The 57,671-nt window shown below is 72.1% G+C and carries 47 protein-coding genes (1 of these 47 cut by a window edge); 32 read left to right on the plus strand and 15 right to left on the minus strand.

Annotation, left to right across the window (positions count from 1 at the left end; all coding sequences use genetic code 11):
* Positions 1 to 134: 134 nt before the first annotated feature.
* On the minus strand, positions 135 to 764 hold the full coding sequence (locus tag ORI94_RS02720) for a TetR/AcrR family transcriptional regulator (protein WP_042165915.1): 630 nt from the start codon (positions 762 to 764) through the stop codon (positions 135 to 137).
* Between the two features lie 192 nt (positions 765 to 956).
* On the opposite strand from ORI94_RS02720, the gene ORI94_RS02725 reads away from it, so the two are divergent.
* The 3 genes from ORI94_RS02725 (at position 957) to ORI94_RS02735 (ending at position 3,291) form a co-directional block, all read left to right on the plus strand.
* A complete protein-coding gene (locus tag ORI94_RS02725; protein WP_266072063.1) occupies positions 957 to 1,577 on the plus strand; it encodes an SAV_6107 family HEPN domain-containing protein in 621 nt (206 codons plus the stop codon).
* Positions 1,578 to 1,803: 226 nt separating this feature from the next.
* Positions 1,804 to 2,574 (plus strand): methyltransferase, encoded by a 771-nt coding sequence (locus tag ORI94_RS02730; RefSeq protein WP_266072064.1) that lies wholly within the window; start codon positions 1,804 to 1,806, stop codon positions 2,572 to 2,574.
* A 291-nt stretch (positions 2,575 to 2,865) separates the two neighbouring features.
* Positions 2,866 to 3,291: a DUF3040 domain-containing protein gene (locus tag ORI94_RS02735; RefSeq protein WP_266072065.1), complete on the plus strand. Its 426-nt coding sequence runs from the start codon at positions 2,866 to 2,868 to the stop codon at positions 3,289 to 3,291.
* A gap of 312 nt (positions 3,292 to 3,603) precedes the next feature.
* Here ORI94_RS02735 and ORI94_RS02740 read toward each other — a convergent pair whose 3' ends face one another.
* From ORI94_RS02740 to ORI94_RS02755, 4 genes are all read right to left on the minus strand, one after another.
* The gene (locus tag ORI94_RS02740; protein ID WP_266072066.1) at positions 3,604 to 5,991 is read right to left on the minus strand and encodes a transglutaminase TgpA family protein; all 2,388 of its coding nucleotides are present in this window, start codon (positions 5,989 to 5,991) and stop codon (positions 3,604 to 3,606) included.
* Entirely contained in the window at positions 5,988 to 7,352 is a 1,365-nt protein-coding gene (locus tag ORI94_RS02745; protein WP_266072067.1) for a DUF58 domain-containing protein, read from the minus strand. The genes ORI94_RS02740 and ORI94_RS02745 overlap by 4 nt, the downstream gene beginning before the upstream one ends.
* Complete coding sequence (locus tag ORI94_RS02750) at positions 7,352 to 8,389, minus strand: AAA family ATPase (protein ID WP_266072068.1); 1,038 nt, start codon at positions 8,387 to 8,389, stop codon at positions 7,352 to 7,354. Before ORI94_RS02750 ends, ORI94_RS02745 begins: the two co-directional genes overlap by 1 nt.
* Positions 8,390 to 8,695: 306 nt before the next feature.
* Complete coding sequence (locus ORI94_RS02755) at positions 8,696 to 9,244, minus strand: beta-class carbonic anhydrase (RefSeq protein WP_266072069.1); 549 nt, start codon at positions 9,242 to 9,244, stop codon at positions 8,696 to 8,698.
* Positions 9,245 to 9,678: 434 nt separating this feature from the next.
* Here ORI94_RS02755 and rsmH point away from each other — a divergent pair, with 434 nt between their 5' ends.
* The 16 genes from rsmH to ORI94_RS02835 all read left to right on the plus strand — a co-directional run bounded on the left by rsmH (position 9,679) and on the right by ORI94_RS02835 (position 27,678).
* Complete coding sequence (gene rsmH / locus ORI94_RS02760) at positions 9,679 to 10,662, plus strand: 16S rRNA (cytosine(1402)-N(4))-methyltransferase RsmH (RefSeq protein ID WP_266072070.1); 984 nt, start codon at positions 9,679 to 9,681, stop codon at positions 10,660 to 10,662.
* 56 nt (positions 10,663 to 10,718) lie between these two features.
* Positions 10,719 to 11,207, plus strand: a complete 489-nt coding sequence (locus ORI94_RS02765; RefSeq protein WP_266072071.1) for a septum formation initiator family protein — start codon at positions 10,719 to 10,721, stop codon at positions 11,205 to 11,207.
* Between the two features lie 5 nt (positions 11,208 to 11,212).
* Positions 11,213 to 13,192 carry a peptidoglycan D,D-transpeptidase FtsI family protein gene (locus ORI94_RS02770; protein ID WP_416237759.1) on the plus strand — a complete coding sequence of 660 codons (1,980 nt, stop codon included), beginning with the start codon at positions 11,213 to 11,215 and terminating at the stop codon, positions 13,190 to 13,192.
* A gap of 254 nt (positions 13,193 to 13,446) precedes the next feature.
* Complete coding sequence (locus ORI94_RS02775) at positions 13,447 to 14,967, plus strand: UDP-N-acetylmuramoyl-L-alanyl-D-glutamate--2,6-diaminopimelate ligase (protein ID WP_266072073.1); 1,521 nt, start codon at positions 13,447 to 13,449, stop codon at positions 14,965 to 14,967.
* A 4-nt stretch (positions 14,968 to 14,971) separates the two neighbouring features.
* The gene (locus ORI94_RS02780; protein WP_266072074.1) at positions 14,972 to 16,378 is read left to right on the plus strand and encodes a UDP-N-acetylmuramoyl-tripeptide--D-alanyl-D-alanine ligase; all 1,407 of its coding nucleotides are present in this window, start codon (positions 14,972 to 14,974) and stop codon (positions 16,376 to 16,378) included.
* Positions 16,378 to 17,469: a phospho-N-acetylmuramoyl-pentapeptide-transferase gene (gene mraY, locus ORI94_RS02785; RefSeq protein ID WP_042165950.1), complete on the plus strand. Its 1,092-nt coding sequence runs from the start codon at positions 16,378 to 16,380 to the stop codon at positions 17,467 to 17,469. Before ORI94_RS02780 ends, mraY begins: the two co-directional genes overlap by 1 nt.
* Positions 17,451 to 18,917, plus strand: coding sequence for a UDP-N-acetylmuramoyl-L-alanine--D-glutamate ligase (gene murD, locus ORI94_RS02790; protein WP_266072075.1), 1,467 nt, complete (start codon positions 17,451 to 17,453; stop codon positions 18,915 to 18,917). The genes mraY and murD overlap by 19 nt, the downstream gene beginning before the upstream one ends.
* A 98-nt stretch (positions 18,918 to 19,015) precedes the next feature.
* Positions 19,016 to 20,368, plus strand: a complete 1,353-nt coding sequence (gene ftsW / locus ORI94_RS02795) for a putative lipid II flippase FtsW (protein WP_266072076.1) — start codon at positions 19,016 to 19,018, stop codon at positions 20,366 to 20,368.
* Positions 20,369 to 20,374: 6 nt separating this feature from the next.
* A complete protein-coding gene (gene murG, locus ORI94_RS02800) occupies positions 20,375 to 21,469 on the plus strand; it encodes an undecaprenyldiphospho-muramoylpentapeptide beta-N-acetylglucosaminyltransferase (RefSeq protein WP_266072077.1) in 1,095 nt (364 codons plus the stop codon).
* Positions 21,470 to 21,524: 55 nt separating this feature from the next.
* Positions 21,525 to 22,319, plus strand: a complete 795-nt coding sequence (locus tag ORI94_RS02805; protein ID WP_266072078.1) for a cell division protein FtsQ/DivIB — start codon at positions 21,525 to 21,527, stop codon at positions 22,317 to 22,319.
* 279 nt (positions 22,320 to 22,598) lie between these two features.
* Entirely contained in the window at positions 22,599 to 23,792 is a 1,194-nt protein-coding gene (gene ftsZ, locus ORI94_RS02810; protein WP_266072079.1) for a cell division protein FtsZ, read from the plus strand.
* Positions 23,789 to 24,517 carry a peptidoglycan editing factor PgeF gene (gene pgeF / locus ORI94_RS02815; RefSeq protein WP_266072080.1) on the plus strand — a complete coding sequence of 243 codons (729 nt, stop codon included), beginning with the start codon at positions 23,789 to 23,791 and terminating at the stop codon, positions 24,515 to 24,517. The genes ftsZ and pgeF overlap by 4 nt, the downstream gene beginning before the upstream one ends.
* 6 nt (positions 24,518 to 24,523) lie before the next feature.
* The gene (locus ORI94_RS02820; protein ID WP_266072081.1) at positions 24,524 to 25,255 is read left to right on the plus strand and encodes a YggS family pyridoxal phosphate-dependent enzyme; all 732 of its coding nucleotides are present in this window, start codon (positions 24,524 to 24,526) and stop codon (positions 25,253 to 25,255) included.
* A gap of 128 nt (positions 25,256 to 25,383) precedes the next feature.
* Positions 25,384 to 26,034 (plus strand): cell division protein SepF, encoded by a 651-nt coding sequence (locus ORI94_RS02825; RefSeq protein WP_266072082.1) that lies wholly within the window; start codon positions 25,384 to 25,386, stop codon positions 26,032 to 26,034.
* Positions 26,035 to 26,084: 50 nt separating this feature from the next.
* Positions 26,085 to 26,375, plus strand: coding sequence for a YggT family protein (locus ORI94_RS02830; protein ID WP_109383520.1), 291 nt, complete (start codon positions 26,085 to 26,087; stop codon positions 26,373 to 26,375).
* Positions 26,376 to 26,427: 52 nt separating this feature from the next.
* The gene (locus ORI94_RS02835) at positions 26,428 to 27,678 is read left to right on the plus strand and encodes a DivIVA domain-containing protein (protein ID WP_266072083.1); all 1,251 of its coding nucleotides are present in this window, start codon (positions 26,428 to 26,430) and stop codon (positions 27,676 to 27,678) included.
* Between the two features lie 276 nt (positions 27,679 to 27,954).
* Here ORI94_RS02835 and ileS read toward each other — a convergent pair whose 3' ends face one another.
* The gene (gene ileS / locus ORI94_RS02840; RefSeq protein ID WP_266072084.1) at positions 27,955 to 31,146 is read right to left on the minus strand and encodes an isoleucine--tRNA ligase; all 3,192 of its coding nucleotides are present in this window, start codon (positions 31,144 to 31,146) and stop codon (positions 27,955 to 27,957) included.
* Positions 31,147 to 31,794: 648 nt separating this feature from the next.
* Between ileS and ORI94_RS02845 the strand changes: the two genes are divergently transcribed.
* From ORI94_RS02845 to ORI94_RS02865, 5 genes are all read left to right on the plus strand, one after another.
* Positions 31,795 to 32,736, plus strand: coding sequence for a TraR/DksA family transcriptional regulator (locus ORI94_RS02845; protein WP_266072085.1), 942 nt, complete (start codon positions 31,795 to 31,797; stop codon positions 32,734 to 32,736).
* 88 nt (positions 32,737 to 32,824) lie between these two features.
* On the plus strand, positions 32,825 to 33,457 hold the full coding sequence (gene lspA, locus ORI94_RS02850) for a signal peptidase II (protein WP_266072086.1): 633 nt from the start codon (positions 32,825 to 32,827) through the stop codon (positions 33,455 to 33,457).
* 55 nt (positions 33,458 to 33,512) lie between these two features.
* The gene (locus tag ORI94_RS02855; RefSeq protein ID WP_266072087.1) at positions 33,513 to 34,457 is read left to right on the plus strand and encodes an RluA family pseudouridine synthase; all 945 of its coding nucleotides are present in this window, start codon (positions 33,513 to 33,515) and stop codon (positions 34,455 to 34,457) included.
* Positions 34,454 to 34,921, plus strand: a complete 468-nt coding sequence (locus tag ORI94_RS02860; protein WP_266072088.1) for a GNAT family N-acetyltransferase — start codon at positions 34,454 to 34,456, stop codon at positions 34,919 to 34,921. Before ORI94_RS02855 ends, ORI94_RS02860 begins: the two co-directional genes overlap by 4 nt.
* A gap of 115 nt (positions 34,922 to 35,036) precedes the next feature.
* Positions 35,037 to 35,783 carry an SDR family NAD(P)-dependent oxidoreductase gene (locus ORI94_RS02865; RefSeq protein WP_266072089.1) on the plus strand — a complete coding sequence of 249 codons (747 nt, stop codon included), beginning with the start codon at positions 35,037 to 35,039 and terminating at the stop codon, positions 35,781 to 35,783.
* 7 nt (positions 35,784 to 35,790) lie between these two features.
* Here ORI94_RS02865 and ORI94_RS02870 read toward each other — a convergent pair whose 3' ends face one another.
* Positions 35,791 to 36,966, minus strand: coding sequence for a mechanosensitive ion channel family protein (locus ORI94_RS02870; protein WP_266072090.1), 1,176 nt, complete (start codon positions 36,964 to 36,966; stop codon positions 35,791 to 35,793).
* Positions 36,967 to 37,105: 139 nt separating this feature from the next.
* Between ORI94_RS02870 and ORI94_RS02875 the strand changes: the two genes are divergently transcribed.
* Positions 37,106 to 37,684, plus strand: coding sequence for a dienelactone hydrolase family protein (locus ORI94_RS02875; RefSeq protein ID WP_266072091.1), 579 nt, complete (start codon positions 37,106 to 37,108; stop codon positions 37,682 to 37,684).
* A gap of 19 nt (positions 37,685 to 37,703) precedes the next feature.
* On the opposite strand, the gene ORI94_RS02880 is transcribed toward ORI94_RS02875, so the two are convergent.
* The 4 genes from ORI94_RS02880 to ORI94_RS02895 form a co-directional block, all read right to left on the minus strand.
* Positions 37,704 to 39,416 (minus strand): alkaline phosphatase D family protein, encoded by a 1,713-nt coding sequence (locus tag ORI94_RS02880; protein WP_266072092.1) that lies wholly within the window; start codon positions 39,414 to 39,416, stop codon positions 37,704 to 37,706.
* 123 nt (positions 39,417 to 39,539) lie between these two features.
* Positions 39,540 to 40,352, minus strand: coding sequence for a thioredoxin domain-containing protein (locus ORI94_RS02885; protein WP_266072093.1), 813 nt, complete (start codon positions 40,350 to 40,352; stop codon positions 39,540 to 39,542).
* Positions 40,353 to 40,464: 112 nt separating this feature from the next.
* Positions 40,465 to 41,166, minus strand: coding sequence for a hypothetical protein (locus tag ORI94_RS02890; protein ID WP_266072094.1), 702 nt, complete (start codon positions 41,164 to 41,166; stop codon positions 40,465 to 40,467).
* 113 nt (positions 41,167 to 41,279) lie between these two features.
* Entirely contained in the window at positions 41,280 to 42,629 is a 1,350-nt protein-coding gene (locus tag ORI94_RS02895) for a DUF2252 domain-containing protein (protein ID WP_266072095.1), read from the minus strand.
* Positions 42,630 to 42,845: 216 nt separating this feature from the next.
* On the opposite strand from ORI94_RS02895, the gene dnaE reads away from it, so the two are divergent.
* The 5 genes from dnaE (at position 42,846) to ORI94_RS02920 (ending at position 50,961) form a co-directional block, all read left to right on the plus strand.
* A complete protein-coding gene (dnaE, locus tag ORI94_RS02900; protein ID WP_266072096.1) occupies positions 42,846 to 46,385 on the plus strand; it encodes a DNA polymerase III subunit alpha in 3,540 nt (1,179 codons plus the stop codon).
* 492 nt (positions 46,386 to 46,877) lie between these two features.
* Entirely contained in the window at positions 46,878 to 48,092 is a 1,215-nt protein-coding gene (locus ORI94_RS02905; protein WP_266072097.1) for an NYN domain-containing protein, read from the plus strand.
* Between the two features lie 158 nt (positions 48,093 to 48,250).
* Entirely contained in the window at positions 48,251 to 49,225 is a 975-nt protein-coding gene (locus ORI94_RS02910; RefSeq protein WP_266072533.1) for an ABC transporter ATP-binding protein, read from the plus strand.
* A gap of 101 nt (positions 49,226 to 49,326) precedes the next feature.
* Positions 49,327 to 50,148 (plus strand): ABC transporter permease, encoded by an 822-nt coding sequence (locus ORI94_RS02915; protein WP_266072098.1) that lies wholly within the window; start codon positions 49,327 to 49,329, stop codon positions 50,146 to 50,148.
* Between the two features lie 69 nt (positions 50,149 to 50,217).
* Positions 50,218 to 50,961, plus strand: a complete 744-nt coding sequence (locus tag ORI94_RS02920; protein ID WP_266072099.1) for an AAA family ATPase — start codon at positions 50,218 to 50,220, stop codon at positions 50,959 to 50,961.
* A 583-nt stretch (positions 50,962 to 51,544) separates the two neighbouring features.
* Here the strand turns inward: ORI94_RS02920 and ybaK are convergent.
* From ybaK to ORI94_RS02940, 4 genes are all read right to left on the minus strand, one after another.
* The gene (gene ybaK, locus ORI94_RS02925) at positions 51,545 to 52,048 is read right to left on the minus strand and encodes a Cys-tRNA(Pro) deacylase (RefSeq protein WP_266072100.1); all 504 of its coding nucleotides are present in this window, start codon (positions 52,046 to 52,048) and stop codon (positions 51,545 to 51,547) included.
* Positions 52,049 to 52,129: 81 nt separating this feature from the next.
* Positions 52,130 to 52,870 (minus strand): LON peptidase substrate-binding domain-containing protein, encoded by a 741-nt coding sequence (locus tag ORI94_RS02930; RefSeq protein ID WP_266072101.1) that lies wholly within the window; start codon positions 52,868 to 52,870, stop codon positions 52,130 to 52,132.
* Between the two features lie 11 nt (positions 52,871 to 52,881).
* Positions 52,882 to 53,943 (minus strand): hypothetical protein, encoded by a 1,062-nt coding sequence (locus tag ORI94_RS02935; RefSeq protein WP_266072102.1) that lies wholly within the window; start codon positions 53,941 to 53,943, stop codon positions 52,882 to 52,884.
* A gap of 322 nt (positions 53,944 to 54,265) precedes the next feature.
* Positions 54,266 to 55,843, minus strand: coding sequence for an oxidoreductase (locus ORI94_RS02940; protein WP_266072103.1), 1,578 nt, complete (start codon positions 55,841 to 55,843; stop codon positions 54,266 to 54,268).
* A 207-nt stretch (positions 55,844 to 56,050) separates the two neighbouring features.
* On the opposite strand from ORI94_RS02940, the gene hisD reads away from it, so the two are divergent.
* The gene (hisD, locus tag ORI94_RS02945; protein WP_266072104.1) at positions 56,051 to 57,430 is read left to right on the plus strand and encodes a histidinol dehydrogenase; all 1,380 of its coding nucleotides are present in this window, start codon (positions 56,051 to 56,053) and stop codon (positions 57,428 to 57,430) included.
* A 5-nt stretch (positions 57,431 to 57,435) separates the two neighbouring features.
* Positions 57,436 to 57,671, plus strand: partial view of a histidinol-phosphate transaminase gene (locus ORI94_RS02950; protein ID WP_416237766.1) — the 5' end (the start) only. The gene runs 922 nt beyond the window's last position; the window shows 236 of its 1,158 coding nt (coding positions 1-236); it begins with the start codon at positions 57,436 to 57,438; its stop codon lies off the right edge, out of view.

Consider the following 57,671-nt stretch of genomic DNA (forward strand, 5'->3'; position numbering starts at 1 on the left):
CGGGCGGCTGTTGGGGGGCGGCGGGCGGGGGGGGGCGGGGGGGGGGGGGGGGGGGGGACGCGGCCACCGTCGGACCGGCGCCTTCCCCGTCTCCCGGACCGGTCGGCGACCGCCGTCGCCGTCCGCCCGCCGTCTCAGTGGTGGCCGCTCACGCGTCCCTGCAGCAGCCGGGACAGCGCCGCGTGCACGTCGTCCAGGGAGCGCTCCGGCTGGAAGGCCTGCCAGTCCAGCGCGGCGACCAGCACCATGCCGACCAGCGCCGCCGCCGTCAGCGGAATGTCGATCTCCGCACTGAACTCCTCGTTGTCCACGCCTTCGCGCAGCACGTCCTCGACCACCGCCACGGCCTGCCGCCGGACCACCAGCAGTGTGGACTGCCAGGCCCGGTTGGTACGCCACAGCTCGGCCACGTACAGCTGGGTGAAGGCCGGGTAGCGGTCGATGAAGACGAGCCCCGCGCGGACCATCGCGTCCAGGGCGTCGACCTTGCTGCCACCCGCCCCGGCCGTCCGCTCGGCCGCCTCCCGCAGAGAGGCGGTGAGGAGCCCGACCCCGTGCCGCAGCAGTTCCTCGAAGAGGACCGACTTGCTCGCGAAGTTGTAGTAGACCGTCCCCTTCGCGACCCCCGCCCGCTCGGCGATCTCGTCCACGGTGGTGGCGGAGAAGCCCTGCTCCGCGATGAGCGTGACGGCCGCCTCGTAGAGCTTCTGCCGGGTGGCCTCGCGGCGGGTGCTGCCGGCCGACGTGGTGCTGCTGCGTTCCATGCCCCTGATTCTCACAGCACCGCCGGTCTGCCTCTCCACAGGCTCGGCCCCCGGGGCGGCCCGCCCGACATCGAACAGTCGATCGAGATGAAACCGCAGGTCGGAACGGATTGTCAGTGGCATACCGCACGATGAGCGCATACGGCACCTGGTAGCAGGGGATGCCGTCACGAAGACGACAGGAGGTTCGTCATGGCCCACTCGTCCGCAGCCGCCGCCCGCCGGCGCCGCGCCACCGGCCCTGCCCCCTCACTGACCGGACCGCCGAGCGACGTCCACCCCGTGCTGCGCCGCGCCACCGCACCGCCCGCCGCCCTCGACCTGCTCGCCCAGGCCCGTGCCGGACTCGACGAGGCCACCGTCCTCGACATCCCCAACGAGCGCTATGCGACGGCCCACCTGGCCGCCCTGCGCACCGCCGCCGCCGTGCTCGCCGCGCGGGGACGGCCCGAGACCTCGCCCCGGGCCCGGAGCAGGATCCGGAGCGCCTGGGAAGTGCTCCCCGAGATCGCGCCCGAACTCACCGAATGGAGCGCCCTGTTCGCCTCGGGCGCCCGGCGCCGTGCCCGTGCCGAGGCGGGCATCCGGGACGCGGCCAGTGGCCGGGACGCCGACGACCTGATACGTGACGTCACGATGTTCCTGCGTCTGGTCGAGCGGATGCTCGTCCTCCAGCCCGTCCTCCCGCAGCCCCGCGCGGACGATCATTCCGATCGCTCCGACCACCCGGACGGGCACGACCCGGGCGGTCACGGACCAGGAGGCAGGGACCCGGGCGGTGGCACGGCCCGCGAGCTGCCCGACGCGGGCTGAGCGTTCCTCCTCGGCCCCGGTCCGGCCCGCCCCGCTGCCGCCACCGCCCGGCGGGGCGGCAGCAGTGCGGGCGGGGACAGCGCGGCGCGGGCAGTACGACGCAGGCAGTACGGCGCAGGCCATAGGGTGGAAGACGCCTGAAGCCTCCGCGTTCCCTGCCCGGGCCGGGAGGCAGCCCGATCGCTCCGCCGTGAACGAGGCGGTGCCCGCCGAGGAGTCAACTGCCGTGTCGGACACCCTGCGCCCCCGCGCCGCTCTCCGTACCGCCGTGGTCTGGGAGGTCCTCCAGGACGTCCTGGAGCGCCGGGCCAAGGCGACGGGACGGCCCGCGCTGGACGTCCTCGACACCGGCGGCGGCAGCGGCAACTTCGCCGTGCCCGTGGCCCGCCTCGGCCACCGGGTCACCGTCGTCGACCCCAGCCCCAACGCGCTGTTCGCCCTGGAGCGCCGCGCCGCCGAGGCCGACGTCGCCGACCGGGTCCGCGGCGTCCAGGGCGACGCGCACGGCCTCTTCGACGTCGCCGAGCGCGGCGGCTACGACGTGGTGCTGTGCCACGGAGTGCTGGAGTACGTCGACGATCCCGCCGAGGGCGTGCGCAACACGGTGGCCGCCCTGCGCCCCGACGGCGTCCTCAGCCTGCTCGCGGCCGGCCTCGGCGGAGCCGTGCTCTCCCGTGCCCTCGCCGGTCACTTCAGGGAGGCCCGGCAGGCGCTCGACGACCCGAACGGCCGATGGGGCACGGGCGACCCCGTACCGCGCCGCTTCACCGCCGATCAGCTCACCGGTCTGGTCGAGGGCGCGGGCCTGCGGGTCGGCGCCGTGCACGGAGTGCGGGTCTTCGCCGACCTCGTCCCCGGCGCGCTCGTGGACACCGAGCCCGGAGCCCTGGACGAGCTGCTGAAACTGGAGGCCGCTGCGGCCGAACTCGCCGCCTTCCACTCCGTGGCCACCCAGCTCCATGTGCTCGGTGAGGCCCCGGGGGCCGAAGGGGTCTGAGAGCCGCCTGCGCCGCGTCGCTGATCAGCGGAGCGGGCCGTCGGCCGCACTCCGCGGGGAGTCCGCCACAGGCCCCCCGAATGGCGGCTGGGCACCGTATGATCGAGGGAGACCGTCCGGCATGACGGCCCGGCCGCCGGGGAATGAGAAGCCTCGAGCGGACCGGGACGCCCATGACGGGTGCCGGTTGGCCAATTGGCGCAGAGGGGCGGGTTTCATGGGGGCGAATCCCTGCCTATCCTGAAGGGACCCCCCGGGTCGCCCCGGCGACTGCACGATGAGGAGGACGCCGTGCCGCTCTCGGAGCACGAGCAGCGCATGCTCGAGCAAATGGAGCGAGCGCTGTACGCCGAAGATCCCAAGTTCGCGTCGGCGCTCGAGGGAAGTGGCCTGCGCACGTACACCCGTCGGCGGGTCTACCAGGCGGTCGCGGGTTTCCTCGTAGGTATTGCGCTCCTCATGGCCGGAATGGTCGCCCAGCAGGTCTGGCTCAGTGTGGTGGGGTTCCTCGTCATGCTGGGCTGCGCGGTTCTCGCCGTGACCGGCTGGCGCAAAGCGCCCAAGCCCGGTGAACAGGCGGCCGATGCCGTCGCCGGTACCGCTGGTTCCACCGGCGCGCCGCAGTCCGGCCGTCAGGCCAGGCAGCGGCGCTCCGTGATGAACCGCATCGAGGAGCGCTGGCAGCGCCGCCGTGACGAACAGGGCGGCGGGCAGTAGCTTTCCCCCACCACTCCAGGACCTGCGCGAAGACATGGGTACAGGGGGTGACCACCGGCCCGGTGGTCACCCCCTGACGCGTCTCCGCACCCGGTGCGGCGCACGGCCGCACACCGGTTCGGCGCACGTCCGCGCACGGACCGGGTGCAGGCAGGGGCAGGCGGAGGCAGGCCGGACAGCGCGGGCCGGACAGCGCACGAGGGGTGAGGGGCAGGACGATTTTCGGTCGTCCTGCCCCTCACCCCTCGTCGTGCACCCGTTTCGTGGTGCACCCGCCCGACCGCGGCCACCTGCCCGGCCGGGCCCGTCCCGTCACCCCTGCTGCCGCGAGGGCCTGCGCCATGCCGGCCGCAGGGCCGGCACACGGTCCCGGACGGCGGTCCACCGGGCCGCCACCGCCCACACCACCCGCACCGTGGAACGCGGCAGGAACAGCGCGCGCAGCCGTGTGCCCCGGCCGGCCCCGGACCGCAGCCCGGCCGCCACCCGGCGCGCCTCGTCGGTGAGGCCCGCCGTCGGCCGCGGCCGCGGCGCGTAGAGGACCTGCTCCACCGCATCCGCCACCCGGTGCACCGAGGCCGCGGCATCCGGGTCGAGCCGGCCGAGCCGGATGATCCGGGCCGCCGCCTTGCGCAAAGTCAGCGACTCGTCGGGGGAGACGCCGACATCCCACGCCGTGTCCGTCAGCTCGTCCCAGACGGCCAGGACGTGCGACGCCGTGCCCGCCCCGGACCGGCCGTGCGCGCCCAGGCGCACCGAACGGGTCCGCAGCCGCCACAGCATCGGCGTCAGCGGCAGCACCAGGAGGGCGAGAGCGCCCAGCACCCACGCCGGCGCCACGTACCACTTCGGTCCGTCACCGCCCGTGGGCGGCGTCGCCAGGGGCGCCTCGCTCGAGCAGTCGTCCAGCCGCTGCCGCTGCACCGGGCAGCTCTCGCTCTCCGACGGGGCGGCCGAGGGCTCCGAGGGCTCCGCCTCGGACGGCCGGGCCGGGTCGGGCAGCGCGCTGTCCGGCGTCTCCGGCACGGTGTACTCCGGCACCGAACCACGAGTGGGGGTCGGTTCGAAGCGGGTCCAGCCCACGCCCTCGAAGTACAGCTCGGGCCAGGCGTGCGCGTCCCGCAGCCCCACCGCCACCGTGCCGTCCGCCTGCGGGGTGCCCGGCGCGAAGCCCACCGCGACCCGGGCGGGTATGTCCAGGGACCGGGCCATCGACGCCATGGCGAAGGAGAAGTGGACGCAGAAACCCTCCTTGTCCCTCAGGAAGCGGGCGATCGCCTCCGAGTCGCTGCCGACGTCGACCTCCGTGTCGTACTCGAAGCCCCCGGTCAGGGTGAAGTACTCCTGGAGCAGGACCGCACGGTCGTACGCGTTCGTCGCCCCCTCGGTGACGTCACGGGCGGTTCGGGACACCACTGCGGGCAGCGAGTCGGGCAGCTCCGTGTAGTCCCGCTCCAGGGCGGCCGGCGGTGCCGACGCGTCGGCCAGCTGTTCCGCCGTGGGCCGCACGTCCAGGCTGCGCACCTGATAGGTCAGCCCCCGGGTGTTCTGGCCGTGGTCGCCGACCAGCGTCATCCCCACCGGTTCGTAGCGCCAGTCGCCCCTGATGTCCACGCCGCTCGGCGGATACGGCATCGGCAGCCAGTCCTGCCCGTACCAGTCGGCGGTCGAGATCGTCGTGCCGAGCTCCTCGCGCTCGACGTCCGGGCCGAGGCCGGCCGGGGTCGGGAAGGCGCCGTCGGGCACCGTGGTGATGGACCGCTTGGAGGGCTTCCAGGTGGTGCCGTCGAAGTCGTCCAGGGACACGATCCGCAGATACAGGTCCGAGACGTTCTCCGCCTCGGAGCGCACCGACATGACCTGGCGGTCCTCGTCCATGTTCAACGAGTCGCGCAGGGACACCAGCGGATTCACCGCGGAGATCGTGCCACCTCCGCCGGAGCCCGGGCCGACCCCCGAACCCGCCGGGTCCAGCAGGCCGCCGTCCATCGTGGGCAGACCGAGCGGCGCCACCAGGGCTATGCCCACCGCGAGCGCCCCGATCCGCCGCCCGGTGCGCACCGGCGCGCGGGCCCCGCCCGGCTCACCGGGCGGGTCCTGCGACGCCCCGCCGAAGACCCGCCCCCACTGGGAGAGCCGGTCACGGCCCTCCACCAGCAGCAGCATCAGATAGCCGGCCGCCGCCAGCAGGAACCACAGCCAGTCGGCCCCGCCGTCGGACAGACCTGCGGCGACGGAGTACAGCGCGAGCAGCGGAAGCCCGGCCGGTGCCGCACTGCGGAAGGTCACCGCGAGGGTGTCCACCAGCAGCCCGATCACCAGGACACCGCCGATCAGCATCAGCCGGATGCCCTCGGACAGCGGCGCCGGTATCGCATAACGGCCGACGTCCGTGACGCCCTGGTCGAGCAGGTCGGCGAAGAAGCGGAACGCGTCCGGTCCCGGCACCAGGCCGGCGAAGGCGTGCTCCCGCGCGAAGACCAGCGTCAGCAGCACCAGCGCGGCAAGCGCCTGCGCCGCCACCGTCAGCGGGCGCGCCAGCGGCACCCGACGGGCCACCGAGCCCACGCCCGACTGCACCGCCAGAAGGAGGGCCGCCTGCAGGAGCCAGGAAGGCGGCTCGACCAGCGGCAGCAGCGCGCACGCGGCCAGCAGCGTGGCCGCCCACGCGGCCGGCGTCAGCCGCAGTCGTCCGCTCATCCCGCTCCCTCCCCGCCGCTCGCCGCCGCCGGACCGGAACGCTCCCGGTCCGCCAGCCGCCACTGCTCCTCCAGGGAGGCGCCCCGCGGCACACCCACCACCGTCCAGCCCGCTTCGCGCAGCATCCGCGACCACTTCCCGCCGCCGTCCGACGGACCGGACGCGTCCGCCGGTTCCCGCATCCAGGTCCCGCTGTCCAGAAGGAAGGCGACCGCGCCCCCGCTGCGCTGCCGCATCCGGGCGAGCACCGCCGCCTGCTCCTCGTCGAGATCACCGAGGAAGGCCACGAGCAGTCCCTCGCTCCCGCCGCGGACCACGTCGTACGCCCGGGACAGGCCCGCCCCGTCGGAGTGGTCGACCACCGCGAGGGTGTCCATCATCAGTCCGGCCGTGTCAGCCGACCCCTGGCTCGCGCCCGCGAACCCGTCGGAGCCCTCACCCGGCACCGAGGCGCCGGTGTCGGTCAGCAGCCGCACCGAGAAACCCCGCTCCAGCATGTGCGTCAGCACGGACGCCGCACCCGACACCGCCCACTCGAACGCCGAGTCCGGGCCCGCGCCCGCGTAGGCGATGGCACGGGTGTCCAGCAGCACCGAACAGCGGGCCCGTTGCGGCTGCTCCTCGCGGCGCACCATCAGCTCGCCGTAACGCGCGGTGGAACGCCAGTGCACCCGGCGCAGATCGTCGCCGTAGCGGTAGCCGCGCGGGATCAGGTCGTCCTCGCCGGCCAGCGCCAGCGCACGCTGCCGCCCGTCACCGTGCCCCCTGGCCTCACCACTCAGCCGCACCGGCGGCAACGGCTCCACGCGCGGGATCACCGTCAGCGTGTCGTACGTGGAGAAGGCCCGGGTCAGCTCGCACATCCCGAACGGGTCGGAGAGCCGCAACTGCAGCGGTCCCAGCGGATAGCGGCCGCGCAGGTCGGAGCGGACCCGGTAGGACACCTCGCGGCGCCCGCCCGCCTCCACCCGGTCCAGCACGAACCGGGGCCGCGGCCCGAGCACGTAGGGCACCCGGTCCTGGAGCATGAGCAGGCCCGTGGGCATCCGGGAGACGTTGTCCATCCGCAGACGCACCCGTGCCTCGGAGCCGGCCGGTACCCGCGAAGGGGAGAGCCGGCGGCTGCCCGCGACCCGGTAGCGGGTCCGGTAGAGCACGCCCGCGCACACCGGCGGCAGCACCGCCAGCAGCAGCCCGACCCGCAGCAGATCGCTCTGCCCGAGCACATAGGCGCAGACCGCGGCCGCCGCGCCGGCGGCCAGGAAGGAGCGTCCGCGGGTGGTCAGCCCGGCCAGAGCGGTGCGCAGGCCGCCCCGGTCACCGTGGTCGCCCTCCGCGCGGACCGAACCCGCGGTCGTCATCACAGCCTCCGTGGCGGCTGCTGGCCGTACCCCGGACCGCCGCGGCCCGCGCCGATGCCGTTCTGCTGGGGGGCGGCGGCCGGCACCGGAGTGCGCTGCAGGATCTCCTGCACCACCTGCTCCGCCGTGCGGCGGTTGAGCTGGGCCTGGGCGGTGGGCAGCAGCCGGTGCGCCAGGACGGCCACGGCGAGTGCCTGCACGTCGTCCGGCAGCGCGTACTCCCTGCCGTTCAGCGCGGCAGACGCCTTCGCGGCGCGCAGCAGGTGCAGCGTCGCGCGCGGGGAGGCGCCGAGTCTGAGCTCGGGGTGCGTGCGGGTGGCGGCGACCAGCTCCACCACGTACCGGCGGACCGGCTCGGCCACATGGACGGCGCGCACCGCTTCGATCAGCTTCAGGATCTCGTGCGCGTGCGCCACCGGCTGGAGGTCCTCCAGCGGGGAGACGCCGCCGTGCACGTCCAGCATCTGCAGTTCGGCCTCGGCGCTCGGGTAGCCGACCGAGACGCGGGCCATGAACCGGTCGCGCTGGGCCTCCGGCAGCGGATAGGTGCCCTCCATCTCGACCGGGTTCTGCGTCGCCACGACCATGAAGGGGCTGGGCAGTTCGTAGGTCGTGCCGTCGATGGTGACCTGGCGCTCCTCCATCGACTCCAGCAGCGCGGACTGCGTCTTCGGCGACGCGCGGTTGATCTCGTCGCCGATCACCACCTGCGCGAAGATGGCACCCGGCTTGAACTCGAAGTCGCGGCGCTGCTGGTCCCAGATGGACACACCGGTGATGTCCGACGGCAGCAGGTCCGGTGTGAACTGGATGCGCTGCACCGAGCAGTCGATGGACCGCGCCAGCGCCTTGGCCAGCATCGTCTTGCCGACGCCCGGGACATCCTCGATGAGCAGATGCCCCTCGGCGAGCAGCACGGTCAGTGAGAGCCGTACGACCTCGGGCTTGCCCTCGATCACGTCCTCCACCGAACCCCGCACGCGCTCGACCACGGCGGTCAGATCAGTGAGGCTCGCTCGATCGTCATAGGTCGTCACCCGGCCCTCCTCGGCCTTTCCCCCCGCTCCGAAGGAACGAGGGCCCAAATGTCCGGGCCGACGCCTTGCTGTGTGGACCGGCCCACCCCGAATCACGGACACCGCGCGTGAAAAGTTCCGCGCGGCACCACTCCCGCATTCTTGCCGCCGTTACCGATTCGTGTCACTCGCCTGTGGACAACTGACAGTGATATGTCGGGTCGTACGACTTTCATGGAGTGTCGTTCGGCCTCGTGACATCCGGGGAACGGGCGCGCGAACCCCGAGAACCCGAGAACCCGGACCTCCTCGGAGCGGGCCGGCGGGTCAGGCGGGGTCGATCTCGCGCAGCAGACCGGTCTTCACGTCGAAGACGAACCCGCGCACGTCGTCGGTGTGCAGCAGGAACGGAGAGGTGCGCACGCGCTGCATCGACTGCCGTACGTCCTGGTCCACGTCCCGGAAGGACTCCACGGCCCAGGCGGGACGCTGGCCGACCTCCATCTCCAGGTCGTGCCGGAACTCCTCGGTGAGGGATTCCAGACCGCAGTTGGTGTGGTGGATGAGGACCACGCTGCGGGTACCGAGCGCCCGCTGGCTGATGGTCAGCGACCGGATCACGTCGTCGGTGACGACACCTCCGGCGTTGCGGACGGTGTGACAGTCGCCGAGTTCGAGACCGAGCGCGGCGTGCAGGTCGAGCCGGGCGTCCATACAGGCCACCACGGCGACACGGAGGACGGGCCGGGCGTCCATTCCGGGATCGGTGAAGGCGCTGGCGTACTGCTCGTTCGCGTCCACCAGACGGTCGGTGACCGTGTCCTGGCCGGCCGGCGCGCTTCCTGAGCCCGTGGGAACCGATGCAGAAGTCGTCATAGCCATGACGGTACTGGTCACCCGCCCTCCGGGCTCGCTGTGAGACAGGACAAAGAATGTCATCCGCCTTTTGTGTGAGATGGTCCACAAGGGGGTGTGAGGCCCCTCGTGCGGGTGGTTTCCCCGGGATGCGGTTGTCCTCGCGCCGAGGGCCGCGCCGCGCAGGCCGGTTGATTGACCGGGCCACACCGTGGACTAAAGTGGCGCGAAGCGGGAGGCGAGACTCCCACTGCACTGATTTCCCCGGAGAACCGGGCAGCGTCCCGGAGATCTCCCCGCGTGCGCTGCGCGTACGTACGGCTCGGCCTCCTCCCGTTCCCGGCCGGCTGTCGCCTCCGGCGCCGGCAGGCCGCCCCGTCCACACCGGGGGAGGGGCGGGGGCCCCGGCGGTGCGTCACGGCCGCGCCGGACCGTGAGAAGAGGGCCCAGAACCCATGGGGCGCGAAGCGCATGCGAACACGGGCGGGCAGACCCGGCACGTCCCGGTGATGCTCCGGCGGTGCCTGGACCTGCTGGCGCCCGCCCTGGAGCGGCCGGGATCCGTGGTCGTCGACTGCACCCTCGGCCTCGGCGGCCACAGCGAGGCCCTGCTGACGCGGTTCCCCGAGGCCCGGCTGGTCGCCCTGGACCGGGACAAGGAGGCGTTGCGCCTGTCCGGCGAGCGGCTCGCCCCCTTCGGCGAGCGCGCCACCCTGGTCCACGCCGTCTACGACGAACTCCCCGACGTGCTCGCCCGGCTCGGCGTCCCGCGCGTGCGGGGCGTCCTGTTCGACCTGGGCGTGTCCTCCATGCAACTCGACGAGGCCGACCGCGGCTTCGCCTACGCCCAGGACGCCCCGCTCGACATGCGCATGGACCAGTCGGCCGGCATCAGCGCCGCCGAGGTCCTCAACACCTACCCGCCCGGTGACCTCGTCCGCATCCTGCGCGCCTACGGTGAGGAGAAGCAGGCCAAGCGGATCGTGGCCGCGGTGGTGCGCGAGCGGGAGAAGGAGCCGTTCACCACCAGCGCGCGCCTGGTCGAGCTGATCCGCGACGCGCTGCCGCAGGCCGCCAAGCGCACCGGCGGCAACCCGGCCAAGCGCACCTTCCAGGCCCTGCGCATCGAGGTCAACGGCGAACTCTCCGTGCTGGAGCGGGCCATCCCGGCCGCGGTGGGGGCGCTCGACGTCGGCGGACGGATCGCCGTGCTGTCGTACCACTCCCTGGAGGACCGGCTGGTCAAGCAGGTGCTCGCGGCGGGCGCCGCCACCACCGCGCCCCCCGGGCTGCCGGTGGTCCCCGAGCGCTACCAGCCCCGGCTCAAGCTGCTCACGCGCGGTGCCGAACTTCCCACCGAGGAGGAGATCGCCGAGAACCGGCGGGCGGCACCCGCGCGGCTGCGGGGCGCCGAGCGCATCAGGGAGCACCTCGAATGACGTGCCGGGCACGCGGGTACGGAAGGCAGGCTTCGGGCGAGCCCAGGGGAGCGTGAGTGAGCAGGAAACCCGAACTCAGGGGGAGGGCGGCCCGTCTCGCGCGGCTCCTTCCCACGGGACGGGCCCAGGCGGCCCGCACCCCCTTCGTCCTGCTGGTCGTCCTCCTCCTGGGCGGCGGCCTGATCGGGCTCCTGGTGCTGAACTCGGCGCTCAGCGAGGGCGCGTTCCGGCTCGACGACCTCGAGCGGGAGACGAAGAGCCTCACCGACGAGGAACAGGCCCTCCAGCGGGACATCGACGCCTACTCCGCCCCCGACGCCCTCCAGCGCCGGGCCCGTGAGCTCGGCATGGTGCCCGGCGGCGACCCCGCCTTCCTGAACCCCGACGGCGAGGTCAAGGGCGTCCCCAGCCCCGCAGCCGCCTCCCACGCCCCCCTCGTGCTCGCCCCCGAGGCGCTGGCCACCGTGACGGCCCCGCTCCCGGACACGGCACCGGGCGCGGCCGCCGCACCCACGTCCACCCCCGCATCGACTCCCGGCAGGTGACGGAAGTGTCCGACAGGGAACCGCCCCGCCGCCGCGTGCCCGGCCCCGCCCGCCCCGCCCGCCCGGGCGGGGCCGGACGGGGCCCCGGGCCCGGTGCCCGGCAGGCCCGTGCCTCCCGCCCGGCCCCGCGCCCCCGGCCGTCCCGCCCGGTGCCCCCGAAGGCCATCAGGCTGGGCAGCCCCCGCCCCCGGCTGCGCCTGGTGGGCCTGGCGCTGGGACTGGTCCTGAGTGTCTTCGTGGTCCGCCTGCTCCAGGTGCAGGCCGTCGAGGCCGACACCTATGCGGCCAAGGCCGGACAGAACCGCTACGTCGGCCAGGTGCTGGACGCCGAGCGCGGCGAGATCACCGACCGCAACGGCATCGCCCTCGCGACCAGCGAGGACGCCTACGACATCACCGCCGACCCCACGATGTTCGCCCCGGACCAGCTGGAGATCTCCGACGGCCCCGAACAGGCCGCCGCCCTCCTCGCCCCGATCCTCGGCCAGGACCAGGACCAACTGGTCGACAAGCTGCGGCCGGAGAACAAGGCCCTGCGCTACGTCAAGCTCGCGAGCCGTCAGACCCCCCAGGTGTGGCAGCAGATCAAGGACCTGAAGTCCGCGCTGGCCAAGAAGACGGAGACCGACACGTCCTCCGTCAACGTCCTCGCCGGTGTCCTGTCCGTGCCCACCAGCAAGCGGGTGTACCCCAACAACGAACTCGCCGCCGGGATACTGGGCTGGGTCAACGCCGAAGGCAAGGGCGGCGGCGGCATCGAACTCCAGCTGGACAAGCGGCTCGCCGGCGAGGACGGCAAGATCCGCTACGCCCAGTCCGGCGGCCGTCTGGTGCCGACCGCGGGCTCCACCGAGACGCCGGCCGTCCCCGGCAGCGACGTCGAACTCACCATCGACCGCGACCTCCAGTGGGCCGCGCAGGACGCCATCAGCGAGCAGGTGGAGAAGTCGAGGGCCGACCGGGGCTACGTCATCGTCCAGGACACCCGCACCGGCGAGGTCCTCGCCATGGCCAACGCGCCCGGGTTCGATCCGAACGACCTCTCCGAGGCCGATCCGGCGGCTCTCGGCAACGCCGCCCTCCAGGACGCCTTCGAGCCCGGATCCACCGCCAAGGTCCTGTCCATGGCGGCCGTGCTGGAAGAGGGGGCGGCCACCCCGCAGACGCATGTCGTCGTACCCAACCGGCTGCACCGCGGCGACCGCCTGTTCAAGGACGACGTCGACCACCCGACCTGGTACCTCACCCTCAACGGGGTGCTCGCCAAGTCCAGCAACATCGGCACCATCCTGGCCACCGGCCAGCTCGGCAAGACCCAGGCCGCCGCCAACAAGGTGCTCTACGACTACCTGCGCGCGTTCGGGCTCGGCAGCCACACCGGACTCGGCTTCCCCGGCGAGACCAAGGGCATCCTCGCCCCGCCCGACGCGTGGTCGACCTCCCAGCAGTACACGATTCCTTTCGGCCAGGGCGTGTCCGTCAACGCCATGCAGGCCGCCTCCGTCTACTCCACCATCGCCAACGGCGGCGTACGCGTCGAACCCTCACTGGTGCGCGGCACCAAGGGACCCGACGGGAGCTTCACCCCCGCTCCGAAGCCCGAGAAGACACGGGTCGTCAGCCAGAAGACGGCGAAGACCCTCGCCCGGATGCTGGAGTCGGTGGTCGACGACGAGGAGGGAACCGGCACCAAGGCGCGCATCCCCGGCTACCGGGTGGCGGGGAAGACGGGTACGGCCAACCGTGTGGATCCGGCCACCGGCAAGTACCACGGCTACACCTCCTCCTTCGCCGGGTTCGCGCCCGCCGACCAGCCCCGCGTCACCGTCTCCTGCGTCATCCAGAACGCCACCGAGGGCAGTTACTTCGGCGGCCAGATCTGCGGACCCGTCTACAAGCAGGTCATGGAGTTCGCCCTCAAGACCCTCCAGGTGCCGCCGACCGGCGCCGAACCCGCCGACCTTCCGGTCACCTTCACACGCTGACCGGCCGCGAACCCCTCGCGTCCGGCCGGCACGGAACCACCCAGGAACAGCCCGTGACAACGACCTCCCCCGAACCCGGGAACCGGGACACCCCCCGCCCCGCACCGGAACCCGCCGCCCCGCATTCCTCCCCGCCGGCCCCACCGGGCGGCACCGCGCGCGGCCCCCTCTTTCGCTCCGCGGCGGGTGAGCCCGGTACGCTCACCGCCGTGCCACACGCTGATCAGTCCCAAACCACTCAGAAGGGCCAACCCGTGACATTCCCCGGGCCGCCCCGGCCGGCGCGGGTCACCGCCACACCCCTCGCGGAACTCGCCGGTCAACTGGGTACCACCGTGCCGCAGCGGACCGCCGACGTCACGGGCATCACCCACGACTCGCGCGCGGTGCGCCCCGGCGACCTGTACGCCGCCCTCCCCGGCGCCCGCGTGCACGGCGCCGAGTTCGTCGAACAGGCCGCGGGCCTCGGCGCGGTCGCCGTGCTCACCGACCCGAGCGGCGCCGAACGCGTCGCCGCGGCCGGACTGCCCGCCCTGGTGGTCGACGACCCCCGCGCGGGCATGGGCGAGCTGGCGGCCACGATCTACGGCCATCCGGGCCGCGACCTGCTCCAGATCGGCATCACCGGTACCTCCGGCAAGACCACCACCGCCTACCTCGTCGAGGGCGGCCTGAGGACCGTCCGCAGCACGGGGCTGATCGGCACCGTGGAGATGCGCATCGGCGACGAGCGCATCAAGTCCGAACGCACCACGCCGGAGGCCACCGACCTCCAGGCCCTGTTCGCCGTCATGCGCGAACGCGGCACCGACGCGGTCGCCATGGAGGTCTCCAGCCACGCCCTCGTCCTGGGCCGGGTGGACGGCTGCGTCTTCGACATCGCCGTCTTCACCAACCTGAGCCCGGAGCACATGGAGTTCCACTCCGACATGGAGGACTACTTCGCGGCCAAGGCGCAGCTGTTCACCCCGCTGCGCAGCCGGCTCGCCGTGGTCAACACCGACGACGAGTACGGCCGCCGCCTCACCAAGGAGGCCGGCGTCCCCGTCGTCACCTACTCCGCCGAAGGGCACCCCGACGCCGACTGGCGCGCCGAGGACGTCGAGGTCGGCCCCACCGACTCCACGTTCACCGCGATCGGCCCCGGGGGCGAGCGGGTCACCGCCCGGTCGCCGCTGCCGGGCCCCTTCAACGTGGCCAACACCCTCGCCGCGATCGTCGCCCTCGCCGCCGCAGGACTGGACCCGCAGGCCGCCGCGGACGGTGTCGCCGCCGTCCCCGGTGTGCCCGGCCGCCTGGAACGCGTGGACGTCGGCCAGCCGTACCTCGCGGTGGTCGACTACGCCCACAAGACCGACGCCGTCGAGTCGGTGCTGCGCGCCCTGCGCAGGGTCACCGAGGGCAAGGTCCACGTGGTGCTCGGCTGCGGCGGAGACCGGGACGTCACCAAGCGCCCGGCGATGGGTGCCGCGGCGGCCCGGCTCGCCGACACCGCCGTACTGACCTCCGACAACCCCCGCTCCGAGGACCCCCTCGCGATCCTCGCCACCATGCTCCGGGGCGCGGCCTCCGTGCCCGCCCACGAGCGCGGCGAGGTGCAGGTCTTCGAGGACCGGGCCGCGGCGATCGCCGCGGCCGTCGCCCGTGCGCAGCCCGGCGACGCCGTGCTGGTCGCCGGCAAGGGCCACGAGCAGGGGCAGGACATCGCCGGGGTGGTGCGTCCCTTCGACGACCGCCAGGTACTTCGCGAAGCTATCCAGCAGACCCAGGGATGAACTTGTGATCGCCCTCTCCCTCGCCGAGATCGCAGAAGTCGTCGGCGGGCAGACGTACGACATACCGGATCCGTCCGCCCCGGTCACCGGGCCGGTGGTCCGGGACTCACGGGAGGTGGTGCCGGGCAGCCTGTTCGTCGCCTTCGCCGGTGAGCGCGTGGACGGCCACGACTACGCGGCCGCGGCCGCCCGGGCCGGTGCGGCCGCCGTGCTCGCCTCCCGGCCCGTGGGGGTGCCCGCGATCGTCGTCGAGGACGTCCAGAGCGCGCTGGGCGCCCTCGCCCGGCACGTCGTACGGCGTCTGGGCGCCACCCTCGTCGCACTGACCGGCTCGGCCGGCAAGACCAGCACCAAGGACCTCATCGCGCAGGTGCTGCGGCGCAAGGCGCCGACCGTCTTCACCCCCGGCTCCCTCAACAACGAGATCGGGCTGCCGCTGACCGCGCTCACCGCCACCGGGGAAACCCGTTTCCTCGTGCTGGAGATGGGCGCCCGCGGAATCGGCCACATCCGCTACCTCACCGGCCTCACCCCGCCGAAGATCGGCCTGGTGCTCAACGTGGGCACCGCGCACATCGGCGAGTTCGGCGGCCGGGAGCAGATCGCCCGGGCCAAGGGCGAACTCGTCGAGGCGCTTCCCGAGGACGGCACCGCGGTCCTCAACGCGGACGACCCGCTGGTACGGGCCATGGCGTCCCGCACGAAGGCGAAGGTGCTCCTCTTCGGGGAGAGTGACGAAGCGGACGTTCGGGCCGAGAACGTGCGACTCATGGACAGCGGACAGCCCTCGTTCAGGCTTCACACACCCTCCGGTGCAAGCGATGTGACCATGCGCCTGTACGGTGAGCACCACGTGTCGAACGCGCTCGCCGCGGCCGCCGTCGCCCACGAGCTGGGCATGTCCGCAGACGAGATCGCACTCGCGCTCTCCGAAGCGGGCTCCCTCTCCCGCTGGCGGATGGAGGTCACCGAGCGCCCGGACGGCGTGACGGTCGTCAACGACGCCTACAACGCGAACCCCGAGTCCATGCGAGCCGCCCTGCGCGCGCTCGCGGCCATGGGCAAGGGACGCCGTACGTGGGCGGTGCTCGGCAAGATGGCCGAGCTCGGGGACGAGGCGCTCGCCGAGCACGACGCGGTCGGACGGCTCGCCGTCCGGCTCAACGTCAGCAAGCTCGTCGCGGTCGGGGGCAGGGAAGCCGCCTGGCTGCAACTGGGCGCATATAACGAGGGTTCGTGGGGTGAGGAGTCGGTGCACGTGTCCGACGCACAGGCGGCGGTCGACCTGTTGCGCAGTGAATTGCGCCAGGGAGACGTCGTTCTCGTGAAGGCGTCCCGTTCGGTCGGTCTCGAGAGCGTGGCGCAGGCGCTGCTCGCGACCGCTGCCGAGGGTGAGGTCGTCGCCCGATGATGAAGCAGATCCTGTTCGCAGGAGTCATTGGCCTCTTCCTGACGCTGGTCGGCACCCCGCTGCTGATCAAGCTGCTCGCACGCAAGGGGTACGGGCAGTACATCCGGGACGACGGCCCGCGCGAGCACGCCAGCAAGCGCGGTACGCCGACGATGGGCGGTATCGCCTTCATCCTGGCGACGGTCGCCGCGTACTTCCTGGCCAAGGTGATCACGGTCTCCCTGGACCCGGAGGCCGACGCGTCGCCGACCTTCTCGGGCCTGCTGGTGCTCGGCCTGATGGTGGGCATGGGCATCGTCGGCTTCCTGGACGACTACATCAAGATCGTCAAGCGGCGTTCGCTGGGGCTGCGGGCCAAGGCGAAGATGTCCGGCCAGCTGATCGTCGGTATCGCCTTCGCCGTGCTCGCCCTGCAGTTCGCGGACAACCGCGGCAACACCCCGGCGTCCACCAAACTGTCGTTCATCACCGACTTCGGCTGGACCATCGGCCCGGTGCTGTTCGTCGTCTGGGCGCTGTTCATGATCCTCGCGATGTCGAACGGCGTGAACCTGACGGACGGTCTGGACGGCCTGGCCACCGGGGCCTCCGTCCTGGTCTTCGGCGCCTACACCTTCATCGGTGTCTGGCAGTTCCAGGAGTCCTGCGCCAACGCGCAGGCCCTGACCAACCCGGGTGCCTGTTACGAGGTGAGGGACCCCCTGGACCTGGCGGTGGTCGCCTCCGCGCTGATGGGATCCTGCCTCGGCTTCCTGTGGTGGAACACCTCGCCGGCCAAGATCTTCATGGGAGACACGGGATCGCTCGCGCTCGGCGGCGTCCTCGCCGGCCTCGCGATCTGCTCACGCACCGAGCTGCTGCTCGCCATCCTGGGCGGCCTGTTCGTCCTCATCACCATGTCGGTGGTCATCCAGGTCGGCTCCTTCCGGCTCACCGGCAAACGCGTCTTCCGCATGGCACCGCTCCAGCACCACTTCGAACTCAAGGGGTGGTCCGAAGTCCTTGTCGTGGTCCGCTTCTGGATCATCCAGGGCATCTGCGTGATCGTCGGACTCGGCCTCTTCTACGCGGGATGGGCAGCGGACAAGTGACCGCACCAGGTACATCGCAGTCCCCGGAGCCCTACCGGTTCCGGGGCAGGCACATCACCGTCGCCGGGCTCGGCGTCTCCGGCCTCCCGGCGGCCAGGGCGCTGCACGGCCTCGGCGCGCACGTCACGGTCGTCAACGACGGCGACGACGACCGCGCCCGGACCCAGGCGGCCGAACTGGAAGAGCTCGGCATCACCGTCCGCCTCGGTGAACAGGCCGCGAGCACCCTCCCCGAGGGCACCGAACTCGTCGTCACCGCACCCGGCTGGAAGCCCGGCAAGCCGCTGTTCGCCGCCGCCGAACAGGCCGGCGTCCCCGTCTGGGGCGACGTCGAACTGGCCTGGCGGCTGCGCGGCCAGGACGCCCCGCCCTGGCTCGCGGTCACCGGCACCAACGGCAAGACCACCACCGTCCGCATGCTCGCCTCCATCCTCGAGGCGGCCGGCCTGCGCACCGCGGCCGTCGGCAACATCGGCGTCTCGCTCCTCGACGCGGTGCTCGGCGACGAGCCCTACGACGTGCTCGCCGTGGAACTGTCCAGCTACCAGCTCCACTGGTCCTCCTCGGTGCGCGCGCACTCGGCGGCGGTGCTCAACCTCGCCCCCGACCACCTCGACTGGCACGGCTCCATGGAGGCGTACGCCGCCGACAAGGGCCGCGTCTACGAGGGCAACCGGATCGCCTGCGTCTACAACGCCGACGCCACCGACAAGCCGTCCACCGAGGACCTGGTCCGCGAGGCCGACGTCGAGGAGGGCTGCCGCGCCGTCGGTTTCACCCTCGGCACCCCCGGCCTCTCCCAACTCGGCGTCGTCGACGGGATCCTGGTCGACCGCGCCTTCGTCGAGGACCGGCAGGGCAGTGCCCAGGAGCTCGCCGAGGTCGCCGACGTCGACCCGCCCGCCCCGCACAACATCGCCAACGCCCTTGCCGCCGCCGCCCTCGCGCGCGCCTACGGGGTGCCGGCCGCGGCCGTGCGGGACGGGCTGCGCGCCTTCACCCCGGACGCCCACCGCATCGCGCATGTCGCCGACGTGGACGGGGTCGCCTGGGTCGACGACTCCAAGGCGACCAACACCCATGCCGCGCAGGCCTCGTTGGCGGCCTACGAGTCGATCGTGTGGATCGCCGGCGGACTCGCCAAGGGCGCCGCCTTCGACGAACTGGTCGCCGGCTCGGCGAAGCGGCTGCGCGGCGCCGTCCTGATCGGCGCGGACCGCGCGCTGATCCGCGAAGCCCTGGCGCGACACGCACCGGAAGTACCCGTGGTGGACCTCGCCCGGACCGACACTGGGGCGATGCTCCAGGCTGTCCAGGAGGCGAAGCGGCTCGCCCGGCCCGGCGACACGGTGCTGCTGGCCCCGGCCTGCGCCTCGATGGACATGTTCGCCAACTACAACAGGCGCGGTGAGGCGTTCGCACAGGCGGTGCGCGAACTCGGTGCCTGACCCGGCCGCCTGCGCCGGGCGACCTTGGGAGGGACGCGTGGGACCGTCGAGGCACTCGAGGCACTCGAGGCACCATGGGGCGCACAACGGAGGCCGTCATGCCCGCTAGCCGCACCGGACGGCCTCCCGTGCAGCGGGCGCCCCGCCGCCCCGCCGTGCCCCGGCCCGCCCGCGAGAACCCCCTCCGGGCCCTGCACACACGGGCGTACAAGGCCTGGGACCGGCCGCTGACCGCCTACTACCTGATCCTCGGCGGCAGCGCGCTGATCATCGTGCTCGGCCTGGTGATGGTCTACTCGGCCTCCCAGATCACCGCGCTGCAGATGTCGCTGCCGGGCTCGTACTTCTTCCGCAAACAGCTTCTGGCCGCCGGCATCGGGGCCGTGCTGCTGCTCGCCGCCTCCCGGATGCCGGTGAGACTGCACCGGGCGCTGGCCTACCCCATCCTCGCGGGCGCCGTCTTCCTGATGGTCCTGGTGCAGGTGCCGGGGATAGGGGTGGCGGTCAACGGCAACCAGAACTGGATCGCCCTCGGCGGCTCCTTCCAGCTCCAGCCCAGCGAGTTCGGCAAGCTCGCCCTGGTGCTGTGGGGGGCCGACCTGCTCGCCCGCAAGCAGGAGAGGCGGCTGCTGTCCCAGTGGAAGCACATGCTGGTGCCGCTCGTGCCGGCCACCTTCATGCTGCTCGGGCTGATCATGCTCGGCGGGGACATGGGTACGGCGATCATCCTCACCGCGATCCTCTTCGGCCTGCTCTGGCTGGCCGGGGCGCCCACCCGGCTGTTCGCCGGCGTGCTGACCGCCGCCGCGCTGATCGGCGCGCTCCTCATCAGGACCAGCCCGAACCGCATGGCGCGGCTCGCCTGTCTCGGCGCCACCGAACCCCAGGCCGGCCCTGTCGACTGCTGGCAGGCCGTGCACGGGATCTACGCCCTCGCCTCCGGCGGGATCTTCGGCTCGGGGCTCGGTGCGAGTGTGGAGAAATGGGGCCAACTGCCAGAAGCCCACACCGACTTCATCTTCGCCATCACCGGTGAGGAACTGGGCCTGGCGGGGACGCTGTCGGTACTCGCCCTGTTCGCGGCTCTAGGCTATGCGGGTATCCGCGTGGCCGGACGCACGGAGGACCCCTTCGTGAGGTATGCCGCGGGAGGCGTGACCACCTGGATCATGGCCCAGGCCGTGATCAACATGGGTGCGGTCCTCGGGCTGCTCCCGATCGCCGGTGTCCCCCTCCCGCTGTTCTCCTACGGAGGTTCCGCCCTGTTGCCGACCATGTTCGCCATCGGGTTGCTGATCGCCTTCGCGCGTGACGATCCCGCTGCGCGGGCGGCGCTTGCGATGCGGCAACCCCGCTTTGGTAGAAAGCGGGGCGGGGGTCCCCAGCGGCCCCGCAGATGGAACACGATGCGACGGCGCGCCACGGCGGCACGCTCGTCCGGAGAGCGGTGAATTTCGGTGCATGTCGTACTCGCCGGCGGAGGAACCGCGGGCCACATCGAGCCCGCGCTCGCCCTCGCGGATGCCCTGCGCAGGCAGGATCCGTCCGTGGGCATCACGGCCCTGGGCACGGAACGCGGTCTCGAGACACGTCTGGTACCCGAGCGCGGGTACGAACTGGCGCTGATCCCCGCCGTGCCGCTGCCACGCAAGCCCACCCCCGAGCTGATCACCGTCCCGGGCCGGCTGCGCGGCACCATCAAGGCGACCGAACAGATCCTGGAGCGCACCAAGGCGGACGCCGTGGTCGGCTTCGGCGGCTATGTCGCCCTGCCCGGCTACCTCGCCGCCAAGCGGCTCGGTGTGCCGATCGTCATCCACGAGGCCAACGCGCGCCCCGGCCTGGCCAACAAGATCGGTTCCCGGTACGCGGCCCGCGTCGCCGTGTCCACCCCGGACAGCAAACTGCGTGACGCCCGCTACATCGGGATCCCGCTGCGCCGCTCCGTCGCCACCCTGGACCGGGCCGCCGTACGGCCCGAGGCCCGCGCCGCGTTCGGGCTCGACCCCAACCTGCCCACGCTGCTGGTCTCCGGCGGCTCCCAGGGCGCCCGCAGGCTGAACGAGGTCGTCCAGCAGGTCGCGCCGCGGCTGCAGCAGTCGGGCATCCAGATCCTGCACGCGGTCGGCCCGAAGAACGAACTGCCCCAGGTGCAGCAGATGCCGGGAATGCCCCCCTATGTCCCGGTAGGTTACGTGGACCGGATGGACCTCGCGTACGCCGCGGCCGACATGATGCTCTGCCGCGCGGGCGCGATGACCGTCGCCGAACTCTCCGCCGTCGGGCTCCCGGCCGCCTACGTCCCGCTGCCCATCGGCAACGGTGAACAGCGGCTGAACGCCCAGCCGGTGGTCAAGGCCGGCGGCGGACTCCTGGTCGACGACGCGGAGCTGACGCCGGAGTGGGTGCAGCGGAACGTGCTGCCGGTGCTGGCCGACCCGCACCGGCTGTACGAGATGTCCCGCGCCGCCGCCGAGTTCGGCCGCAGGGACGCCGACGACCTCCTCGTCGGCATGGTGTACGAGGCGATCGCCGCCCGCGGACAGCGGTAGCGCGGCGCGATCCGCCGGGCAGGCCTGTAGGGGTGTAGGACGGAAGGCAGGGTTCGTGGCCGGATCGACGACCGCCGAGCGCGGTGAACGCCAGCGGAAGCCGTCCGGCCCGCCGCCCGTGCGGCGGTGGGGGCGGCGGCATCTTCGTCTGCTCGTCATCCTGGCGGTCGCCCTGGTCTTCCTCGGCAGTGGCACGTTCTGGCTGCTGTACGGGTCCGATCTGGCCCGGGTGGAGCGGGTGTCCGTGTCCGGCACCCGGGTCCTGGGGCCCGAGGAGGTGCGCGAGGCCGCCGATGTCCCCGTCGGAGACCCGCTGGCCGCGGTGGACACGGACACGATCGCCGCCCGGCTCCGCGAGGAGCTGCCCCGGATCGGCACAGTTGACGTGGTCCGTTCCTGGCCGCACGAGATCGGGCTGGAAATCACCGAGCGGGTGCCGGTTCTCCTGGTCGAAAAGGGCGGCGAGTTCACCGAGATCGACGATGAAGGTGTCCGGTACGCCACGGTTTCCAAGGCGCCCCGAGGGGTTCCCCGGCTGGAATTGGACGTGCGCCGCAGCGGCACCACGGCCGCGAGTCTGCGCCGCTTCGGCGAGAGCCGCCTGGTGCGCGAGGCGGTACGGGTCGCGCGGGAGGTGCCGGACGCCGTCGCCCCTGCCACGCGGAGCGTCGAGGTCCGTTCCTACGACGACATCTCGCTGGGACTGACGGGCGGCAGGACGGTCGACTGGGGCAGCGGCGAGAACGGTGCCGCGAAGGGCCGTGCGCTCACCGCTCTGCTGAAAGCGGCGCCCGGAGCACGGCACTTCGATGTGAGTGTTCCCACCGCCCCCGCCTCATCAGGGAGTTGACGTACATCAGTGCAGGTCGGCCCCCTGGTTGGGTGGTGCCATGGCTGATCACATAGGGTGAAAAGAAAAACGGGAGGTTCGGCGTGTTCGTTGAACGTGCGCCACTTGTCGACTTAGTGTCCTGTTCGGAAGACTCCAGGGAACAGGCACACTGGTAACCCTAAACTTCAACGTTAGGGTTCGGGTCGGCGATACGGACCGTCCCCATCGGCATCAGTCGTCGGACCGCGGCACGGCCGTGGGGCGGCGACACGTAACTCGAGGCGAGAGGCCTTCGACGTGGCAGCACCGCAGAACTACCTCGCAGTCATCAAAGTCATCGGTGTCGGCGGCGGTGGTGTCAACGCCATCAACCGGATGATCGAGGTCGGTCTCAAGGGCGTCGAGTTCATCGCCATCAACACCGACGCGCAAGCCCTGTTGATGAGCGACGCCGACGTCAAGCTCGACGTCGGCCGTGAACTCACCCGCGGACTCGGCGCCGGAGCCAACCCGGCCGTCGGCCGCAAGGCGGCCGAGGACCACCGCGAGGAGATCGAGGAGGTCCTCAAGGGGGCCGACATGGTCTTCGTGACGGCCGGTGAGGGGGGCGGCACCGGCACCGGCGGCGCCCCCGTGGTGGCCAACATCGCCCGCTCGCTCGGCGCTCTCACCATCGGCGTGGTCACCCGCCCGTTCACCTTCGAGGGGCGGCGCCGCGCCAACCAGGCGGAGGACGGCATCGCCGAACTCCGCGAAGAGGTCGACACCCTCATCGTCATCCCCAACGACCGGCTGCTGTCCATCTCGGACCGCCAGGTCTCGGTCCTGGACGCCTTCAAGTCGGCGGACCAGGTCCTGCTCTCCGGTGTCCAGGGCATCACCGACCTCATCACCACGCCCGGCCTGATCAACCTCGACTTCGCCGACGTCAAGTCGGTCATGTCCGAGGCCGGGTCGGCCCTCATGGGCATCGGCTCGGCCCGCGGCGACGACCGCGCGGTGGCCGCCGCCGAGATGGCGATCTCCTCACCGCTGCTGGAAGCCTCCATCGACGGTGCCAGGGGCGTCCTGCTCTCCATCTCCGGCGGCAGCGACCTCGGCCTGTTCGAGATCAACGAGGCCGCCCAGCTGGTGAGCGAGGCGGCCCACCCCGAGGCCAACATCATCTTCGGCGCGGTGATCGACGACGCCCTCGGCGACGAGGTCCGGGTCACGGTGATCGCGGCCGGCTTCGACGGCGGCCAGCCGCCCTCGAAGCGGGACAACGTCCTCGGCTCGTCCTCGGCCAAGCGCGAGGAGCCCGCCCCCGCGCGGCAGCCCGAGAGCCGCCCGTCCTTCGGTTCCCTGGGCAGCGTCACGCCCAAGGAGGAGCCGGAGCAGGCCCCCGAGCCGGTCAGTGACGCCCCGGCCGCCCAGCCGCCCGTCCCGCCGTCCCGCACCTACGCGGACAGTGCGGCCGAGGAGCTGGACGTACCGGACTTCCTCAAGTGATAGGACAGCGTGACAGCGTGCGCGGCGCGCACTTCGCCCTCACCGACCGGTGGGGCGGGGTGAGCGCCGCTCCGTATGCGGAGCTCAATCTCGGCGGGGCGGTCGGCGACGACTCCGGCGCCGTGCGCACCAACCGTGAACTGACCGCGAAGTCCCTCGGCCTGGACCCGGCCCGGGTGGTCTGGATGAACCAGGTGCACGGGGCCGACGCGGTCGTGGTGGAGGAGCCGTGGAGTGAAGGCCCCGTTCCCGGGGCCGACGCGGTGGTCACCGTGCGGCGGGGCCTCGCCCTCGCCGTGCTCACCGCCGACTGCGTCCCGGTGCTGCTCGCCGACCCCGTCGCCGGTGTCGTCGCGGCGGCCCACGCGGGCCGGCCCGGACTGGTCGCGGGCGTGGTCCCCGGCGCCGTACGGACCATGACGGAGCTCGGCGCCGATCCGGCGCGGATCGTCGCCCGCACCGGCCCCGCCGTCTGCGGCCGGTGCTACGAGGTGCCGGAGCGGATGCGCGCCGAGGTGGCCGCCGCCGAGCCGGCGGCGTACGCCGAGACGAGCTGGGGCACACCGGCGGTCGATGTGGCCGGGGGTGTGCACGCCCAGCTCGAACGGCTCGGGGTGGGCGACCGGGAGCGGTCGCCGGTGTGCACGCTGGAATCGGACGATCATTTCTCGTACCGGCGGGACCGCACCACCGGGCGGCTCGCGGGCTATGTGTGGCTGGACTGATGGGGCATGACGGACCGTAGGGAAGAAATCGCCGCGAATCTCGCGGATGTGGAGGAACGGATCGCCGCCGCGTGCGTGGCCGCCGGGCGCGGACGCGAGGAGGTGACCCTGATCGTGGTCACCAAGACCTTCCCCGCGAGCGATGTGCGGATCCTGTCGGAGCTCGGTGTGCGTCATGTCGCCGAGAACCGCGACCAGGACGCCGCCCCGAAAGCCGCAGAGTGTGCCGATCTGCCCCTCGAGTGGCATTTCGTCGGGCAGCTCCAGACCAATAAGGTGCGTTCTGTGGTCGGTTATGCCGACTTCGTGCAGTCCGTCGACCGTTCCCGACTGGTCACGGCGCTCTCGAAGGAGGCCGTGCGCACCGGGCGCGAACTGGGCTGCCTCATCCAGGTCGCGCTCGACGCCGATGAGCCTGCGGCGGGAGGGGGCCGGGGGGAGCGCGGCGGCGTGGCGCCGGGCGGCGTCGCGGAGCTGGCCGGTCTCGTCGCCGGGGCCGAAGGGCTGCGGCTGGACGGGCTGATGACCGTCGCCCCGCTCACCGGGGAGTACGCCGGGCGCCAACAGGCCGCGTTCGAGCGCTTGATGCTTTTGTCGACCGACCTGCGCGCGTCCCATCCTGCTGCGAACATGGTCTCCGCGGGGATGAGTGCGGATCTCGAACAGGCTGTTGCGGCCGGAGCGACACATGTGCGCGTCGGCAGTGCGGTACTCGGAGTCCGCTCCGGGCTCGGGTAACGTCGCCAGGAAGTCGGACCACAGTAGAAAATATGGTCATTGCCGCTGATCGGCGGACTGAGGACCTTGTGGATCGCGGGCACTTGGCGGTCGTCAGCGGATCCACCACAGAGCGGAGGGCACGGAGAATGGCCGGCGCGATGCGCAAGATGGCGGTCTACCTCGGCCTCGTGGAGGACGATGGGTACGACGGCCGCGGATTTGACCCAGACGACGACTTCGAACCCGAACTCGACCCGGAGTCCGAGCGGGACCACCGACGGCACGAGCCGTCGCACCAGTCGCACAGCGCACACGGTGCACATCAGCCCCAAAGGGACGAAGAGGTGCTGATCGCCCAACCGCCCCCGCCTCGCGAGCCGGTCGCCCGGTCCGCTTCGCTTCCCGCTGAATCGGCACGCCCGGCGCGCATCGCGCCCGTGGCATCCATCACACAAGAACGCGCCAGCCTGGAGAAGAACGCACCGGTGATCATGCCCAAGGTCGTGTCGGAACGAGAGCCTTACCGGATCACCACGCTTCACCCGCGGACCTACAACGAGGCCCGTACCATCGGGGAACACTTCCGCGAAGGCACTCCGGTGATCATGAATCTGACCGAGATGGACGACACGGACGCCAAGCGACTTGTCGACTTTGCGGCCGGTTTGGTGTTTGGTCTTCACGGCAGTATCGAGCGGGTGACGCAGAAGGTCTTCCTCCTGTCTCCTGCTAACGTCGATGTCACGGCGGAGGACAAGGCCCGTATCGCAGAGGGCGGGTTCTTCAACCAGAGCTGAGACGCAGGACCGGACAGAAGCAGGACACAGGGGAGAGGGACAAACAGACCATGAGCGTGTTCGCGCAGGTGATCTACATCGCGCTGATGGTGTTCCTCATCGTGCTCATCTTCCGTCTGGTCATGGACTACGTCTTCCAGTTCGCCCGCTCGTGGCAACCCGGCAAGGCGATGGTGGTCGTCCTGGAGGCCACCTACACTGTCACCGATCCACCGCTGAAGCTTCTGCGGCGGTTCATCCCGCCGCTGCGTCTCGGGGGCGTGGCGCTCGACCTGTCCTTCTTCGTACTGATGATCATCGTCTACATCCTGATCTCCCTCGTGGGCAGTGCGCTGAGGTGACTGTGGACGACATGGGCCTGCCGACTGCCGATGACTACGTTGAGGTGAAGAGATGCCGTTGACCCCCGAGGACGTGCGGAACAAGCAGTTCACGACCGTCCGCCTCCGAGAAGGCTATGACGAGGACGAGGTCGATGCCTTCCTCGACGAGGTCGAAGCCGAACTGACCCGCCTGCTCCGCGAGAACGAGGACCTGCGCGCCAAACTGGCCGCGGCCACGCGCGCTGCTGCCCAGAACCAGCAGAACATGCGCAAGCCTCCGGAACAGCAGGACCAGCAGCAGCAACAGCAGCAGCAACAGCAGCAGGGGCCGCCCCAGGGGATGCCCCAGCAGGGTATGCGAGGTCCCGGCGGTCCGGTGCCCGCCGGCATATCGGGCCCGCCGCAGCAGCAGATGGGTGGCCCCATGGGTGGTCCGCCCCAGCTGCCGAGCGGTGCGCCGCAACTGCCCGCCGGCCCCGGCGGGCAGGGCGGTCCGCAGGGCCCCGGTCCCATGGGCCAGGGTGGTCCGATGGGCCAGGGTGGTCCGATGGGCCAGGGCGGCCCGATGGGCCAGGGTGGTCCGATGCAGGGGCAGATGGGCCAGGGCGGCCCGATGCAGGGCCAGATGCAGGGGCAGATGGGTCATGGCGGCCCGATGGGTGGCCCCGGCGGCCCCATGGGCGGTCCTCCCGGCCTTCCCGGACAGCAGGGCGGCCCCGGCGGGGACAGCGCGGCCCGCGTGCTCTCGCTGGCCCAGCAGACCGCCGACCAGGCGATCGCCGAGGCCCGTTCCGAAGCCAACAAGATCGTCGGTGAGGCGCGTTCGCGTGCCGAGGGTCTCGAGCGGGACGCCCGTGCCAAGGCGGACGCCCTGGAGCGGGACGCACAGGAGAAGCACCGCGTCGCGATGGGCTCCCTGGAGTCCGCCCGCGCCACGCTGGAGCGCAAGGTCGAGGACCTGCGCGGCTTCGAGCGCGAGTACCGCACGCGGCTGAAGTCCTACCTGGAGTCGCAGCTGCGGCAGCTGGAGACCCAGGCGGACGACTCGCTCGCCCCGCCGCGTCAGCCCGCCGCCCCGTCGCTGCCGCCGTCCCCGGCGCCCTCCATGGCTCCGGCCGGTGCCGGTGGGCCGTCCTACGGCAGCAACCAGCAGATGGGCGGCGGTCCCGGCCAGTCCGGTCCGTCGTACGGCGGTGGCCAGCAGCAGATGCAGCCGGCGATGACCCAGCCCATGGCGCCGGTGCGTCCGCAGGGGCCGTCGCCGATGGGCCAGGCGCCCTCGCCGATGCGCGGGTTCCTGATCGACGAGGACGACAACTGACGGCCTGATGGCCATGAGTACGGCGTAGCGGCCGGCAGCGTTCAGGGCGGGGCCCCGGGTTCGAGAACCCGGGGCCCCGCCCGGGGGGTACCCGCGGTCGGGCCCGTTTCCTTGTGTTACGCGCGTTCGGGCCCTTTTGCGGTGGTTGTTCGAGACGCGGGGCAGTTGTCCGTAGGACGCGACGCCGAAGGGCCCGGGCCCTTCGGCCCGGGCCCTTCGGCGCACCGGGTGGTGCGGGGCGCGTCGGGTGCGCCGGTGCGAGCTACCCGCCGGGTCTCACGCCTTGCGGAGGCGGAAGGTCAGGGACAGTCCCCCGTCGGTGAACGGCTGCCCGTAGGCGCCGTCCGCCTCGTCCCGGACACCGCGCTCATTCACGAAGGACGTGGCCAGGACCTCGTCCGAGATCAGGCCGGAGTGTTCGGTCAGGGCCGCGGTCGTGGCGTCGTCCGTCGCCGTCCAGCGCAGGGCGATCCGGTCGGCCACGTCGAGGCCGCTGTTCTTGCGGGCCTCCTGGATCAGCCGGATCGCGTCCCGGGCCAGGCCGGCGCGGCGCAGCTCCTCGGTGATCTCCAGGTCCAGGGCGACCGTGGCACCGGCGTCGGACGCCACCGACCAGCCCTCGCGCGGGGTCTCCGTGATGATCACCTCGTCCGGGGCGAGGGTGATGGTCTCACCGTCGACCTCCACCGAGGCGGTGCCCTCGCGCAGCGCCAGGGACAGCGCGGCGGCGTCCGCGTTCGCGACGGCCTTGGCGACGTCCTGGACGCGCTTGCCGAACCGCTTTCCCAGGACACGGAAGTTGGCCTTGGCCGTCGTGTCCACCAGCGAGCCGCCCACCTCGGACAGGGACGCCAGGGACTCGACGTTCAGCTCCTCGGTGATCTGCGTGTGCAGGTCGGGGTGGAGGGCGCCGAAACCGCTCGCCGCGATCAGGGCGCGCCTGAGGGGCTGGCGGGTCTTGACGCCCGACTCCGCGCGGGTGGCCCGTCCCAGCTCCACCAGGCGGCGCACCAGCACCATCTGCTTCGACAGCTCCGGGTCGATCGCCGTCAGGTCCGCCTCGGGCCAGGAGGACAGGTGGACCGACTCCGGGGCGTCCGGGGTGACCGGCACGATCAGGTCCTGCCAGACCCGCTCGGTGATGAACGGGGTCAGCGGGGCCATGAGCCCGGTGACCGTCCCGACGACCTCGTGCAGGGTGCGCAGCGCGGCCTTGTCGCCCTGCCAGAAGCGGCGCCGGGACCGGCGCACGTACCAGTTGGACAGGTCGTCGACGAACGCGGACAGCAGCTTGCCTGCGCGCTGGGTGTCGTAGCCGTCCAGCGCCCGGGTCACCTGGTCGGTGAGCGCGTGCAGTTCGGAGAGCAGCCAGCGGTCCAGCAGCGGGCGGTCGGCGGGTGCCGGATCGGCCTCGGACGGTGCCCAGCCGGACGTGCGTGCGTACAGCGCCTGGAAGGCGACGGTGTTCCAGTAGGTCAGGAGCGTCTTGCGGACGACCTCCTGGATGGTGCCGTGGCCCACCCTGCGGGCCGCCCACGGGGAGCCGCCGGCCGCCATGAACCAGCGGACCGCGTCCGCGCCGTGCCGGTCCATCAGCGGGACCGGGTCCAGGGTGTTGCCCAGGTGCTTGGACATCTTGCGGCCGTCCTCGGCGAGGATGTGGCCGAGGCAGACGACGTTCTCGTACGACGACCTGTCGAAGACCAGGGTGCCGACCGCCATCAGCGTGTAGAACCATCCGCGGGTCTGGTCGATGGCCTCGCAGATGAACTGCGCCGGGTACCGGCTCTCGAACAGTTCCTTGTTCTTGTGCGGGTAGCCCCACTGCGCGAACGGCATCGACCCCGAGTCGTACCAGGCGTCGATGACCTCCGGCACGCGCGTGGCCGTCCTCCCGCAGCCGTCCTGCGGGCAGGCGAAGGTGACCTCGTCGATGAACGGGCGGTGCGGGTCGAGGCCCGACTGGTCGGTGCCGGTGAGCCCGGTCAGCTCGGCGAGCGAACCGACGCAGGTGAGGTGGTCGTCCTCGCAGCGCCAGATCGGCAGCGGGGTGCCCCAGTAGCGGTTGCGGGACAGCGCCCAGTCGATGTTGTTGTTCAGCCAGTCGCCGTACCGGCCGTGCTTGACCGAGTCCGGGAACCAGTTGGTGCCCTCGTTCTCCTCGAGCAGGCGGTCCTTGACGGCCGTGGTGCGGATGTACCAGGAGGGCTGCGCGTAGTAGAGCAGCGCGGTGTGGCAGCGCCAGCAGTGCGGGTAGCTGTGCTCGTAGGGGGTGTGCTTGAACAGCAGGCCGCGGGCCGCCAGGTCCTCGGTCAGCTTCTCGTCCGCCTTCTTGAAGAAGACGCCGCCGACCAGCGGGACGTCCTCCTCGAAGGTGCCGTCCGGGCGGACCGGGTTCACCACCGGCAGACCGTAGGAGCGGCAGACCCTGAGGTCGTCCTCACCGAAGGCGGGGGACTGGTGGACCAGGCCCGTACCGTCCTCGGTGGTCACGTAGTCGGCGTTGACCACGTAGTGCGCCGGCTGCGGGCCGTGCCCGTCGGCTCCCCCGTCCGCGCTCGGGAACTCCACGAACTCGAAGGGCCGCCGGTACGTCCAGCGCTCCATCTCGGCGCCGGTGAAGGTCTCGCCGGTGGTCTCCCAGTCCTCGCCGAGGGACTTGGCGACCAGCGCCTCGGCGACGACGAGCTTCTCCTCACCGTTCGTCGCGACGACGTAGACGACCTCGGGGTGCGCGGCGACCGCGGTGTTGGACACCAGCGTCCACGGCGTGGTCGTCCACACCAGGAGCGCGGCCTCGCCGGCCAGGGGGCCGGAGGTGAGGGGGAAGCGGACGTAGACGGACGGGTCGACGACCGTCTCGTACCCCTGTGCCAGCTCGTGGTCGGACAGGCCGGTGCCGCAGCGGGGGCACCACGGGGCGACACGGTGGTCCTGGACCAGCAGGTCCTTGTCGAAGATCTCCTTCAGCGACCACCAGACGGACTCGATGTACTCCGGGTCCATCGTGCGGTACGGGTCCTGGAGGTCGGCCCAGTAGCCCATGCGGGTCGTGAGCTCCTCGAAGGCGTCGGTGTGGCGGGTCACCGACTCGCGGCACCGGGCGTTGAACTCGGCGATGCCGTACGCCTCGATGTCCTGCTTGCCGGAGAAGCCGAGTTCCTTCTCCACCGCCAGCTCCACCGGGAGGCCGTGGCAGTCCCAGCCGGCCTTGCGGCCCACGTGGTAGCCGCGCATGGTGCGGAAGCGGGGGAAGACGTCCTTGAAGACGCGCGCCTCGATGTGGTGGGCGCCCGGCATGCCGTTGGCGGTGGGCGGGCCCTCGTAGAACACCCACTCGGGGCGGCCCTCGGACTGCTCCAGGCTCTTGGCGAAGATCTTCTGTTCCTGCCAGAAGTCGAGCACCGCGTGCTCGAGAGCGGGCAGGTCGACCTGGGCGGGCACCTGTCGGTACGTCGGCGTTGTCATCAGCGGGCTTCCTCCGGCGGACTTGCTGCCTTCCGTCCGGAGGGACGAGAGCTGTGTCGATCCCTGCGCCGCCGTCGGCGCGCTCCCGCGGTACCACCCTCCTTGGCTTCCCGGCGCGTCGTGCGCCGGTCGGCCCCCTCATTGGGGTCGCGATGCCGGTTCTACTCGCCGTAGCTGTGGGCTGCGGCTTTCCTCCGGCGGCTCCGGGGTGATCTTCGCGTCGCGCTCGCCCCCGGGCTCACACCGTCCCCGGGTCGCTCTGGGCTGCGTACGCCGCTACTCGTCCCCATCCACGCTTTTCGCTCCGCCCAGTGTACGGCGCGCGGCGGGCGGCGGCCGACCGGTTGTTCCGGGGGCGGCGGGTGGAGGCTCCGGGCGGGGTCGCGGCGGGCACCGGGCGCATGCCCGACGAGTCGCCCATGGGGTGGCATACCGCCGAATGGCGCGGTGCGGGTGTTCGGATTCTGCGACGTCCGACTTGGTGGCATACCCGGCGGGGAGCTGGGCACAACGCATGAAGGTCCGCCGCGCGGCGCCCGTGGGGCGGACGATCGGGCGGTGCGCCCCGTTGCCGCGGGACCCGAGTCGATTTATCGTCCCAGCACGATGCGCGCGCACGATCACAGCATGTGAAAAGGGGCCCCGGCCATGGTGGCGAAGAAGACCGCCGTACAGCAGTCGGCGTCCGGCACGGCCGCGTCCGCCGAGGAGCCCCGGGAGGGTGCGAAGACGGCGGCGAGGGCCCGGACGGGCAAGAGAGCGGCGGGGAAGACGGGGAAGGCGGGGAAGGCGGCCACGAAGCAGTCGGCCGGGAAGACCGGATCGGCGAAGGCCGCGGCGGGGAAGAGCGCGGCGGAGAAGGCCGGGGCCGGGAAGGCGAAGGCGGGGAAGGCCGCGGCGGCGAAGCCGGCGGGCGGGGCGTCCGCGGCCCGGAAGGGCGCCTCCGAAGCCGCCGCGGGCAAGAGCCCCCAAAGGAGGACGGCCGCCGCGCGCAAGGGCGGCACGGACGCAGGCACCACCAGGACCAGCGGGGGCACACAGGACACGGCCGGGCACGGCACGGCCACTGACGCGGATGCGGCCGAGGCCGCGCCGCAGACGGGAGCGACGACGGTGGGTGCTGAGAAGACTCCTGGCACGGCGACGGCGGCGAAGAGCGCCGTGCCCAAGGCGCGGATCGCGGCGGTGGAGCCCGGCGACCTCGCGGTGCGTCCGGGCGAGGACCCCTGGACACCGGAAGAGGTCGAGGGCGCACGGGCCGAACTGATGACCGAGGTGCTGAGGCTGCGCGAGGAGATCACCTCGTCCGAACGGTCGCTGGCCGGCCTGATGCGGGACTCCGGCGACGGGGCGGGCGACGACCAGGCCGACACCGGCACGAAGAACATCACGCGTGAGCACGAACTGGCGCTCGCCGCCAACGCGCGCGAGATGCTCACCCAGTACGAGCGCGCCCTGCAGCGGCTGGACGCCGGTACCTACGGCCTGTGCGAGAACTGCGGCGACCCGATCGGCAAGGCCAGGATGCAGGCCTTCCCCCGGGCCACGCTGTGCGTCGAGTGCAAGCAGAAGCAGGAGCGCCGGTACTGAGCGCCGTCGTACGCCGCCTGAGCACGAGGGACGCACGGGGTGTGCCGTACCCTCGTCCTCAGTCAGGTACCTAGGTTGAGGGACTCACGTGGCAGAGGCGGAGCGCATCATCGGTACGCCGGAAACCCCGGACGCGGACCGGGACGGGCAGGACCGTGACGAGCGGGACCGGGCCGGGCTCGACGGGGCCGATGCCCAGGGCGCGGAGGCGGAGCCGGCGGCCGGGGCGCCCCGTGGCAAGCGGCGCGTGGCCGTGCTGTTCGCCGTCGCCGTGGTCGCCTACGCCCTCGACCTGATCAGCAAGATGATCGTGGTCGCCAAGCTGGAGCACCACGAGCCGATCGAGGTCGTCGGGGACTGGCTGAGGTTCGAGGCGATCCGCAACGCGGGCGCGGCGTTCGGCTTCGGCGAGGCCTTCACCGTGATCTTCACGCTGATCGCGGCGGCGGTGATCGTGGTGATCATCCGGCTGGCCCGCAAGCTGTACAGCCTGCCCTGGGCGATCGCGCTGGGCCTGCTGCTCGGCGGCGCCCTCGGCAACCTCACGGACAGGATCTTCCGCTCCCCGGGAGTCTTCCAGGGCGCGGTCGTCGACTTCATCGCGCCCAAGCACTTCGCCGTCTTCAACCTGGCGGACTCGGCGATCGTCTGCGGCGGCATCCTGATCGTCCTGCTGTCCTTCCGGGGCCTCGACCCGGACGGGACCGTCCACAAGGACTGAGCAGGACCCGGAGCGCGCGTACGGAGTCGCCGGACCGGTCCGGCATACTCGACGGGTGAGCACGATTCCCGAGATCCGAACCCTGCCCGTGCCCGACGGACTGGAGGGCGAGCGCGTCGACGCCGCCATCTCCCGCATGTTCGGCTTTTCCCGGACCAAGGCGGCCGAACTCGCCGCCGCGGGGAAGGTCACGGTCGACGGATCGGTGGTCGGCAAGTCGGAGCGGGTGAGCGGGGGCGCCTGGCTCGAGGTGGAGATGCCGCAGGCGCCCGCCCCGGTGCGGGTGGTCGCCGAACCCGTCGAGGGCATGGAGATCGTGCACGACGACGACGACGTGGTCGTGATCGCCAAGCCGGTCGGCGTCGCCGCCCACCCCTCGCCGGGCTGGACCGGACCGACCGTGATCGGCGGTCTCGCCGCCGCCGGGTACCGCATCTCCACCTCCGGCGCCGCAGAGCGCCAGGGCATCGTGCACCGCCTCGACGTCGGCACCTCCGGTCTCATGGTGGTCGCCAAGTCGGAGTACGCGTACACGTCGCTGAAGCGCCAGTTCAAGGAGCGCACGGTCGACAAGCGCTACCACACCCTGGTCCAGGGCCACCCCGACCCGACCAGCGGCACCATCGACGCCCCCATCGGGCGGCATCCGAACCACGACTACAAGTGGGCGGTCACCGCCGAGGGCAAGCCCTCCGTCACGCACTACGACCTCGTCGAGGCCTTCCGCGCGGCCTCCCTCCTCGACGTCAAGCTGGAGACCGGCCGCACCCACCAGATCCGCGTGCACATGGCCGCCCACCGGCACCCCTGCGTCGGCGACCTGACCTACGGTGCCGACCCCACGCTCGCCAAGCGGCTCGGCCTCACCCGCCAGTGGCTGCACGCCGTACGGCTCGGCTTCGAGCACCCCGGCGACGGCCTGTGGGCGGAGTTCACCAGCGACTACCCCGAGGACCTGCGCCAGGCGCTCGACCTGGTCCGTGAGGAGACCTACGCGTGAGCCACCCGTACGCGGTCCGCGAGGCGGTGGAGCCCGGCGACCGCCAGGCGTGCTTCGCGGTGCGCAAGGAGGTCTTCGTGGCCGAGCAGGGCGTGCCCGAGGACCTGGAGTACGACGCGTACGACGCCGGCGCCGTGCACGTGCTCGCGGCCGGCGAGGACGGCTCGGCGCTCGGCACCGGACGGCTGCTGCACGGCGAAGCCGCCGCGGCGAAGACCGGTGGCGACACCTCGGTCGGGTCCCTCGGGCGGCTCGCGGTGACGCGTCGGGCGCGGGGGCTCGGTGTCGGGGCCGCCCTGGTGCGGGGCATCGAGGAGGCGGCCCGCGCCCGCGGTCTCACCGCCGTCGACCTGCATGCGCAGACCCACGCCCTGGGGTTCTACGAGCGGCTGGGATACGTGGCGTACGGGCCGGAGTTCCCGGACGCGGGGATGCCGCACCGGGCCATGCGGCGCGCTCTGTGACCGGCGGGGCTCCGTAGCCGGACGTGCTCCGTGGCCGGGTGCCGCGCCGGCTCGATGTGCGCGGTGTGCGGTGAGTTCGTGTGGCGGCGCGGCGTTCTGTTCGTAAGGTCGGGGTATGACGCGGAACGTGGTGATCAGCGGGGGCGGTACGGGGATCGGGCTGGCGGCGGCACGGGTGTTCGCCGCCGACGGGGACCGGGTGCTGCTGCTCGGGCGCCGGAGGGAGGTCCTGGAGCGGGCCGCGGCCGAGGTGCGTGGCGCCGGGGTGTACGCCGCCGACCTCGCCGATCCGGCCGCCGTGCGGGGTGTCGCCGGTCACGTCGGCCGGGAGTTCGGGGCCGTCGACGTGCTGATCCACAGCGCCGGTGGCAACGGTCTGCTCGAGCACCGGGCCGGTGCGGACGATCCTCTCGACGCACTCGCCCGCCACTGGACGGTCAACTTCCGGCTCAACCTGATGACCGCCGTCCTGCTCACGGAGGCACTGAGGGAGCGGCTCGCCGAGCCCGGCGGGCGGGTGCTGTTCCTCAGTTCCATCGCCGCCTACCGGGGCTCCGGACAGGTCGCGTACGCGGCGGCCAAGGCCGGGCTGCATCCGTACGCCCACGACCTCGCCCGGAAGCTGGGGCCGCACGGGATCACGGTGAACGTGGTCGCGCCCGGTTACATCGAGGACACCGCGTTCTTCGGCGACGGCATCGACGGGGAACGGCGGGCGGAGCTGGTCGCCGAGACCGCCGACGGGCGGGCCGGGACGCCCGGGGACGTGGCCGCCACCCTGCACTGGCTGGCCTCCCCGGGCGCCGCACACGTCACCTCGCAGATCATCCAGGTCAACGGCGGCGCCGAACGCGGTCACTGAGGCGCCGTCAGGACTCCTGTGCCGTGTCCCGGGTGCTGCGGGCGGCCGATTCGCCGTCCGGAGGGCCGGAGGGGCCGGGCAGACCGGGAGGGCGGGTGATGCCGGCGGCACCGCCGGGGGAGTGGTGGTTCCTGTCGAGGACCGGTGCCGGATCGGCCGGAGCGGTGCTGAACCGGGGCAGGGCGTAGGGGTGCTGCTCGGCCAGCCAGCGGATCATCTGCTCGCGGACCTCCACCCGTACCGTCCAGATGTCGTTCGCGTCCTTGGCCGTCACGAGGGCCCGCACGTGCATGCTGCTGGGCGTGGTGTCCGTGACGGTCAGGTTGTAGGCGCGGCCGTCCCAGGCCGGGCACTCGCGCAGGATGTCGCGCAGTCGCTCGCGCATCGCGTCCAGCGGGGCCCGGTGGTCGAGGTGCCAGTGGACCGTGCCGGTCATCTGCGGGCTGTCCCGGGACCAGTTCTCGAACGGCTTGGAGGTGAAGTACGACACCGGCATGGTGATCCGGCGCTCGTCCCACGTGTTCACGGTGAGGAAGGTCAGGGTGATCTCCTCGACCGTGCCCCACTCGCCGTCCACCACGACCGTGTCGCCGATGCGCACCATGTCGCCGAAGGCGATCTGCAGCCCGGCGAAGAGGTTGCTGAGCGTGGACTGGGCGGCGACACCGGCGACGATGCCGAGGATGCCCGCCGAGGCCAGCAGTGAGGCACCGGCCGCGCGCATGGCGGGGAAGGTCAGCAGCATCGCGGCCACCGCCACCACTCCGACGATCGCCGAGACGACCCGCCGGATCAGCGTCACCTGGGTGCGCACCCGGCGGACCCTGGCGGGGTCGCGTTCACGGTGGACGTTGGCGTACCGGGTGTACGAGGTCTCGACGACGGCCGCCGCGATCCGGATCACCAGCCAGGCGGCCGACCCGATCAGCACCAGCGTCAGCACCCGCTCGACGGTGGTCCGGTTGCCCTCGAACAGCTCCGCCTCGCTGAACGAACCTCTCAGCAGGGCCGCGCAGATGAGCAGCTGGTAGGGGATGCGGCCGCGCCGGAGCAGCCCCCACATGGGGGTCTCGGGGTGCCGGGCGTCGGCCTTGCGCAGCAGTCGGTCGGTGGCATAGCCGAGCGTCAGGGTGAGCACGACCGAGCCGCCGAACACGACCAAGGGGCGGAGCACGTCTTCCATGTCCCCGAACCTAACCGCCCTCGGACGGAGTGAACATGTGACATCCGCTGCGTCGTGGGTACGGCCCGGTACGGCCCGTGCCGCGGTCCGGCGCACCGGCGGACACCGGCCGGCGTACCCGGCTGGCACCATGGGCGTCATGAACATCATGCTGTTTCACTCGACCTACGGCCCGCGGCCCGCGGTGTCCGCGGCCGCGGACCGGCTGCGTGCCGCCGGACACGAGGTGTGGACGCCCGACCTCTTCGAGGGCCGTACGTTCGACACGGTCGAGGAGGGCATGGCCCACCAGGAGTCCATCGGCCGGGACGAGTTGCTCAGGCGGGCCGTGCTCGCCGCCGCGCCCTACTCGGAACGGGGGCTGGTGTACGCCGGGTTCTCCTTCGGTGCCTCCGTCGCCCAGACGCTGGCCCTCGGCGACGGCAGGGCGCGCGGGCTGCTGCTCCTGCACGGCACTTCGGACATCGCGGCGAACGCGACGGTGGACGGCCTGCCGGTGCAGCTCCACGTCGCCGAGCCGGATCCGTTCGAGACCGACGACTGGCTGAGCGCCTGGTACCTGCAGATGGGCCGCGCCGGAGCCGACGTCGAGGTGTACCGGTACGCCGGGGCGGGCCACCTCTACACCGACCCCGACCTGCCGGACCACGACGAGGAGGCCTCCGAGGCCACCTGGCGGGTGGCGCTCGGCTTCCTCGGGACGCTGGAGAACGACTGACGAGGACAACCGCCCGAGGTCAGACCGGGCCGTCGGCGCGCTCGACCTGCTGGGTGCCGTCGAGCGTCCGGTAGGAGCGCGCCCACCGGGAGGTGGCGGCCGGGTCGGTGCGGCTGGAGATCACGTAGTAGTCCATCTGCGCCCGCGTGGACGTGATGTCCAGCACGCCGTAGCCGTGGCGGTCGGTGTCGACCCACCGGACGTGCCGGTTGGTGGTCCTGATCAGCGGGGAGGCGATCGTGGTGACGGTGCCCTCGGGGACGGTGACGGCGTCGTCGAGGTTGTCCGAGGTGACCGAGGTCACGACGAACTCGGCGGCCGCCGAGCCGGAGGCCGGGTACGTGCCCGCGTTCACCGGCACGTCGTTGGCCCACGCCATGTGGATGTCGCCGGTGAGGAAGACCGTGTTGCGGATCGCGTTCGTCCGCAGATGGGCGAGGAGTTCCCGGCGGTCGTCGGTGTAGCCGTCCCACTGGTCGGTGTTGAGGGCCAGGCCCTCCTGCGGCAGGCCGAGCAGCTTGGCGACCGGCTTCAGCAGACCGGCGGGGAGCGCGCCGAGCGCGAGTGGCGAGATCATCACCGAGGTGCCGACCAGCCGCCAGGTGGTGTCGGACGCCGACAGCCCCGACTTCAGCCAGTCGAGCTGGGCGCGGCCGGTGAGCGTACGGTCCGGGTCGTCGACGTCTCCGTCGCCCACGGAGACCTGCTGGGAGCGGAAGGAACGCAGGTCCAGCAGCGAGAGGTCGGCGAGCCTGCCGAAGCGCAGCCGCCGGTAGGTGGTACCGGTGATCGCGGGACGTACCGGCATCCACTCGAAGTAGGCGCGCTTGGCGGCGGCCTGACGTGCGGCCCAGGTGCCCTCCTCGCCCTCGGTGTGGTTCTCGGCGCCGCCGGACCAGGTGTCGTTGGCGATCTCGTGGTCGTCCCAGATCGCGATGACCGGCGCCTCGGCGTGCAGCGCCTGGAGGTCGGGGTCGGTCTTGTACGAGGCGTGCCGGACGCGGTAGTCGGCGAGGGAGACGATCTCGTGGGCGGGCGCGTGCGCGCGGACGGTCCTGCCGCGCGTGCCGTACTCGCCGGAGGCGTACTCGTAGATGTAGTCGCCGAGGTGCAGCCAGGCGTTGAGGTCGCCGCGGGCCGCGAGGTGGCGGTACGCCGAGAAGTGCCCGGCCTCGTAGTTGGAGCAGGAGACCACGCCGAAGCGCAGACCGGTCACGGTGGCGTCGGCGGCCGGGGCGGTGCGGGTGCGGCCGACGGGGGAGTCGGTACCGCCGGCGGAGAAGCGGAACCAGTAGTCGGTGGCCGGCGCGAGGCCGCGGATGTCGGCCTTGACGGTGTGGTCGGTGGCCGCGGTGGCGCGGGCCGAGCCCTTCGCGACGACGGTGGTGAACGCCTTGTCCCGGGCGACGCTCCAGACGACCTCGGTGTCGGGGCCGATTCCCGAGCCGGGTACCGACTCCGCCGTCGGCGTCACGCGTGTCCACAGCAGGACGCCGTCCGGCAGCGGGTCGCCGGAGGCCACACCGTGCAGGAAGACGGGGGCCGCGGCGGTGGCGGCGCGGGCGGGCGGCGCGGCGGTGAGCGGTGCGGCGAGGACCGCGCTCGCGGCGGCCGCCTTGACGACCGACCGGCGGCGGGGGGACGGGACGCCGGTGTCCGCGCCGGCGGGGGCCGCGGCGGCGTCGGCCGGGGCGGGTGCGGTGCTCTCGGATGATCCGTGTCGAGTGGTCACAGCCGATCAGGCTACTGACAGGTGCATGCCAGAGCGGGCGAACCCGCCAAAGTTCGCCCGCTCTTCAGCGTGCGGTCGGCCTGCCGTGATCCCACCCCGGCCGCGCGCTCCTGGATCCGGGGATCAGGCCTTGAGCGCCTTGTCGATCGCCGCGGTGAACTCGGCGACCGTCATCGGCGCGTTCTGCCCGTCGGAACCGGTGAGCTTCTCGCCGTCCATCTTCAGCGTGGGTGTGCCCTGGACGTCGCTGCTGTCGAACTTGTCGGACATCTCCAGCGCCCACCTGTCGTAGGTGCCGCCCTCCACGGCCGTCCGGAACTCCTTGTTGCCCTTCAGCTCCTCGACGGAGTTCGCCACCTCGATCAGGTAGGAGTCGTCCTTGAACTTGTCCTCGCTCTCCTCGGGGTGGAACTCGGCCGAGTACAGCGCGGCCTTGTAGTGGAGGAATGCCTCCGGGCCGACGTCCAGCGCGGCGCCCAGGGCGCTCAGGGCGTTCCTGGAGCCCTCGCCGGTCAGGTTGCGGTCGAGGAACGAGGCACCGATGAACTGGACCTTGTACTTGCCGTCCGCGACGTCCTTGTCGATCGTCCCGCCGACGGTCTGCTCGAACGAGGCGCAGATCGGGCAGCGCGGGTCCTCGTACAGCTCCAGGGTCTTCTTCGCGGTGTCCTTGCCGATGACGACGGTGGTGCCGTTCTCGCCACTGGTGTTGGCCGGCTTGACGAGCTTCGCGTCGGCGGCGGCCTCCCACGCGCCGGGCTTGTTGGCCTGGACGACGGCGTAGCCGATGCCGGCGGCTATCGCGAGGACGCCGACGACCGAACCGGCGACGATCAGCTGACGCTTGACCTTGGCCTTCTTGACCTCGCGCTCGCGTTCGACGCGCAGACGCTCACGGGCCGCCGTCTTCGCCGCCTGGCTGTTCCGCTTGCTCATGATGATGGTCTCCACTGGGGACGCGCACAGGGTGTGCGGGATGTGTAGGGGGAACTACCGGTGCTCGGCATGGTGCCGACGCCGAAGGGCTCAGCCGGAGGGCTCAGCCGTCTCAGGCGAGGGCGGTGGAGCACGGCGGTCCACGCCGTCCCAGGAAGTGCACGAGGACCCGGTCCACGGCCGTGGTGGTCCGGTGGCCCGGGCGGGCCGGCCGGCGGACCTCCGGGGCGCGGCGCACGGCCACGGCGGAGACCGCGAGCAGAAGCGGCCGGAACGTGGTCGCCGTCACCGCGCCCAGCAGCTGAGCCAGCGCCCGCTCGCCGCGGTGCAGCCAGGCGGCGGCGAACAGCCCGACGCCGATGTGCGCGCCGAGCAGCAGCCACGCGGTGGCCGGGTCGGCCTGGGCGAGCACCCCGGCGAACCGGTCGCCCCCGTGGGCCGCGGTGCCGGCCACTCGTGTCAGCGGGGTGCCCACGCCCGTGCCGTCGCCGCACAGCACGTCGAAGCCGACCGAGCGCAGCGGGCCCGCGACCGGGCCGCCCATCCGGCCGTAACAGACGTGCTGGCCGGTGGTGAAGACGGTGTCGGCGGCCAGCTCCAGGGGGATCAGCAGGGCGGCGATCCGTCCGAAGGAGCGCTGCCGGCCCGCGAGCGCGTACGCCAGGACGAACACGGCGACGCCGATCACCGCCACCGTGCTCAACGGCAGGGGAGCCCCGGACAGCAGCACGTGCGACGCGGTGCTGAGGGCCACGACCACGGTCGTGAACAGCGCCGCGCGTACGGCTCTGAGCGGGGTTCCGGATATGTCCATGGTGGGGCCGAGTCTGTCATGCGCTCCGGTAAGGGATCCCTAAAGGGTTCCGGTTGGCGGGATTTCCCCGCCGGGGCCCTCCCCACCCGGGGGTCCCCCGGGCGGCGGGAAGGTCACAGTCCGGGGATCCCGCCGTTGCGGAACAGGTCCAGGAAGATCTGGTGGTCGCCGCGCGCACGGGCGCCGTAGCTGTGCGCGAAGTCGACCAGCAGGGGTTCGAGCCCGTCCTCGTCGGCCGCGATCGCCGCGTCGATGGCACGCTCGGTGGAGAACGGCACCAGGGACTCGCCGGAGGTGTCGTCCGCCGCCGCGTGCATCGTGGCCGTGGCCCGGCCGAGGTCGGCGACGACCTGGGCGATCTCGTCGGGCTCGTCGATGTCGCCCCAGTCGAGATCCACCGCGTACGGCGAGACCTCCGCGACCAGCTGCCCCGTGCCGTCCAGCTCGGTCCAGCCCAGCCACGGGTCCGCGTGCGCCTGCAGGGCGCGCTGGGAGATCACCGTGCGGTGGCCCTCGTGCCGGAAGTAGTCCCGGACCCCCGGGTCGGTGATGTGCCGCGAGACGGCCGGGTGCTGCGCCTGCTTGATGTAGATCACCACGTCGTTCTCGAGGGCGTCGCTGTGCCCCTCCAGCAGGATGTTGTACGACGGCAGGCCGGCCGAGCCGATGCCGATGCCCCGGCGGCCCACGACGTCCTTCACCCGGTAGGAGTCGGGACGGGCCAGCGAGGCGTCCGGCAGCGTCTCCAGGTAGCCGTCGAAGGCGGCGAGGACCTTGTAGCGGGTGGCGGCGTCGAGCTCGACCGCACCGCCGCCGGAGGCGAAGCGGCGCTCGAAGTCACGGATGACGGTCATCGAGTCCAGCAGCCCGAACCGGGTCAGCGAGCGGGCGTCGCGCAGCGCGTCGAGCAGCGGGCCCTGCGCGGTGTCCAGGGTGAACGGCGGCACCTCCTCGCTCTTCGCGCCGGTCGCCAGCGCGTGGATCCGCTCCCGGTACGCGGCCGTGTAGATCCGCACCAGCCCGGTGATCTGCTCGTCGCTGAGCGCCTTCGCGTAGCCGATCAGTGCCATGGAGGCGGCGAAACGCTTGAGGTCCCAGATGAAGGGGCCGACGTAGGCCTCGTCGAAGTCGTTGACGTTGAAGACCAGACGGCCGTTGGAGTCCATGTACGTGCCGAAGTTCTCCGCGTGCAGATCGCCGTGGATCCACACCCGGGACGTCCGCTCGTCCAGGTAGGGGCCGCTGTACGTCCCCCCGCCGTCCCGCCCGGCGTTCCCGGCGTCCAGATCGTGGTAGAAGAGGCACGCCGTGCCCCGGTAGAACGCGAACGCCGAGGCCGCCATCTTCCGGAACTTCACGCGGAAGGCGGCAGGGTCGGCGGCCAGGAGCTCGCCGAAGGCGGTGTCGAGAACGGCGAGGATCTCCTCGCCGCGGTGCTCGTCGTCGAGCTGCGGGACCGACATCGCTGGGTGCCTCCTGGTACGGGATGTTCCGGGGACGGCCGATCCGCCCTCCGTCCAACGCGCGGCGCGTCACCGGAGTGCCCGCGCCACGTGCCCGAAGGTACGTCCGGGGAGCCCTCGGGTGTCAGTGCCGGGGCATAGACTTCGACGTTGTCCCCGGACCGTCGGCAGGCGGTCCGAAGCCCGTCGCCGAGCGTTCTCCCTGGAGGCCGAACCGTGTCGAAGACGCCGTTCACGCACCTGCACGTCCACACCCAGTACTCGCTGCTGGACGGTGCCGCGCGGCTCAAGGACATGTTCAACGCCTGCAACGAGATGGGCATGAGCCACATCGCCATGTCCGACCACGGCAACCTGCACGGCGCGTACGACTTCTTCCACAGCGCGCAGAAGGCGGGGGTCACCCCGATCATCGGGATCGAGGCCTATGTCGCGCCCGAGTCGCGGCGCACCAAGCGCAAGATCCAGTGGGGCCAGCCGCACCAGAAGCGGGACGACGTCTCCGGTTCCGGCGGTTACACCCACAAGACGATCTGGGCGGTCGACCGAACGGGCCTGCACAACCTCTTCCGGCTCTCCTCCGACGCGTACGCCGAGGGCTGGCTGCAGAAGTGGCCGCGGATGGACAAGGAGACCATCGCCCAGTGGTCCACCGGGCTGGTCGCCTCCACCGGCTGCCCCTCCGGCGAGGTCCAGACCCGGCTGCGCCTCGGCCACTTCGACGAGGCACTCAAGGCGGCCGCCGACTACCAGGACATCTTCGGCAAGGACCGGTACTTCCTGGAGCTGATGGACCACGGCATCGAGATCGAGCACCGGGTCCGCGACGGCCTGCTGGAGATCGGCAGGAAGCTCGGCATCCCGCCCCTGGTCACCAACGACTCGCACTACACGTACGCGAACGAGGCGACCGCGCACGACGCGCTGCTGTGCATCCAGACCGGCAAGAACCTCTCCGACCCCGACCGTTTCCGGTTCGACGGCACCGGCTACTACCTCAAGTCCACCGACGAGATGTACGCCATCGACTCCTCCGACGCCTGGCAGCAGGGCTGTGCCAACACCAGGCTGATCGCCGAGATGGTCGACACCACGGGCATGTTCGAGAAGCGCGACCTCATGCCCAGGTTCGACATCCCCGAGGGGTACACCGAGGTCAGCTGGTTCCGTGAGGAGACCATGCGCGGCATGCACCGCCGCTTCCCGGACGGCATCCCGGACGACCGCATGAAGCAGGTCGAGTACGAGATGGACACCATCATCTCGATGGGCTTCCCCGGGTACTTCCTCGTCGTCGCCGACTTCATCATGTGGGCCAAGAAGCAGGGCATCGCGGTCGGCCCCGGCCGGGGCTCCGCGGCCGGCTCGATCGTCGCGTACGCGATGGGCATCACCGACCTCGACCCGATCCCGCACGGTCTGATCTTCGAGCGGTTCCTCAACCCCGAGCGCGTCTCCATGCCCGACGTCGACATCGACTTCGACGAGCGCAGGCGCGTCGAGGTGATCCGGTACGTCACCGAGAAGTACGGCGCCGACAAGGTCGCCATGATCGGCACCTACGGCAAGATCAAGGCGAAGAACGCCATCAAGGACTCCGCGCGCGTGCTGGGCTACCCGTACGCCATGGGCGACCGGCTCACCAAGGCCATGCCCGCCGACGTCCTCGGCAAGGGCATCGACCTCGACGGCATCACCAACCCCTCGCACCCGCGCTACAACGAGGCCGGCGAGATCCGCGCGATGTACGAGAACGAGCCGGACGTGAAGAAGGTCATCGACACCGCCAAGGGCGTCGAGGGCCTCGTGAGGCAGATGGGCGTGCACGCGGCCGGCGTGATCATGTCCAGCGAACCCATCGTCGACCACGCCCCGATCTGGGTGCGGCACACCGACGGCGTGACCATCACACAGTGGGACTACCCCCAGTGCGAGTCGCTCGGCCTCCTGAAGATGGACTTCCTGGGCCTGCGCAACCTCACGATCATGGACGACGCCATCAAGATGGTGAAGGCCAACAAGGGCATCGACCTGGAGATGCTCGCCCTCCCGCTGGACGACCCCAAGACCTTCGAACTGCTCTGCCGCGGCGACACCCTCGGCGTCTTCCAGTTCGACGGCGGCCCGATGCGCTCGCTGCTCCGCCAGATGCAGCCCGACAACTTCGAGGACATCTCCGCCGTCTCGGCCCTCTACCGGCCGGGCCCGATGGGCATGAACTCGCACATCAACTACGCGGAGCGCAAGAACGGCCGCCAGGAGATCACCCCGATCCACAAGGAACTGGAGGAGCCGCTCCAGGAGGTGCTGTCGGTCACCTACGGCCTGATCGTCTACCAGGAGCAGGTGCAGAAGGCCGCCCAGATCATCGCCGGCTACTCGCTGGGCGAGGCCGACATCCTGCGCCGCGTGATGGGCAAGAAGAAGCCCGAGGAACTGGCGAAGAACTTCGTCCTCTTCCAGGAGGGCGCCCGCAAGAACGGCTACAGCGACGAGGCGATCCAGGCCCTGTGGGACGTGCTGGTCCCCTTCGCCGGCTACGCGTTCAACAAGGCCCACTCCGCCGCGTACGGACTCGTGTCGTACTGGACCGGGTACCTGAAGGCGAACTACCCGGCCGAGTACATGGCCGCGCTGCTCACCTCGGTCAAGGACGACAAGGACAAGTCGGCCGTCTACCTCAACGAGTGCCGCCGCATGGGCATCAAGGTGCTCCCGCCGGACGTCAACGAGTCCGAGTCGAACTTCGCCGCACAGGGCGACGACGTGATCCTCTTCGGCCTGTCCGCGGTCCGCAACGTCGGCACCAACGTCGTCGAGTCGATCATCAAGTCCCGCAAGGCCAAGGGGAAGTACGCCTCCTTCCCGGACTACCTCGACAAGGTCGAGGCCGTCGTCTGCAACAAGCGCACCACGGAGTCGCTGATCAAGGCGGGCGCCTTCGACTCCATGGGACACACCCGCAAGGGCCTCACCGCCCAGTACGAGCCGATGATCGACAACGTGGTCGCGGTCAAGCGCAAGGAGGCCGAGGGGCAGTTCGACCTCTTCGGCGGCATGGGCGAGCAGGAGACCACCGAGCCCGGCTTCGGCCTCGACGTCACCTTCGCCGACGACGAGTGGGACAAGACGTACCTGCTCGCGCAGGAACGGGAGATGCTCGGGCTCTACGTCTCCGACCACCCGCTGTTCGGGCTGGAGCACGTCCTGTCCGACAAGGCCGACGCGGGCATCTCCCAGCTCACCGGCGGCGACTTCGGCGACGGCGCGGTCGTCACCATCGGCGGCATCATCTCCGGCCTCCAGCGCAAGATGACCAAGCAGGGCAACGCCTGGGCGATCGCCACCGTGGAGGACCTGGCCGGTTCCCTCGAGTGCATGTTCTTCCCCGCGACCTACCAGCTCGTCTCGACCCAACTGGTAGAGGACGCCGTGGTGTTCGTCAAGGGGCGGCTCGACAAGCGTGAGGACGTGCCGCGCCTGGTCGCCATGGAGCTCCAGGTGCCCGACCTGTCCAACGCGGGCACCAACGCGCCCGTCGTGCTCACCATCCCGGCGACCAGGGTCACCCCGCCGATGGTCAGCCGCCTCGGAGAGATCCTCGGCCACCACAAGGGCGACAGCGAGGTCCGCATCAGGCTCCAGGGACCCACGAAGACGACGGTGCTGCGTCTGGACCGCCACCGGGTGAAGCCGGACCCCGCCCTGTTCGGCGACCTCAAGGTCCTCCTCGGCCCGTCCTGCCTGGCGGGCTAGAGCCGGTCCGGCCCGGCCCGTCCGGCCAAAACCGACGGCCGAGAGGGGTGTGCCCGGTGACGGGCACACCCCTGTGCATATGCCGTGTGCCGGGTCTCAAGAGCCCGCCCCGCCGGCGGGCGGTGGGGGCCGAACCCGGTTCCCTGCCCTTGCGGGCGACATCTCCGGGAGAGATCTGCTCGGTCTGCGGCTCGGCGGAGGGATGCCGCACCGTCTGCTGGGCGCGTGCGGTCTGCGGCTGCTTCCGTTCGCGGTTCTTGTTCTTGGCCATGGTGATGCCTCCTGAGGGGAGCTAGGTGCCAGGACCGGGATCAGACTCACATGGCGGAACCCCCTCCGCATGTCGGACAATTACCGTGTGTGACAGGGTGGGTCGGCGAAGGAAGTGTGGAAACGCCACGCCGAAGATCGAGTTCGGGCCGTTAACCCCGGCGCGGTCGGGCAGACTCGAAGCAAGCCCGAAGCAAACCTCCCGGAAAGAGGGTGGAACGCGTGGACCGCTGCATCGTCCTGGTGGACGCCGGGTATCTGCTGGGGGCCGCCGCCAGTCTCCTCGCCGGGGAGCCCTCGCGGTCCCGGATCACCGTCGATCACGCCGCCCTCGTCCAAGGGCTGCGCGAACGCGCCGAGTCCGACACGAGCCGGCCCCTGCTGCGCATCTACTGGTTCGACGGCGCCCCCGACCGGGTGCCGCAGCCCGACCACCGCCGGCTGCGGGTGATGCCCAGGGTCACCGTCCGGCTGGGCGCCCTGACCCGCAGCGACGGGCGCTGGGCGCAGAAGGGCGTCGACGCCGCCATGCACGCCGAGTTGACCGAACTGGCCCGCAACCGCGCCTGCTCCGACATCGTCCTGGTCACCGGCGACGGTGATCTGCTGCCCGGAATGATGGCGGCGAAGGAGCACGGCGTCGCCGTCCACCTGTGGGCCGTCCAGGCCGCCGACGGCGACTACAACCAGTCCGAGGACCTGGTCGCCGAGGCCGACGAACGCCGGGTGCTGGACCGTTCCTGGATCACCCGGGCGGTGCGGGCCAAGGACCACTCCGGGGTGTGCGCCCCGCCCCCCACGGCCCGTCCCGAGATCGCCGCCATCCTCTCCGCCCCCCTGCCGGAGTCCGCGCACGCCCCGGAGGAGGAGCCGGACGCGCACGAGCCGCCGCACCCGGCCGGTACCGGGCACAACGGCACCGGCGACCGGGCCCCCGCCGCCAAGGGTGTGCCCACCCCCAAGGACCTGGCGGCCCTGCGCGGCCCCGGGGCCGCGCATCCCCATCCCCACCCGCCGCAGTCCGCCACCCTGCGCTGGTCGTCCGACAAGGGCTGGGTCGACCGGCCCGTCGCCGAGCCCCCCGAGGCCGCCTCGATGCCGACGCTCGCCCAGCTGACCACGGCGGAGCAGCGGTGGGCCGACCGCGAGGAGGACATCACCACGGTCGGCGGAGACCCCTTCGAGGTGGGGCAGGTCTTCGCCCGCCGCTGGGTGGAGCGGCTGGGGGAGGCGGACGGCATCCAGAAGCTGTCCAACATGTACCCCCGCATCCCGCACCGCGTCGACGGCGAGCTGCTGCGCTACGCCGCCCGCTTCGGCCTGCTCGCCCACAAGGACGACCAGATCGACGAACGCGACCGGTACGCCATCCGCGCGGGCTTCTGGCGCGAGCTGGACGTACGCACGGGGACGGAACGCGCCCCGGCCGGGGAGTGACCCGGCACCCGGACAGGTGCCGTGCGGCGGGTTCGCCGTCCTGCCGGGGGACGCGGGGCGGCCGGTCGACCCGGGAGCGAAGCGGGGGCGCGGACCCCGTAGGCTCGTGCCTTGTGAGTACGCGCGCGGTACAGGCATTCCGGCACGATGATGACGTCGTGTGCGCGGTGCGCGGGCTGACCAAGACCTATCCGGCGGCCCGCGGACGCCGCGGCGTGCCGGCGACCCCCGAGGTCCGGGCCACCGACGACGTCGCCCTCGACGTCCGGCGCGGCGAGATCTTCGGGCTGCTCGGGCCGAACGGTGCCGGCAAGTCCACCCTCGTCCGCCAGATCACCGGGCTGATGCGGCCCGACCGCGGCAGCGTCCGGATCCTCGGCCACGACATCGTGCGCCACCCCGAGCGGGCCGCGCGGATCCTCGCCTACCTCGGGCAGGAGTCCACCGCCCTCGACGAGCTGACCGTGTCCCTCGCCGTCGAGACCACCGCGCGGCTGCGCGGCCTCGACGGGAAACGGGCGTGCGTGGAGCGCGACGACGTCCTCGACGAGCTCGGGCTCACCCCGATCGCCGCGCGCCCTCTCAAGAAGCTGTCCGGCGGCCAGCGCAGACTGGCCTGCTTCGCCACCTCGCTGGTCGGCGAGCGGCCCCTGCTGGTGCTCGACGAACCCACCGCCGGCATGGACCCGGTGGCGCGGCGCGCCGTATGGGCCGCCGTCGACCGGCGCCGGGCCGAGCAGGGCAGCACCGTACTGCTGGTCACCCACAACGTCATCGAGGCCGAGACCGTCCTCGACCGGGTCGCCGTCCTCGACCGGGGCCGGGTGATCGCCTGCGACAGCCCGTCCGGGCTGAAGGAGCGGGTCGCGGGCGAGGTCCGGGTCGACCTGGTGTGGCGCGAGGCGGCCCCGCTGCACGTGCCGGAGGTCGCCGCGCTCCAGGACCGAGCCGTCGGGTCCGGCCGCCGCTGGACGCTGCGGCTCGGACCGGAGGAGGCCCGTGCCGTCGTCGCCACCGTCACCGGCGGCGCCGCCTTCGCCGCCCTGGACGACTTCACGCTCACCACGCCCAGTCTGGAGGACGTGTACCTGGCGCTGGGCGGTGCCGTGCTGCAGGGGCTGGTGAAGGCGTGAGCGGCGGGCCCCTGAGCACACCGGGCGCCGTATCCGTACGGAACAGGACGACCGCCGGAGTGGATCCGGGCGAACCTCCGAGCGAAGGGGAGCAGCGCGACGTGAGTGTCGTACCCGCCGATGTCCTGCCGGGCGCGGTCCTGGCCGGGGAGGAGACCGCGCCGGAACCGGCCGTGCTCGGGCCCCGGGCGCGGCTGTGGCCGTCGCTGGCGGCCGTGTACCGGGCACAGCTCTCCCGGGCGAGGGTGGCACGGATTCCGCTGCTGTTCGTGGCGACCTTCCAGTCCGTCGGGATCATGATCCTGATGCGGGGGGTCGTGGACGGCGGCGCCGAGGCGCGGGCGGTGGTGGCCGGGTCGGCCGTCCTGGTCGTCGCCTTCGTCGCGCTCAACCTCCTCGCGCAGTACTTCGGGCAGCTGCGGGCCAGCGGCGGACTCGACCACTACGCGACGCTGCCGGTGCCGCCGGCCGCGGTGGTGCTGGGCGCTGCCGGTGCCTACGCCTCGTTCACCGTGCCGGGGACCGTGGTGACGGCGGCCTTCGGGTGCGTGCTGTTCGGGCTGCCGATGGCGCATCTGTGGGTGCTGGTCGCGGTGATCCCGCTCTCGGGTGCCGCGCTCGCCGGGCTGGGGGCCGCCCTGGGACTGCTCGCGCCGCGGCCCGAGTTCGCCACGCTGCTCGGCCAGCTGGGCATGTCGGCGGCGCTGCTGCTCGGCGTGCTGCCGGCGGAGCGGCTGCCGGAGGCGGTGCGTGTGGCCCGGGACCTGCTGCCGTCGACGTACGGTGTCGAGGCCCTCGCGCGGACCTTCGCGCCGCATCCCGACTGGGCGCTGGTCCTCGGCGATCTCGCGGTGTGCGGGGCGGTCGGCGTGCTCTCGCTGGCCGTGGCGACCTGGGCGTACCGCAGGGCCGCCGTCCGCTGACCCGCCGGGAGATCCTTCGGTCTCCTGTCCGGTGCCACGCCGCACAGCCGGGCCTGGCACGATGTCAGGGTGAGCGCACCCCTGACCCCACCACCGCCTCCGCATGAACACTCCCCGCACGGCGGGTGGCAGCCGCCGTCCGCCGGGCAGCCGGCCGCCACCTCCGGGGACGGGGCCGTCCCGGACGACGCGGTCGCCGGGCACGGGGGCCGGGCAGGGTGGTACGGCTGGTACGCACAGGACGGCCCCGGCATGAAGAGGGAACTGGGTGAGGCCGCCGTCGTCACGGTGGCGGTGGCACTCTGCGGGGTGCTGCTCGGGGTGCTGTGGTGGTGGCTGGCGCCGCGCGTCCCGCTGGTGGGCGACCTCGCGGGCGACAACTGGGTCGTCTACCTCAAGGACACCGAGGGCGAGCAGGCCATCGGCGTGGACGGGACGTTCACACTGCTCGCGCTGGCCTTCGGCGCGGTGAGCGCGCTCGCCGTGTTCCTCGTGCGCCGGAGCGGGGGAGTGCCGCTGGTGGTGGCGCTCGGGGTCGGCGGGCTGCTCGGGTCGCTGCTCGCGTGGCGGCTCGGGGTGTGGCTCGGGCCCGCGCAGGACGTCGTCGCCCACGCGAGGGACGTGGGCAAGGGCGTGACGTTCGACGCGCCGCTGAAGCTGAGCGCCAAGGGGGCGCTGCTGGCCTGGCCGTTCGCCGGGCTGGTCGTCCATCTGGGCCTGATCGCGCTGTTCGGCCCCCGCGACCCCGGCCCCTGCCCACCGGCCGACCCGTACGTCCCGCAGCCGCCGCACGACGGATCCCCGAAGGCGTAGGGCCTGCCCGCCTGCCCGGCGGCAGGCCCTACGGCCCGGTCGCGGTGTCGGGCCGGGCGCCTGCCGGGGTTCGCGCGGTCCTTCCTGGTCCGCCCCCTGCGTTCGCGTGTTCTCTTCCACAGGCCTCTTCCGGGCCACCGAAGAAGCCGGGGCCCGTCCGGGGACTGTCAGCTGCTGCCGGGGAGCGTGCACGAGGGCGGTCGGACCCGATCGTGTGAGGGGCGGCTTCCGGGTTTGCGGGCCTCCGGGTTTGCGGCGTCGTGGGCCGTCCGGGTCAACGTGATCGTGTGATCCGGGACCCCGGGCTGGGCGTCGGCGAGCGGGCCCCCCGCCCCACCGGAGTGGTGGTTCAGGGCCTCCCCGTCACCTCCGGCCGTACTCACGTGGCCGGGTCGCGCAGGCGGTCGGCCACCCTGGCCCGGACCGCGCACAGGGCGCGTGGCGGCGCCGCCACGGGGCCCCGAGTACGCCGGGGGGCCTTTGTGGGGTGCCTCCCCACGCCCCGTGCGCGGTGGGGGAGCGGCCAGGGCGGTTCGGGGCGTGCGGCTGAGCGGACTTACTCCTGCCCGGTCCGGAGGAACGGTCAGGCACGCCCGATGGGGGCGAGTACCGCTGAGGTCAGTCCGGCCAGATCGGTGGGGGAGAGCTCGACCTCCAGGCCGCGGCGGCCGGCCGACACGCAGATCGTCTCGTGCAGGCCGGTCGAGTCGTCCAGCACCGTACGCAGCTTCCTGCGCTGGCCGAGGGGTGAGATGCCGCCCCGGACATAGCCCGTGGTGCGTTCCGCGAGGGCGGGGTCGGCCATCGCGGCCCGTTTGCCGCCGACCGCCGCCGCCAGGCCTTTCAGGTCCAGCTGGCCCGCCACCGGGACCACCGCCACCGTCAGCACGCCGTCGACGTCCGCCACCAGCGTCTTGAAGACCCGCTCGGGGGAGACGCCCATCGCCTCGGCCGCCTCCTCGCCGTACGACGCGTGGGAGGGGTCGTGGTCGTAGGAGTGGACCGTGAACGGCACCCCGGCCGCGGTGAGTGCCACCGTCGCGGGCGTGCCGCCCGACTGCTGCTGTTTCCTCGGCTTCTTCGCCATCCCGGCCCTGTTCCCGCCTCTTCGCTCGGTCCTGTTTCCGTCCGGTTCCCGTCCCGTTCCGGAAAGCCGTACGGCCGTACGTCAGTTGAGGTGCGTCGGCCCGCGGGTCAGCTCCACCGCCGGCAGGGACGGCAGGTTACGGATGATGGCCGTCTCCGTGCGAAGGAGTTCCAGCTCGTCGCGGAGCCGGGAGGCCGTGTCCGGTGCCTGGAGCAGACGTTGCTTCGTCGGCGTGTCGAGCATCATCGCGGCGGCGACCAGGTAGGACACCACCCCCGGTTCGTCCGGCAGTTCCGCGCCGGTCGCCAGCGACCGCTCCCGCGCCCCCGCCAGCCGCTTCTGGTACTGGCGGAAGGCCCGCAGCACCCCTTCGGCGAGCGTCCCCGCCTCTTCGCCGGGCGCCTCGAGCACCGGCTCCAGCTCGGCCGTCAGGAACGGACCGGAGGCATCGACCGACAGCAGCCGTGCCCGTGTCGTCCCGGTCGCCAGTACCTCGAAGGTGCCGTCGGCCCGCTCCCGGATCGTCGCCGCGTCGGCCACGCAGCCCACCTTGTGGAAGGACCGGAGCGGGTCGGTGCCGAAACCCGCCGCGGGACCCTGCTCGGGCACGGCCGTAGGGTCCGGCAGGCCGGGGGCGCTCGGGGCGACCTCGTGGCCGTCGCGGATCGTCACGACGGCGAACCGGCGCGGCCCGTCCTCCGGTTTCTTCAGAAGCTCGCGCATCATGGCGCGATAACGCTCCTCGAAGATGTTCAGCGGAAGCACGAGCCCGGGGAACAGCACCGAGTTCAGGGGGAAGAGCGGGAGCCGGGCGGTGGTCACGACGCAAAAGCCTAATGGTCGCCGAACCGGGCCCGGCGGCCCCGTTCACTCCGTGGATGCCAGGAGCCCGCCGAAGAGGCCCCGGCGGGGCCGGCGGCCACCGCCTCGGACAGGCTTTGGCGCACCTCCAGGAACCGGCCGAGAGGATCCTCCGCTTCCCGGTCCCAGGGGGTGGAGGTGGCGTACGGGCCGGTGAGCCGCAGCTGCTCCAGGGCGTCCGGCCCGCGCTCCAGGCGCAGCAGGACGTATGCCAGCAGGTTGCGCAGGCCGGCCGGCCGGGGGTGGGCTGCCGGAAGCCGGGCGGACAGGGCCAGAGCGCGGTCGGCCGCCGCGTCGAGCCGTTCGCGTGGCACCGCGGGGCCGCCGCCGTCGGTGAGGTACCCGAAGGCCGCCCGCAGCGGCAGGGCCTGCGTGAGCGAGCCGTCCGGCGCGTCCTGCGCGGCCTGGTCGGCGAAGTCGAAGCACACGAGGTGTGCGCCCTGCCAGGAGGACGACAGATAGCGCAGCGCCGCCACATGACAGCCGTGGTGGTGCGGGGCCCGGCGGACCGCGGCCTCCCACAGCTCCTGGAAGTACCGGTGCCCGGCACGGGCGCCGCGGGCGTGGTCCAGGGCGAGCCGCCACGGCACCGGGTCGCGGTGGTCGGCCCGCGCGGCGGCCGTGATCAACGGGCTCACCTCGCGCAGCAGTTCGACACGCACCGGTGAGTCCCAGGCGCGGTGCACCGCCCGCTGGGCCTCCACGAGCAGTCCGTCGGGGCTGAGCGGGTCGAGGGCGCGCCAGGTGTCCAGCCATTCGGGGCGCGAGCGGGCGAAGAAGGCCAGCTTTCGCACGTACCGGTCGCGGAGCTCCCACGCCCCGCGGTGCCGGGTGGCGGCGAGCAGGCCGGCGGCGGACGCGGGGTCGCCGCCCGCGACCCCGACCAGGACCGGCCCCAGCACCTCGTCGGGGGCGTCGAGCAGTACCTCGGTGTCCGGGGGCAGCACGAGAGCGACGGGCCGGGCGGTGCCCGTCTTTTCTCGCACCCGGGTCGCGCGGGTGAACGCCTGCAGCAGAGCCATGGTGTCGACCATTGAAAGACCGCAGGTCACAGCGACGCCAGACCCTTCACGGAAGTGACGGAAGGTTGTACGCCACCCGGTCAAGGCCGGGTAAAAAAGGGAAGGGTGGCCGGGGGGCTGCAGCAGGCCGAACGGCTGGTCGCATGCCTGACAGAGGCCTGAGAGAGGTCTGAGAGAGGCCTGGCAGAGGCCGGCCGGGGCACGGGCCGGGGGCAGGGGCCCGCTTCGGGATCCGGCCGGGGCGGGCCCGGTGGTGTGCCGGGGTGGGGACCGGCCGGGTCCGGCCGTGCCGCCTGCCGGGGTCCGTGGGGCAGCACGGGGCCCGGTGGGTCCGTCAGCCGCGGCGCAGGGTCCGGGTCGCCCCCGCCGCCACCGTCGTGGCGAGGACCCAGCCGAGCAGGATCAGAGCGGTCGCGAGCCACTGCCAGCCGCCGCGCAGCTGCCAGAACCCCGCCTGGCCCAGGTCGATCACCGGCAGCAGCAGGTCAAGGGCGAAGAGGGGCGGGTTCCACACGGGATGCCCGTCGCTCTTGACCTGTGGATGGTGCGCGTGCGCGAACGCCAGCGAACCGCCCGCCCACAGCACCGCCATCCACACCGCGGCCCGCCCCGGCCGGTAGCCGTAGGCGACCGTCAAGTCCTGCGCGTAACCCCACAGCTTGGCCGCCAGGGGCAGGCTCTCGCGGCGGTGGCGCTGCTTGGCGAGCAGCACCTCGCGGGCCTCCTCGTCCTCACCGCCCGCCCGCAGTACGGCGGCCAGCCGCTCGTACGGCTCCGGGGTGTACTCGGCGCTCGCCGCGGCCACCCACTCCAGCCGCCGGGCCAGCGGGAACGGCCCGCGCGGCACGAGGTTCTCGTAGACGAAGCCGCCCATGTGCAGCCGGCCGGGGCCCGGCCAGCTGTCCGCCCGGTCGATCAGGTTGACCACCCGCGCCCCCGACAGCGTCACTCTTCCGCGGGCCGGCCGCTCCCCGAGGAACCGCAGTTCCGGTGTCTGCACCCGGCGCAGCGACAGCTCCTGGTCGTCGGTCAGGGTGAACCGGGCCTGCTCGAAGTCGACCGCGTCCCCGAACCGCCCGTCGTCCAGCCGCACCCCGCCCTTGCACTCGAACCGCTGGATCCGCGTCCCGCGCGCCGGTGTCATCCCGCTGCGCGCCTGCGCGCCGACCCCGGCCGGCGTCAGGTACAGCGACCGCTCGACGGTCAGCTGCGGCGCGTTCAGCGCGAGCCGGGCGGACGGGTTCAGCAGCCGGGCCCCGCGCAGATTCACCGAGACGCCCACCGTCGCGCTGCGCAGGCTCAGCTCACCGTGCGACTCCAGCAGTTCCGCCTGGAGGTCCTGGCCGACGGTCATACCGTCCGCGGCGATCGACCGGCCGTTGCGGTCGCGGTGCACGACCGCCTGGTTGAGCAGCAGATCCGTACCGATCCGGGCGTCGGTCAGCCGTATGCCTCCCAGGAACCGGCAGCGGGGCAGATGCAGATCGCCCTCGGTCTGCAGCCGGGCCGCCTCCAGCCGCGGCACCGAGCAGTCCACCATCCGCACCGTCGTGAAGCGGGCCTCCGGCAGCAGCACGTCCCGTTCGAAACGGCAGTCGCGCATCTCCACGTACGGCGCCACCGTGCCGCCCGCGAGGTCCAGCACACCGCTGATCAGCACCCCGACCAGCTTCAGCGAGGAGACCCGGCCGGCCAGGGCCGGCGGGCCGTCCAGCAGGAGCCAGCACACGATACGGGCCCGGACCGTCCGCTCGGGCCCCCACGGATGCCCTCCGTGCGGATCGTCGACGGCGGCGTCCCCGCTGCTCAGGTCGTACACGCTGCCGTTGCGGAAGGCCTGCCACATGCCGGCCTCCGCCGCCGTCAGGTCGTCCGGGACCTCGCCTGCACGTCGTCCCTCCTCTTCGGTCACGGTCCTCCCTCCCTCCCCAGGTACTCGTGGGTTCGTCATTTCGTACAACTCGTATGCGTACAACGGTTCATGCCCACTGGGTGACCCTTCGAACACAGAACGTAAGAAGGATCTCTCCGGTATGCACAATGGGTTACCGAGGGGGGTGTGTATCAGCCATTGGAACGCCTGCACGGCGCCCGGCGCGGGTCTGAGAGAATTGGGCACGTGATCTCCCGAATCGATCTGCGCGGCGACGCCCTCCCCGAGGGCCCCGCCCTGCGCGACCTGCTGCCCCGAGCCGACTTCGACGTCGCGGCCGCCCTCGAGAAGGTGCGGCCCATCTGCGAGGACGTGCACCATCGGGGCGACGCTGCGCTGATCGACTTCGCCGAGCGGTTCGACGGCGTGCGTCTGGAATCCGTCCGGGTCCCCGCCCGGGCGCTCGCCGACGCGCTGGAGCGACTGGACCCGGCCGTCCGCGCGGCCCTGGAGGAGTCCATCCGCCGCGCCCGGCTCGTGCACCGCGCGCAGCGCCGCGAGTCCCACACCACCCAGGTCGTGCCCGGAGGCACCGTCACCGAGAAATGGGTGCCGGTCGACCGGGTGGGCCTGTACGCGCCCGGCGGGCGCTCCGTCTACCCGTCCTCCGTGATCATGAACGCGGTCCCGGCCCAGGAGGCCGGCGTCGAGTCGATCGCCCTGGCCTCCCCGGCGCAGAAGGAGTTCGGCGGACTGCCGCACCCGACGATCCTCGCCGCGTGCGCCCTGCTCGGCGTGGACGAGGTGTACGCCGCGGGCGGTGCCACCGCCGTCGCCATGTTCGCGTACGGCACCGAGTCCTGCCCGCCCGCCACCATGGTCACCGGTCCCGGCAACATCTGGGTCGCCGCCGCGAAGCGCTACTTCACGGGCCGCATCGGCATCGACGCCGAGGCGGGGCCGACCGAGATCGCGGTCCTCGCCGACGACACGGCCGACCCGGTGCACGTCGCCTCCGACCTGATCAGCCAGGCCGAGCACGACCCGCTGGCCGCCGCCGTCCTCGTCACCGACTCCGCCGGCCTCGCGGACGCCGTGGAGAAGGAACTGGCCCTCCAGGTCGCCGCCGCCCGGCACGTCGAGGACCGGATCGCCCCCGCCCTCGCCGGCCGCCAGTCCGCGATCGTCCTGGTCGACGGCCTCGACGAGGGCCTGCGCGTGGTCGACGCCTACGGCGCCGAGCACCTCGAGATCCAGACCGCCGACGCCGCCGCGCTCGCCGACCGGGTCCGCAACGCCGGCGCGATCTTCGTCGGCCCCTGGTCCCCGGTCTCCCTGGGCGACTACGCGGCCGGCTCCAACCACGTCCTGCCCACCGGCGGCTGCGCCTGCCACTCCTCGGGCCTGTCCGTCCAGTCCTTCCTGCGCGGCATCCACATCGTCGACTACACCGAGGACGCGCTGGCCGACGTCGCGCACCACGTGGTCACGCTCGCCGAGGCGGAGGACCTGCCCGCGCACGGCACGGCGATCAAGGTCCGTTTCGCCGGAGGCGAACAGGGCGGGTACCGCGCCGGAGGCGAACAGGGCGGGTACCGCGGCTGGAAGGCACCCGAGAGCAAGTGAACGCCATCAACGCCACCGACCCCACGGGCGTCACCATCGACGACCTCCCCGTACGCGACGAACTGCGCGGCAAGTCCCCCTACGGCGCGCCCCAGCTCGACGTCCCCGTACGGCTGAACACCAACGAGAACCCCTACCCGCTGCCCGAACCGCTGGTCGAGCGGATCGCCGAGCGGGTCCGGGAGGCCGCCCGCCACCTCAACCGCTACCCCGACCGGGACGCGGTCGAGCTGCGCACCGG

The organism is Streptomyces sp. NEAU-W12 (assembly GCF_026242095.1).
In the GTDB taxonomy this organism is placed as follows: Bacteria; Actinomycetota; Actinomycetes; order Streptomycetales; family Streptomycetaceae; genus Streptomyces.

Excerpts from the sequence above, each read along its gene's own strand:
- ORI94_RS02720 (WP_042165915.1), bottom strand. The coding sequence starts at position 764 with ATGGAACGCAGCAGCACCACGTCGGCCGGCAGCACCCGCCGCGAGGCC.
- ORI94_RS02725 (WP_266072063.1), top strand. The coding sequence starts at position 957 with ATGGCCCACTCGTCCGCAGCCGCCGCCCGCCGGCGCCGCGCCACCGGC.
- ORI94_RS02740 (WP_266072066.1), bottom strand. The coding sequence starts at position 5,991 with ATGAGCGGACGACTGCGGCTGACGCCGGCCGCGTGGGCGGCCACGCTG.
- ORI94_RS02745 (WP_266072067.1), bottom strand. The coding sequence starts at position 7,352 with ATGACGACCGCGGGTTCGGTCCGCGCGGAGGGCGACCACGGTGACCGG.
- ORI94_RS02755 (WP_266072069.1), bottom strand. The coding sequence starts at position 9,244 with ATGACGACTTCTGCATCGGTTCCCACGGGCTCAGGAAGCGCGCCGGCC.
- rsmH (WP_266072070.1), top strand. The coding sequence starts at position 9,679 with ATGGGGCGCGAAGCGCATGCGAACACGGGCGGGCAGACCCGGCACGTC.
- mraY (WP_042165950.1), top strand. The coding sequence starts at position 16,378 with ATGAAGCAGATCCTGTTCGCAGGAGTCATTGGCCTCTTCCTGACGCTG.
- murD (WP_266072075.1), top strand. The coding sequence starts at position 17,451 with ATGGGCAGCGGACAAGTGACCGCACCAGGTACATCGCAGTCCCCGGAG.
- ftsW (WP_266072076.1), top strand. The coding sequence starts at position 19,016 with ATGCCCGCTAGCCGCACCGGACGGCCTCCCGTGCAGCGGGCGCCCCGC.
- ORI94_RS02820 (WP_266072081.1), top strand. The coding sequence starts at position 24,524 with ATGACGGACCGTAGGGAAGAAATCGCCGCGAATCTCGCGGATGTGGAG.
- ORI94_RS02825 (WP_266072082.1), top strand. The coding sequence starts at position 25,384 with ATGGCCGGCGCGATGCGCAAGATGGCGGTCTACCTCGGCCTCGTGGAG.
- ORI94_RS02830 (WP_109383520.1), top strand. The coding sequence starts at position 26,085 with ATGAGCGTGTTCGCGCAGGTGATCTACATCGCGCTGATGGTGTTCCTC.
- ORI94_RS02835 (WP_266072083.1), top strand. The coding sequence starts at position 26,428 with ATGCCGTTGACCCCCGAGGACGTGCGGAACAAGCAGTTCACGACCGTC.
- ileS (WP_266072084.1), bottom strand. The coding sequence starts at position 31,146 with ATGACAACGCCGACGTACCGACAGGTGCCCGCCCAGGTCGACCTGCCC.
- ORI94_RS02845 (WP_266072085.1), top strand. The coding sequence starts at position 31,795 with ATGGTGGCGAAGAAGACCGCCGTACAGCAGTCGGCGTCCGGCACGGCC.
- ORI94_RS02865 (WP_266072089.1), top strand. The coding sequence starts at position 35,037 with ATGACGCGGAACGTGGTGATCAGCGGGGGCGGTACGGGGATCGGGCTG.
- ORI94_RS02870 (WP_266072090.1), bottom strand. The coding sequence starts at position 36,966 with ATGGAAGACGTGCTCCGCCCCTTGGTCGTGTTCGGCGGCTCGGTCGTG.
- ORI94_RS02875 (WP_266072091.1), top strand. The coding sequence starts at position 37,106 with ATGAACATCATGCTGTTTCACTCGACCTACGGCCCGCGGCCCGCGGTG.
- ORI94_RS02885 (WP_266072093.1), bottom strand. The coding sequence starts at position 40,352 with ATGAGCAAGCGGAACAGCCAGGCGGCGAAGACGGCGGCCCGTGAGCGT.
- ORI94_RS02890 (WP_266072094.1), bottom strand. The coding sequence starts at position 41,166 with ATGGACATATCCGGAACCCCGCTCAGAGCCGTACGCGCGGCGCTGTTC.
- ORI94_RS02895 (WP_266072095.1), bottom strand. The coding sequence starts at position 42,629 with ATGTCGGTCCCGCAGCTCGACGACGAGCACCGCGGCGAGGAGATCCTC.
- ybaK (WP_266072100.1), bottom strand. The coding sequence starts at position 52,048 with ATGGCGAAGAAGCCGAGGAAACAGCAGCAGTCGGGCGGCACGCCCGCG.
- ORI94_RS02935 (WP_266072102.1), bottom strand. The coding sequence starts at position 53,943 with ATGGTCGACACCATGGCTCTGCTGCAGGCGTTCACCCGCGCGACCCGG.